General features: G+C 69.9%; 42 protein-coding genes and 1 pseudogene (1 of these 43 running past the window's edge). 25 read left to right on the forward strand and 18 right to left on the reverse strand.

The annotated features are described in order from the left end of the window. The first annotated feature begins 281 nt into the window (after positions 1-281). The 4 genes from AWC19_RS10900 to AWC19_RS10915 are packed head-to-tail and all read left to right on the forward strand — an operon-like array spanning position 282 to position 5,746. Positions 282-1,259: an ABC transporter permease gene (locus tag AWC19_RS10900; RefSeq protein ID WP_085078072.1), complete on the forward strand. Its 978-nt coding sequence runs from the start codon at positions 282-284 to the stop codon at positions 1,257-1,259. After that, the gene (locus tag AWC19_RS10905; RefSeq protein ID WP_085078074.1) at positions 1,256-2,176 is read left to right on the forward strand and encodes an ABC transporter permease; all 921 of its coding nucleotides are present in this window, start codon (positions 1,256-1,258) and stop codon (positions 2,174-2,176) included. The genes AWC19_RS10900 and AWC19_RS10905 overlap by 4 nt, the downstream gene beginning before the upstream one ends. Next, positions 2,173-4,011: an ABC transporter ATP-binding protein gene (locus AWC19_RS10910; RefSeq protein WP_085078076.1), complete on the forward strand. Its 1,839-nt coding sequence runs from the start codon at positions 2,173-2,175 to the stop codon at positions 4,009-4,011. Before AWC19_RS10905 ends, AWC19_RS10910 begins: the two co-directional genes overlap by 4 nt. After that, on the forward strand, positions 4,004-5,746 hold the full coding sequence (locus AWC19_RS10915; protein WP_085078078.1) for an ABC transporter family substrate-binding protein: 1,743 nt from the start codon (positions 4,004-4,006) through the stop codon (positions 5,744-5,746). The genes AWC19_RS10910 and AWC19_RS10915 overlap by 8 nt, the downstream gene beginning before the upstream one ends. On the opposite strand, the gene AWC19_RS10920 is transcribed toward AWC19_RS10915, so the two are convergent. The 3 genes from AWC19_RS10920 to AWC19_RS10930 form a co-directional block, all read right to left on the reverse strand. Then, entirely contained in the window at positions 5,733-6,977 is a 1,245-nt protein-coding gene (locus tag AWC19_RS10920; RefSeq protein ID WP_085078080.1) for an alpha/beta hydrolase, read from the reverse strand. The genes AWC19_RS10915 and AWC19_RS10920 overlap by 14 nt on opposite strands. A gap of 87 nt (positions 6,978-7,064) precedes the next feature. Beyond that, positions 7,065-9,695 (reverse strand): AAA family ATPase, encoded by a 2,631-nt coding sequence (locus tag AWC19_RS10925; protein ID WP_085078082.1) that lies wholly within the window; start codon positions 9,693-9,695, stop codon positions 7,065-7,067. Beyond that, positions 9,692-10,843 (reverse strand): metallophosphoesterase family protein, encoded by a 1,152-nt coding sequence (locus AWC19_RS10930; RefSeq protein ID WP_085078084.1) that lies wholly within the window; start codon positions 10,841-10,843, stop codon positions 9,692-9,694. The genes AWC19_RS10925 and AWC19_RS10930 overlap by 4 nt, the downstream gene beginning before the upstream one ends. Positions 10,844-11,011: 168 nt before the next feature. Between AWC19_RS10930 and AWC19_RS10935 the strand changes: the two are divergent. The 3 genes and pseudogenes from AWC19_RS10935 to AWC19_RS10940 all read left to right on the forward strand — a co-directional run bounded on the left by AWC19_RS10935 (position 11,012) and on the right by AWC19_RS10940 (position 12,516). Continuing rightward, a pseudogene (locus AWC19_RS10935) lies at positions 11,012-11,684 on the forward strand (DUF222 domain-containing protein). 6 nt (positions 11,685-11,690) lie between these two features. Further along, positions 11,691-12,011, forward strand: coding sequence for a hypothetical protein (locus AWC19_RS30530; protein ID WP_245848900.1), 321 nt, complete (start codon positions 11,691-11,693; stop codon positions 12,009-12,011). Between the two features lie 4 nt (positions 12,012-12,015). Continuing rightward, positions 12,016-12,516 carry a SixA phosphatase family protein gene (locus tag AWC19_RS10940; RefSeq protein ID WP_211284900.1) on the forward strand — a complete coding sequence of 167 codons (501 nt, stop codon included), beginning with the start codon at positions 12,016-12,018 and terminating at the stop codon, positions 12,514-12,516. Here AWC19_RS10940 and AWC19_RS10945 read toward each other — a convergent pair. Both AWC19_RS10945 and AWC19_RS10950 read right to left on the reverse strand, forming a co-directional pair. After that, positions 12,513-13,058, reverse strand: a complete 546-nt coding sequence (locus AWC19_RS10945) for a DUF3558 domain-containing protein (RefSeq protein ID WP_085078085.1) — start codon at positions 13,056-13,058, stop codon at positions 12,513-12,515. The two genes, AWC19_RS10940 and AWC19_RS10945, sit on opposite strands and share 4 nt — an antisense overlap. Continuing rightward, entirely contained in the window at positions 13,055-13,621 is a 567-nt protein-coding gene (locus tag AWC19_RS10950; protein ID WP_142281115.1) for a DUF3558 domain-containing protein, read from the reverse strand. The genes AWC19_RS10945 and AWC19_RS10950 overlap by 4 nt, the downstream gene beginning before the upstream one ends. A 110-nt stretch (positions 13,622-13,731) precedes the next feature. Here AWC19_RS10950 and AWC19_RS10955 point away from each other — a divergent pair, with 110 nt between their 5' ends. From AWC19_RS10955 to AWC19_RS10980, 6 genes are all read left to right on the forward strand, one after another. Beyond that, entirely contained in the window at positions 13,732-15,486 is a 1,755-nt protein-coding gene (locus AWC19_RS10955) for an ABC transporter ATP-binding protein (RefSeq protein ID WP_085078151.1), read from the forward strand. Next, positions 15,483-17,378, forward strand: a complete 1,896-nt coding sequence (locus AWC19_RS10960; RefSeq protein ID WP_085078089.1) for an ABC transporter ATP-binding protein — start codon at positions 15,483-15,485, stop codon at positions 17,376-17,378. Before AWC19_RS10955 ends, AWC19_RS10960 begins: the two co-directional genes overlap by 4 nt. Before the next feature lie 218 nt (positions 17,379-17,596). Further along, a complete protein-coding gene (locus AWC19_RS10965; RefSeq protein WP_085078091.1) occupies positions 17,597-17,929 on the forward strand; it encodes a DUF732 domain-containing protein in 333 nt (110 codons plus the stop codon). A 244-nt stretch (positions 17,930-18,173) separates the two neighbouring features. After that, positions 18,174-19,343 (forward strand): BTAD domain-containing putative transcriptional regulator, encoded by a 1,170-nt coding sequence (locus AWC19_RS10970; protein ID WP_085078093.1) that lies wholly within the window; start codon positions 18,174-18,176, stop codon positions 19,341-19,343. Positions 19,344-19,436: 93 nt separating this feature from the next. Beyond that, positions 19,437-21,152, forward strand: coding sequence for a serine/threonine-protein kinase (locus tag AWC19_RS10975; RefSeq protein ID WP_085078095.1), 1,716 nt, complete (start codon positions 19,437-19,439; stop codon positions 21,150-21,152). 194 nt (positions 21,153-21,346) lie between these two features. Continuing rightward, entirely contained in the window at positions 21,347-23,245 is a 1,899-nt protein-coding gene (locus AWC19_RS10980) for a serine/threonine-protein kinase PknH/PknJ (protein ID WP_085078097.1), read from the forward strand. Positions 23,246-23,279: 34 nt separating this feature from the next. Here the strand turns inward: AWC19_RS10980 and AWC19_RS10985 are convergent, their stop codons facing one another. The 3 genes from AWC19_RS10985 to AWC19_RS10995 all read right to left on the reverse strand — a co-directional run bounded on the left by AWC19_RS10985 (position 23,280) and on the right by AWC19_RS10995 (position 26,736). After that, positions 23,280-23,852 (reverse strand): hypothetical protein, encoded by a 573-nt coding sequence (locus AWC19_RS10985; RefSeq protein ID WP_085078099.1) that lies wholly within the window; start codon positions 23,850-23,852, stop codon positions 23,280-23,282. Positions 23,853-24,122: 270 nt separating this feature from the next. After that, a complete protein-coding gene (locus AWC19_RS10990; protein ID WP_211284901.1) occupies positions 24,123-25,277 on the reverse strand; it encodes an adenylate/guanylate cyclase domain-containing protein in 1,155 nt (384 codons plus the stop codon). A gap of 58 nt (positions 25,278-25,335) precedes the next feature. Then, entirely contained in the window at positions 25,336-26,736 is a 1,401-nt protein-coding gene (locus tag AWC19_RS10995) for an amidase (protein ID WP_142281116.1), read from the reverse strand. Between the two features lie 46 nt (positions 26,737-26,782). On the opposite strand from AWC19_RS10995, the gene AWC19_RS11000 reads away from it, so the two are divergent. The 3 genes from AWC19_RS11000 (at position 26,783) to AWC19_RS11010 (ending at position 31,777) form a co-directional block, all read left to right on the forward strand. After that, on the forward strand, positions 26,783-27,211 hold the full coding sequence (locus tag AWC19_RS11000; RefSeq protein WP_085078105.1) for an HIT family protein: 429 nt from the start codon (positions 26,783-26,785) through the stop codon (positions 27,209-27,211). A gap of 10 nt (positions 27,212-27,221) precedes the next feature. Beyond that, positions 27,222-27,671 carry a nitroreductase family deazaflavin-dependent oxidoreductase gene (locus AWC19_RS11005; RefSeq protein WP_085078107.1) on the forward strand — a complete coding sequence of 150 codons (450 nt, stop codon included), beginning with the start codon at positions 27,222-27,224 and terminating at the stop codon, positions 27,669-27,671. A gap of 128 nt (positions 27,672-27,799) precedes the next feature. Next, the gene (locus tag AWC19_RS11010; RefSeq protein WP_085078109.1) at positions 27,800-31,777 is read left to right on the forward strand and encodes a bifunctional diguanylate cyclase/phosphodiesterase; all 3,978 of its coding nucleotides are present in this window, start codon (positions 27,800-27,802) and stop codon (positions 31,775-31,777) included. 107 nt (positions 31,778-31,884) lie between these two features. Here AWC19_RS11010 and AWC19_RS11015 read toward each other — a convergent pair whose 3' ends face one another. The 3 genes from AWC19_RS11015 to AWC19_RS11025 all read right to left on the reverse strand — a co-directional run bounded on the left by AWC19_RS11015 (position 31,885) and on the right by AWC19_RS11025 (position 34,999). Next, a complete protein-coding gene (locus tag AWC19_RS11015) occupies positions 31,885-32,916 on the reverse strand; it encodes an LLM class flavin-dependent oxidoreductase (protein ID WP_085078111.1) in 1,032 nt (343 codons plus the stop codon). 143 nt (positions 32,917-33,059) lie between these two features. Continuing rightward, the gene (locus AWC19_RS11020) at positions 33,060-34,178 is read right to left on the reverse strand and encodes an FAD-binding protein (RefSeq protein ID WP_085078112.1); all 1,119 of its coding nucleotides are present in this window, start codon (positions 34,176-34,178) and stop codon (positions 33,060-33,062) included. Continuing rightward, positions 34,175-34,999 carry a uracil-DNA glycosylase gene (locus AWC19_RS11025; protein ID WP_085078153.1) on the reverse strand — a complete coding sequence of 275 codons (825 nt, stop codon included), beginning with the start codon at positions 34,997-34,999 and terminating at the stop codon, positions 34,175-34,177. Before AWC19_RS11025 ends, AWC19_RS11020 begins: the two co-directional genes overlap by 4 nt. Positions 35,000-35,060: 61 nt before the next feature. On the opposite strand from AWC19_RS11025, the gene tap reads away from it, so the two are divergent. The 4 genes from tap (at position 35,061) to AWC19_RS11045 (ending at position 39,540) form a co-directional block, all read left to right on the forward strand. Continuing rightward, positions 35,061-36,302, forward strand: coding sequence for a multidrug efflux MFS transporter Tap (tap, locus tag AWC19_RS11030; protein WP_085078114.1), 1,242 nt, complete (start codon positions 35,061-35,063; stop codon positions 36,300-36,302). A 52-nt stretch (positions 36,303-36,354) separates the two neighbouring features. Continuing rightward, positions 36,355-37,674, forward strand: a complete 1,320-nt coding sequence (locus AWC19_RS11035; RefSeq protein ID WP_085078155.1) for an FAD-binding oxidoreductase — start codon at positions 36,355-36,357, stop codon at positions 37,672-37,674. Between the two features lie 64 nt (positions 37,675-37,738). Then, positions 37,739-38,965, forward strand: coding sequence for a cytochrome P450 (locus AWC19_RS11040; protein ID WP_085078116.1), 1,227 nt, complete (start codon positions 37,739-37,741; stop codon positions 38,963-38,965). Further along, complete coding sequence (locus AWC19_RS11045) at positions 38,965-39,540, forward strand: TetR/AcrR family transcriptional regulator (protein WP_085078118.1); 576 nt, start codon at positions 38,965-38,967, stop codon at positions 39,538-39,540. Before AWC19_RS11040 ends, AWC19_RS11045 begins: the two co-directional genes overlap by 1 nt. Positions 39,541-39,558: 18 nt before the next feature. Here the strand turns inward: AWC19_RS11045 and AWC19_RS11050 are convergent, their stop codons facing one another. Both AWC19_RS11050 and AWC19_RS11055 read right to left on the reverse strand, forming a co-directional pair. After that, positions 39,559-40,701: an acyltransferase family protein gene (locus AWC19_RS11050; protein ID WP_085078120.1), complete on the reverse strand. Its 1,143-nt coding sequence runs from the start codon at positions 40,699-40,701 to the stop codon at positions 39,559-39,561. After that, positions 40,698-42,371 carry a DEAD/DEAH box helicase gene (locus AWC19_RS11055; protein WP_085078122.1) on the reverse strand — a complete coding sequence of 558 codons (1,674 nt, stop codon included), beginning with the start codon at positions 42,369-42,371 and terminating at the stop codon, positions 40,698-40,700. The genes AWC19_RS11050 and AWC19_RS11055 overlap by 4 nt, the downstream gene beginning before the upstream one ends. Before the next feature lie 146 nt (positions 42,372-42,517). Between AWC19_RS11055 and AWC19_RS11060 the strand changes: the two genes are divergently transcribed. Continuing rightward, positions 42,518-43,108, forward strand: a complete 591-nt coding sequence (locus AWC19_RS11060; RefSeq protein ID WP_085078124.1) for an LppP/LprE family lipoprotein — start codon at positions 42,518-42,520, stop codon at positions 43,106-43,108. Between the two features lie 9 nt (positions 43,109-43,117). On the opposite strand, the gene AWC19_RS11065 is transcribed toward AWC19_RS11060, so the two are convergent. Continuing rightward, a complete protein-coding gene (locus AWC19_RS11065; RefSeq protein WP_085078156.1) occupies positions 43,118-43,477 on the reverse strand; it encodes a hypothetical protein in 360 nt (119 codons plus the stop codon). Positions 43,478-43,641: 164 nt separating this feature from the next. Here AWC19_RS11065 and AWC19_RS11070 point away from each other — a divergent pair, with 164 nt between their 5' ends. Further along, on the forward strand, positions 43,642-47,043 hold the full coding sequence (locus AWC19_RS11070) for a TM0106 family RecB-like putative nuclease (protein ID WP_085078125.1): 3,402 nt from the start codon (positions 43,642-43,644) through the stop codon (positions 47,041-47,043). Here AWC19_RS11070 and AWC19_RS11075 read toward each other — a convergent pair. Next, positions 47,036-48,907 (reverse strand): MFS transporter, encoded by a 1,872-nt coding sequence (locus AWC19_RS11075; protein ID WP_085078127.1) that lies wholly within the window; start codon positions 48,905-48,907, stop codon positions 47,036-47,038. The genes AWC19_RS11070 and AWC19_RS11075 overlap by 8 nt on opposite strands. A gap of 295 nt (positions 48,908-49,202) precedes the next feature. Here AWC19_RS11075 and AWC19_RS11080 point away from each other — a divergent pair, with 295 nt between their 5' ends. The 3 genes from AWC19_RS11080 (at position 49,203) to AWC19_RS11090 (ending at position 54,826) form a co-directional block, all read left to right on the forward strand. Next, positions 49,203-49,964, forward strand: a complete 762-nt coding sequence (locus tag AWC19_RS11080) for a hypothetical protein (protein ID WP_085078128.1) — start codon at positions 49,203-49,205, stop codon at positions 49,962-49,964. 176 nt (positions 49,965-50,140) lie between these two features. Next, entirely contained in the window at positions 50,141-53,863 is a 3,723-nt protein-coding gene (locus AWC19_RS11085; RefSeq protein ID WP_085078130.1) for a multifunctional oxoglutarate decarboxylase/oxoglutarate dehydrogenase thiamine pyrophosphate-binding subunit/dihydrolipoyllysine-residue succinyltransferase subunit, read from the forward strand. Between the two features lie 132 nt (positions 53,864-53,995). Continuing rightward, positions 53,996-54,826, forward strand: coding sequence for an SDR family NAD(P)-dependent oxidoreductase (locus AWC19_RS11090; protein WP_085078132.1), 831 nt, complete (start codon positions 53,996-53,998; stop codon positions 54,824-54,826). A 97-nt stretch (positions 54,827-54,923) separates the two neighbouring features. Here the strand turns inward: AWC19_RS11090 and AWC19_RS11095 are convergent, their stop codons facing one another. The 3 genes in view from AWC19_RS11095 to AWC19_RS11105 are tightly spaced (at most 27 nt apart) and all read right to left on the reverse strand, a layout consistent with a single transcriptional unit that may run on beyond the window. Further along, on the reverse strand, positions 54,924-55,784 hold the full coding sequence (locus AWC19_RS11095) for a glycine betaine ABC transporter substrate-binding protein (RefSeq protein ID WP_085078133.1): 861 nt from the start codon (positions 55,782-55,784) through the stop codon (positions 54,924-54,926). After that, positions 55,781-56,986: an NAD(P)-dependent malic enzyme gene (locus AWC19_RS11100; protein ID WP_085078135.1), complete on the reverse strand. Its 1,206-nt coding sequence runs from the start codon at positions 56,984-56,986 to the stop codon at positions 55,781-55,783. The genes AWC19_RS11095 and AWC19_RS11100 overlap by 4 nt, the downstream gene beginning before the upstream one ends. Positions 56,987-57,013: 27 nt before the next feature. After that, on the reverse strand, positions 57,014-57,671 hold the 3' portion of the coding sequence (locus AWC19_RS11105) for a malate dehydrogenase (RefSeq protein WP_085078138.1). Its footprint extends 332 nt past the window's final position; 658 of the gene's 990 nt are visible here — the last part of the coding sequence; its start codon lies beyond the right edge, outside the window; it ends in the stop codon at positions 57,014-57,016.

Consider the following 57,671-nt stretch of genomic DNA (forward strand, 5'->3'; position numbering starts at 1 on the left):
CACGCCATGTTGCGCACCCGACAGCCCTACAACCCGGCCGGCAGCACCAACGCGGCTTGACAAACGCATTAGGGAGCCTCCTGCCTTGGTCGGTGCCGCGGTGAATCTTAATCATCGGCCCCGCCGAGTTCACGGGTAAAAATCACGGGTAATCTTCGGCGTCCGACCCCATCGACCACACGAGCGATGGCGGGGTGGGGTATGTCGACCGACCGGGACCCTGCCGACCGAACGGCGGGTCGATAACCTGTCCCAATGCGGCGCGGGCGGCTCGGTCGGGCATGATTCGGTTCCTGGCGCGCCGGTTGCTGAACTATGTCGTGCTGCTGGCGCTGGCGTCGTTTCTGACCTACTGCCTGACCTCCGTGGCGTTCTCGCCGCTGGACAGCCTGATGCAGCGCAACCCCCGCCCGCCGCAGGCCGTCATCGACGCCAAGGCCCACGCGCTGGGTTTGGACGAGCCGATCCCGATCCGCTACACCCACTGGGCCTCGCACGTGGTGCGCGGCGATTTCGGCACCACGATCACCGGCCAGCCCGTCGCCACGACGCTGTGGCGGCGCGTCGGGGTGAGCCTGCGGCTGCTGGTCATCGGTTCCGTGGTGGGCACCGTGCTGGGCGTCGTGGCCGGGGCATGGGGCGCCATCCGGCAGTACCGGCTCAGTGACCGGGTCGTCACCATGCTCGCGCTGCTGACGCTGAGCACCCCTACGTTCGTCATCGCCAACCTGCTGATCCTCGGCGCCCTCCGGGTCAACTGGGCCCTCGGCGTGCAGCTCTTCGACTACACCGGCGAGACGTCACCCGGTGTGGGCGGCGGCTTTTGGTCGCAGCTGCTCGACCGGTTGCGGCACTTGATTTTGCCGTCGCTGACGCTGGCGCTGGCCGGCGCCGCGGGATACAGCCGCTATCAGCGCAACGCGATGCTCGACGTGCTCGGCCAGGACTTCATTCGCACCGCCCGCGCCAAGGGCCTCACCCGCCGGCGCGCCCTGCTCAAGCACGGGCTGCGCACGGCGCTCATCCCGCTGGCCACGCTGTTCGCCTACGGGGTGGCCGGGCTGGTCATCGGGGCGGTGTTCGTCGAGAAGATCTTCGGCTGGCACGGCATGGGCGAGTGGCTGGTGCAGGGCATTTCGACGCAGGACACCAACATCATCGCCGCGATCACGCTCTTCTCCGGGACGGTGGTGTTGCTGGCAGGCCTGCTCTCCGACGTCATCTACGCCGCGCTCGATCCGAGGGTCCGGGTGTCATGACGTCAACCTCGCAAACCGTTGTGGCGCAAAGCATTTCCGCTCCCGAGGGGTTCGCTTCCCGGCGGACGCTGGTGCTGTGCCGGTTCGCGCGCAACCGGCTCGCGGTGGCGTCGCTGGCGCTGCTGGTGTTGCTGTTCGTCGGCTGCTACGCGCTGCCGGGGCTGCTGCCCTACTCCTACGACGACCTCGACTTCAACGCGCTGCTGCAGCCGCCGAACTCGCGGCACTGGCTGGGCACCAACGCGCTCGGCCAGGACCTGCTGGCGCAGATCCTGCGCGGGATGCAGAAATCGATGCTGATCGGCGTCTGCGTGGCGTTCATTTCCACCGGCATCGCCGCCACGGTCGGGTCCGTCGCGGGCTACTTCGGGGGGTGGCGCGACCGCGCGCTGATGTGGGTGGTCGACCTGCTGCTGGTGGTGCCCAGCTTCATCCTGATCGCCATCGTCACACCGCGGGTGAAGAAGTCGTCGAGCATCCTGCTGCTGGTGCTGCTGCTGGCCTGCTTCGGCTGGATGATCAGCTCCCGCATGGTGCGCGGGATGACCATGAGCCTACGTGAACGCGAATTCATCCGCGCGGCACGGTATATGGGGGTGCCCAGCCGCCGGATCATCCTGAGACACGTGGTGCCCAATGTGGCGTCGATCCTGATCATCGACGCCGCGCTCAACGTCGCCGCGGCTATCCTGGCCGAAACCGGCTTGAGCTTTTTGGGTTTCGGCATCCAGCCGCCCGACGTGTCGCTGGGCACCCTGATCGCCAACGGCACCCAATCCGCGACCACGTTCCCCTGGGTGTTCCTGTTTCCGGCCGGCGTTCTGGTCTTGATCCTGGTGTGCGCCAACCTCACCGGCGACGGCCTGCGCGACGCGCTCGACCCCGGCAGCGGGGGCCTGCAGGGCGGCGCCCGATGAGCCCGCTGCTGGAGGTGACCGATCTGCAGGTCGACTTTCCCGCCGACGGCCGACCGGTGACGGCGGTGCGCGGCATCAGCTACCACATCCAGTCCGGGGAAGTCGTGGCGATGGTCGGCGAGTCGGGATCGGGCAAGTCCGTCTCGGCGATGGCGGTGGTCGGGCTGTTGCCCGAGTACGCGCGCGTGCGCGGCTCCGTCCGGTTGCACGACACCGAGCTGTTGGGCCTCGACGACGACGCGCTGTCGCGGTTCCGCGGCAAGGCGGTCGGCATGGTGTTCCAGGACCCGATGTCGGCGCTGACGCCGGTCTACACCGTCGGCGACCAGATCGCCGAAGCGATCGAGGTCCACCAACCGCGGGTCGGCAAAAAGGCCGCCCGCCGGCGCGCCGTGGAACTGCTTGAGCTGGTGGGCATCTCACAGCCGGAGCGGCGGGCGCGGGCGTTTCCACACGAGCTGTCCGGCGGGGAGCGGCAGCGGGTGGTCATCGCGATCGCGATCGCCAACGATCCCGACCTGTTGATCTGCGACGAGCCCACCACCGCGTTGGACGTCACGGTCCAGGCGCAGATCCTGGAGGTGCTCAAGACCGCGCGCGACGTCACCGGCGCCGGGGTGCTGATCATCACCCACGACCTCGGGGTGGTTGCCGAGTTCGCCGACCGGGCGCTGGTGATGTATGCGGGCCGAATCGTCGAATTCGCCGGCGTGGCCGACCTTTACCGAGCGCGCCAGATGCCGTACACCGTCGGCCTGTTGGGTTCGGTCCCCCGGCTGGACGCCGCGCAGGGGACCCGCCTGGTGCCGATCCCCGGCGCGCCGCCGTCGCTGGCAGCCCTGGAGCCGGGGTGCCCCTTCGCGCCGCGGTGCCCGCTGGCGATCGACGAATGTCGGTCCGCGGAACCGCAATTGGTCGAGGTCGGCGTGGACCACCGGGCGGCCTGCATCCGCACCGACCAGGTCGGCGATCGCAGCGCCGCCGACATCTACGGCATCGACACGGAAACCCGCGCCGCGGTCGAGGGCGACTCGTCGGTGGTGGTGCGGGTGCGCGACCTGGTCAAGACGTACCCACTGACCAAGGGTGTCGTGTTGCGCCGCACCGTCGGCGAGGTACGCGCCGTCGACGGCATCAGCTTCGAGTTGCGGCAGGGTCGCACCTTGGGCATCGTCGGCGAGTCCGGCTCGGGCAAGTCGACCACCCTGCACGAGATCCTGGAACTCGTTGCGCCGCAAGCCGGGTCGATCGAGGTGCTGGGCACCGACGTCGCGACGCTGAGCCCGGCGAGCCGACGATCGCTGCGCCGCGACATCCAGGTCGTCTTCCAAGACCCGGTCGCGTCGCTGGACCCGCGGCTGCCCGTCTTCGAGTTGCTCGCCGAGCCGCTGTGGGCCAATGGGTTCGGCAAAAACGAGACCAACGCGCGCGTCGCCGAGCTGCTCGAGATCGTGGGTCTGCGCCGCGCCGACGCGGCCCGCTACCCCGCCGAGTTCTCCGGCGGGCAGAAGCAGCGCATCGGCATCGCACGGGCGCTGGCGCTCCAACCCAAGATCCTGGCCCTCGACGAGCCGGTGTCGGCGCTCGACGTCTCGATCCAGGCCGGGATCATCAACCTGCTGCTCGACCTGCAGGACCAGTTCGGGCTTTCGTATCTGTTTGTCTCCCACGACCTCTCGGTGGTCAAACACCTCGCCCACCAGGTGGCCGTGATGCATGCCGGCACCATCGTCGAGCAGGGCGACAGCGAGCAGGTGTTCGCCAATCCCCAGCACGAGTACACGCGCCGGCTGCTAAGCGCGGTGCCACAACCGGATCCGGGGAAATATGTCTAGCCGGCGGTGCGTTCGGGGCGCCGAGCCTGCGCTCAGAGCGTCATTTCGGGGCGAACGGAGGCGCTGGACGCAGGCTCGAAAGGCGTTGAGCGTGTTGGTCGCAGCGCTGACGCTGGCCGGGTGCTCGCCTGCCATCGACCTGTCGGCGCCGGCCGGCAACAACGCGTCGATCGGCACCACCAGCGACGTCAACCCGCAGGATCCGGCCACGCTGCAGGACGGCGGCAACCTGCGGCTGGCGCTCAGCGATTTGCCGCCCAACTTCAACATCCTGCACATCGACGGCAATTCGGCCGAGGTCGCGTCGATGATGAAGGCGACGATGCCGCGGGCGTTCACCATCGGGCCGGACGGCTCGACGACCGTCGACACCGACTTCTTCACCAGCGTCGAACTCACCGGAACCAATCCTCAGGTCGTCACCTACACGATCAACCCCAAGGCGGTGTGGTCCGATGGGACGCCGATCACCTGGCGCGACATCGCCAGCCAGATCCACGCCCTGAGCGGCGTCGACAAGAACTTCGCGATCGCCGGGCCCGGCGGCGCCGACCGCGTCGCCTCGGTGACCCGCGGGGTCGACGACCGGCAGGCCGTCATGACCTTCGCCAAGCCGTACGCCGAGTGGCGCGGGATGTTCGCCGGAAACGGGATGTTGTTGCCCGCCAGCATGACCGCCACCCCGGAGGTGTTCAACACCGGCCAGCTCAACGGGCCCGGGCCGTCGGCCGGACCGTTCGTCATCTCCTCGGTGGACCGCACCACCCAGCGAATCACGTTGACCCGCAACCCTAAATGGTGGGGCGCGCGGCCGCGGCTGGACAGCATCACCTACCTGGTGCTCGACGACGCGGCGCGGCTGCCGGCGCTGCAGAACAACACGATCGACGCCACGGGGATCGGCAGCGTGGACCAGCTGACCATCGCGCGGCGCACCAAGGGCATCTCGATTCGGCGCGCGCCCGCGCCGAGCTGGTCGCACTTCACCTTCAACGGCGCCCGCGGGGCGATCCTGGAAGACCGGGCGCTGCGGGTCGCGGTGGCCAAGGGCATCGACCGCCAGACCATCGCCAAGGTCGTCCAGTACGGCTTGACCAGCAACCCGGCGGCGCTGGGCAACCACATCTATGTCGCGGGTCAGGAGGGATACCAGGACAACAGCGCGGTCCTTCCCTACGACCCGGACGCGGCGCGGCGGGAGCTCGACGCGCTGGGCTGGAAGCTCAACGGGCAGTTCCGGGAGAAGGACGGCCGCCAACTGGTGATCCGCGACCTGTTCTACGACGCCCAGGGCAGCAAGGTGTTCGCGCAGATCGCCCAGCACAGCCTGGCGCAGATCGGGGTGAAGCTCGAGCTCGTCGCGCGCTCCGGCAACGGGTTTTTCAGCAACTACATCAACGTCGGGGATTTCGACATGGCGCAGTTCGGCTGGCAGGGCGACGCGTTCCCGCTGTCAGGGTTGACCCAAATCTACAAGTCCGACGGCGAAAGCAATTTCGGCAAGATCGGCAGCCCGGAGATCGACGCCGCGATCGAGCGCACGCTCGAGGAACTCGATCCGCAGAAGGCCCGCGCGCTGGCCAACGAGGTCGACAAGTTGATCTGGGCCGAGGGGTTCAGCCTGCCGCTGACCCAATCCCCGGGTGACGCCGCGGTGCGCAGCACGCTGGCCAATTTCGGCGCCGTGGGCCTCGCGGACCTGAACTACACCGCGATCGGTTTCATGCGCACTTGATCCGCCGCCGCAGCGGCCCCGGGGCCGGCAGGACGCCTTCGAGGATGGCCGCCAACTCGATCGCCTTCCACAGCAGGCGCAGCTCGGGCCTCGGCGGGAGCGCGTCGAGCGCCGGCGCCTGGGCGGCCAGGCCCTCGAACTCGCCGCGGAATGCGGCTGCGGCGATGGCCAGGGCGGCGGGCTCCCGAAAGTCCAGGGCGCTGTGCGCCATCGTCGGCATCTTCAACAGCTCCACCCTGGGCAGCAGCGATGCCACGCGCTGAGCCACCGCCGGCGGGGTGATCAAATCTCGGCCGCCGGAGATCACGGCGGTAGGCCAACCGAAATTCGGCATCTCGTCCGGCAGGTTGTACGGCTCGTCTTCAAAAGTCGCCGTCTGCGTGCGGGCTTCGCGTTCGGCAACGGCCGGGTCGAGCGGCAGGCCGTCGGGTTCGGCGGCGTAGTCGAGTTCGCGGAACGCGATGCGGCTCACCAGGTCTTCCTCGTAGCGGAACGGCAGGTTGCCCATGTTCGTGAAGCGAGACATCGCCCACCACAACATGTTTCGGCCGTCGAGCAACAGGTCGAGTTGCCGATTCAGCAGCGTGGCGCCGCCGTGGCCGTAGATGGTGGCGACGATCTGGGTTGCCGCCGCCGTCATCACCCCGGCGTCGACCAGCTTGCGGACCTTGGGCGCCAGCGGGGCAGTCTCGGGGCTGTCTCCCCGAAGCAGCAGCCGGCGGATCGCCCGCCGCACGATCACGATGTCGTGGCGCGACAACAGCGGCGAGTCGAGGACCATCGACCGCACCCGGGCGGGATGGCGCACGCCGACCCCGGCCGCGATGTAGGTGCCGTACGAGCTGCCGTAGATGACGGCCTTGTCGACGCTGGCGTCGTCGAGCACCGCGGCGACGTCGTCGACGACCTGGTTCACCGTGAGCGCCTCGGGCGGCAGGTCGGCGCCGTCGTCGTCGTGGCGCGACATCCCCACGCCGCGGTGCTCGATCATGACGACGTCCAGGCCGGAAGCGGCGGCGCGGCGCCGCAACCCCCGGTACATCTGCACCGACGCCAATCCGGGCCCGCCCGGGATGATCACCAGCGGGTGGGCGGACTTGCGGCCGGTGCGCACGTAGTAGAGGTCGAACTCGTCGGGGCTCTCGGGCGAAATCGGCCGACGAACCGGCCGCACGCCGGGCAGCGCCGCCAGCCTTTCCTGCTGACGGCGCCGTTTCGCAGTCATCGTCATCGGTGCTGCCCCGTCATGGTCCCATTCTGTCGAGAAGACCGTCTGCCAGATATACCCGCGTCGGCGCACGGCAAAGCGCCACTTGGTTCAGGCGCTGAGGTCGATGCGGTGCGCGCCCTTGACGCCGTCGTACCGGTCGGGGCTGCAGGTCAGCACGATGACCTGTCCCTGGGCGCCAACGGCATCGAACACCTCGCCCATCTTGGCCAGCCGGTCCGGGTCGGTGAACCCCAGCGCGTCGTCGACCACGACGGGAACGGTGTCCTCCTTGGATACCAGGGCGGCGCCGGCCAGCCGCGCCAGGATGCCGAGTTGCTCCTTGGCGCCTCCCGACAGCGATTCGTATGGCACCGTGACGCCGTCGAGAGTGCGGCTGCGGATGCATAGGTCGCTGTCGATGTCGACCTCGAAGGAGGGCCCGAACACCGGGCGGCCCAGCCGCTGCAGTTCGGCGCGGTACGGCTCGACGTAGCGCGCCCGGGTGGTGTCGCGGTGGCGCGTCATCACCGAGCGCAACAGGTGCGCGGCCCGCGCCCGGCGGCCCACCCGGGCGTGTTCGCTGGCGGCGTGCTCGCACTCGGTCTGCGCGGCGTCGAGCTTGCCTTGGCGGCCCTCGCCACCGATCACTGAGAGTTCGATGCCGACCTGGCGCAAGGCCGCGGCGGCGGCTTCGTACCGATCGCTCAGTGCCGCCGTTTCCGTTGTGGCGGCGGCTAGTTCGGCGGCTACCGCGTCGGGCTCGGCGGCGGCCAGCTCCTCGTTTAGCTCTCCGAGGCGTCGCTCGGCGTCTTGCGCCGCCTTCAGCGCGGCGGCGGCGGACGCGGCGAGGTCCTCGTCGGTGACCGACGCCCGCTCCTGGTCGAGCCGGCCGGCGGCGGTGTCCAGCTCGGCGCGCTGGGTTTCCAGGTTGTTCAAGGAAACCTTTGCGCGGGTGGCGATCTCGCTCACTTTGGCGTTGGCCGCCGCCGCGGCCCGGCGGCGCTCCTCGCATGCGGCGGCCGCGGCGGCGCGGGCGGCCTCCGCGGCGTCCAGTTCGGCGCGGGCGGCGGTGCTATCGGTTTCGGGGTCGGTCGGTTGCCCGTCGCGCAGCCGGGCCAGCCGCTCCCGCAGTTCGTCGACCTGTTCGTCGCCGCACAGGCCGGCCAGGGTGGCCGCCAACTGGTCGCGGCTGCCCTGCAGCTCGCGGCGGCGCCGGTCGGCGGCGCGGGCGGCCGCGAGATCGTCGACTTCGGCGGCCTTGAGCGCCGCGGCCAGATCCGCCTGTGCCGCGGCGTATTTGGCCTGGACGTCCAGCGTGGTGGCGCCCGGGGTGACCCGCGCGGTGAGCACGCCCTGGACCTCGACGGTGGTGGCGCCGGTCGCGGTGATGGACCAGCTCTGGCCCGCCGACAGCGACACCCGTTGGTCGCCGGCGGTGAGCTCGATGTCGGCGGCCGCGGTGACTTCCAGTCCCGCGGACGTCAACGCCAACTGGCCGCCGATGCGGTCGACGGCGGCCGCGGCATCTTCGATTCGCCGCAGCACCTCCTCGGTGACGGCGGCGAGGGGGGGCTCTGCCAGTTGCGCGACGACGCGGTCGCGGTCGCGCTGGACGGTCGCGATCTTGGCCAGCCGGGCGCCCAACCGGGCGGCCTCCTCGCGGTCGGCCAGCCGGTCGACGGTCCGGCGGGCCGATTCGGCGCGGCGTTGCGCGCCCGCGAGGGCCTCGGCGGCTTCTTCGACGGCGGTCGTGGCGGCCTCGGCGTCGTCGCGCGCGGCGGTGAGCTCCTCGGCTGCCTGCTGCACTTCGGCCTCGGCGTCGGCGACGGCGGCTGTGCGCGTCTGGATTTCGCTCAGTAGCCGCCCGCGGCCGGCGTGGGCGGCGGCCGCGGCGGCGCTGGTGGCCGCCGCGGCGTCGGCGACCAGCTTGGCCTCGCGCGCCTGGTTGGTGAGCTCGGCGATCCGGTCGGCGGCGGCGCGCGCGGCGGACAGGCGGGGCGCGGCGTCGATGCGCCGTTGGGACAGCTCGGCCACCTGCTCGGTGAGGGCGGCGTGGCGCTGCACCCGGTCGTCCACCTCGGCGACCGCCGCCTGGCATTCGGCGACCTTGGCTTCCGCGGCGGCCAGGCGGGAGATGGCGGCGGCCCACTCCCCGGTGGGGCGCCCGGTCGGCGTGAAATAGCGCGCGTACTCCGCGTCGATCCGCTCGATCAGCAGCGGTTCGGTGCCGGACAGCGCCGTCGGGGCCTGAGAGTTCGAGGCCGCGACGTCGAGCGCGCGCGACAGCGCGTCGCACCCCGACAGGTCCACGGCGGCGGTCGAGGTGGCCTGCATGATCCGCTGGGCGTGCCACAGGTCGTTGTCCACCGTCTCGGCCAGGATCGCCCGGACACGCTCGTGGGCCTCGTCGCCGGTCAGCTGTTCGCGGCGCGGCGTCATGATCGTCAGCTCTGTTTCACATTTCTTGTGAAACCGCTTGCGGTACACGAAACGGTATGGGCCGCAGCTTATTTCGGCGCTGACCTCGGAGCCGACGTCGCTGTGCGTCGGCTTCACCTGCTTGACCTCCTTCTTCGTGGAGCGGTCGCGGGATTCGAGCAGCAGGTCCAGCGCCTCGATCATCGACGACTTGCCGATCTCGTTGGCGCCGCACACCACCACCACGCCGTGGTCGGGGAACTCGATGTCGCGGTGCGCGACGCCGCGGTAATTGGTGAGGACCAGCCGGTGCAGCCTCATGCCGCGCCCCGATCGGTTAGCCGCAGCAGCAGCGCCAGGGCCGCCTGCGCGTCGGCGGCGGACTCGGCGTCCGGATCGCGCGCCGTCGCGACCAGCTCCTCGACCGCCGCGGCGGCGAACCCGCCGATGCCCAGGTCGGTGAATTCGCCGTCTGCCGGGATGACCGCCAAATCGGTGTGACTGTCCCAGGTGCCCAGGTGGGCGAACAGCCGCGCGTATCGGTCCAGGCATGCGTCGAGCGCGGCGCGGTCGGTGACCGTCAGCGAGCCGGTCAGCGCCAAACGGACCACGGTGCGGTCCTTTTCGGTCATCAGGTCCAGGTTCATGTCGAGGTCGGCGATGTCGCGGCTGTCGTCGACCTGGCGGTGCAGGGTGACGAACCGCCACCGGCCGACGCGCCGGGACTCGGTGGTGACGGGGCGGGCGGGGTCGGTTTCGTCGATGTCGACGACCAGCACGTGGCCGGGATCCGATTCGACGTCGTCGAAGTTGGTGACTTCCGGAGAGCCCGAGTACCAGATGCGTCCGCTGTCGCCGACCTTGGTGAGCGAATGCTTGTCCCCCAGCGCGCCATAGTGCACCGCGCCGCGGGCCAGCGCCGCCTCGAGGTTGGCGAGCCGGATCAGGGAAGGCTTGTCGCGGTCGGGGTCGAGGGCGTCGACGCCGCCGTGGGCGACGAGGATGCGCGTGACCGGTGCGTCGGGTAGGCCCTCGAGCACCTCGGTGACCAGGTCGGTGGTCGGGGCCTTGGACCGCCACGGCGCGGCGACGATCTCGAGGCCGGGCCTGATCTCGTGGACGCCGGCGCGATCGAGCACCGTGACATTGTCGGGCCGCTCGGCGGTGAAAAGCGCGCTGGTGTAGACCGACGACGCGTCGAGCGGGTCGTGGTTGCCCGGGAGTAGGTACACCGGAATCCGTATGGCGCGCATGGCTTCCAGGGATTGCCCGATCACCTGCGGCGCGAGCTGATTGTGCTCGAAGACGTCGCCGGAGACCACGACGAACTCCGCGCCCACCTCGGCCGCGAGCGCGCCCAGGCCCGCCACCGCGTCACGGCGGGCGGCCGAATACCGCGGCTGGGCGTCGCCGGCGAGGAAGTGCCGTGTCATGCCCAGCTGCCAGTCGGCGGTGTGCAGGAATCGCATGGTCGCGGCGTCCTTTCGGGTTGCGTCTGTCAGGGCACCGCGAAGTCTAGGACCGCCGACCGACAAGACGCGGGACCCGGCCCGGCAGGTCTCCGGGTCCGGTGAAATCCCTTGCTTCACTATCAATTCTGCCGATCGGTTGTCGGTGGGGGTGGCTAGGTTGGGGTCATGGCTGGCCAGGGTGTGGATCGTGAGGCGTTGTCGATCGCCTTGGACGACATCCTGGACGCCGGCTTTGATGCGGTGGCCGAATTCGATTGCGAGGCGTTGACGACTCCTGAGCAGCTGGCCTTGCTGGAGCGTGTTGAGCGGCCGCGCCGGCGCCTGCCGGCCCTCGAGCATCCGGTGATCAAAGCGCTGGCCCGCCAGGCGACCGCCGAGGAGCTGGGCGGCAAGCTCGCCCACGCGATAACCGAAGCGGCGCTGATCAGCCGGGCCGAAGCCGCCCGACGCGTCAACGAGGCCGCCGACCTCGGGCCGCGCCACGGGCTGACCGGCGAGCCGCTGGCGCCGGTGCTGGCCGCCACCGCCACCGCCCAACGCCGGGGCACACTGGGCGCCGGCCACGTCACGGTGATCCGCACGTTTTCCAGCAGTTGCCCGGCTTCATCGACCCGCCACCCGCCAACACCTCCAAGCACGGCTGGCCGACGGGGGCACCAACTATCGACCCGAGCAATTGGCCGCGCTGGCCGCCACCCTGGCCGATTGCCTCAACCCCGACGGCACCTACACCGACGACGACCGCGCCCGCCGCCGCGGGCTCACCCTGGGCAGACAACGCCCCGACGGCATGTCAGAACTGCGCGGCCTGTTGACCCCCCAAGCGCGCGCCACCTGATAAGCCGTGTGGGCCAAGCCGGCCGCCCCCGGCTGCACCGTGCCCGGCCACTACAGCCAAGTCCACCACGTCACCGACCACGCCCAACGCGGCCACACCGACATCAACAACCCCACCTTCGCCTGCGGCACCCAACACCACATCCTCAAACCCAACGGCCGGACCACCCGCAAAAACCCCAACGGCGACACCGAATGGATCCCACCCCCACACCTCGACCACGACCAACCCCGCACCAACACCTACTGGCACCCCAAAAACTCCTCCACCACAAAGACGACGACGACGACCCGTAGCAGCGCTGACGCCCCGTTGGCTAGCGTGTGAGTCCGTGACTGACCGGCACACGTTGCTGCTGATGCGGCACGCGAAGTCCGACTACCCGGACGGCGTCGCCGACCATGACCGGCCGCTGGCGCCGCGCGGCATCAGGGAAGCCGGGCTGGCCGGGGCCTGGCTGCGCGCCAACGTGCCCGCGATCGACGCGGTGCTGTGCTCGACGGCGACGCGCGCCCGGCAGACGTTGGACCGAACCGGTGTCGACGCGCCCGTGCGGTACAGCGAGCGGCTCTACGGCGCCACACCGGGGGCGGTGATCGAGGAGATCAACAAGACGGCGGAGGACGTCGGCACCCTGCTGGTCGTCGGGCACGAGCCGACGACGTCTTCCCTGGCGCTGATCCTGGCCGACGGGGGCGCGGATCCCGCTCTGTTGGAACGCATTTCGGCGAAGTTCCCGACGTCGGCGATCGCGGTGCTGACAGTGCCCGGGGGCTGGGCAGGCCTAGAACCGCGCGGGGCCGCGTTGACGGGGTTCGAGGTTCCGCGCTAGGAATTCGTGGCCAGCGTCAGCTCCATCAGCTTGAGCGCCTGACCGCAGGCGTCGATGCCGGGCGCCTGGGGATTGACCCACCAGCCGACGACGCCGGCCGCGTTGCTGGCCACGCCGCAGGCACCGTTGGGATCGTCGGGCCGCATCACGATCGACTCGATGCCGGCGATGGAACGGTTTTCGACCTTGTACTTCAAAAAGTCGGCCACTTTGCGTTCGTTGCCCAGGCTGCCCTGCTCGAACCAGAACCGGGTGATGTCGATCAGGCCGGCCGGGTTGGCCGCCTGCCAGCGGCAGATCGCGCCGACGAACGTGCTCTGAATATCGAGCGGGTCGGCGCCGACCGTCTTGGCGAGGATGTCGGTGGTCAACACCTCACATTCCTTGAGCAGGTTCGGATACTGCTGCTGGGAGTTGTTGTTGCGCGGCACATTGCCTCCGGCCTTGACGGCGTTGCCGCCGATGGATCGCGAGCAACCGGTCAGCACCAACACGATGACGAGCAGCACGGCGGCGCCGGCGCGCAGGGTTCGTCGGGTCATTTCGCGTTCGCAATCGATTGACGGGCCAGCTCCTTGGCGATGTCGCACGGCGGCGGGAACGGCTTCTGGCTGAAGCTGACCGACCATTCGATGAAGTCGTCCTGGAATTGGATGCCGACCTCGCACAGCGAGTCACCCAGGTTGGGCTCGTTGCCGACGGCGATGAAACCGCCGTGTCCGTCGATGTTGATGTCGTCGACGCTGGCGCGCGACAGCTCCTCGGTCTTGCGCTCGCGGCCGATCGGGCTGCCGCGATACCAGGAAAAGGAAAAGTGCGGCCCGAGAATGCCGCCACCGGCGAGCCATTGGCAGCCGACGGAATTCTTCGCCGTGTTGACCAGCCCGGTGACCTTGGTCAGCTCCGACACCGTCTGATCGGTGATCCCGCCGCATTGCGGGAACATCGGCCCGTGGTGGCCCTCGCCGCTCCCCGGCGTCGACGATGCCGTCGCTCCGGGCTTGTTGTCGCCGGACCCGGAGCAGCCCGCAATAGTCGGGATCAGAATCGCCAAGGCCGACGCCGCAAGGGCCAGCGCTCTCGCGCCTCGCCTAGTCCTGGTCACACGATGCACTGTAGCGGCAGCCCGGGAGTCAACCGCCGACGCCGGGCCTGAGCAGGTATTTCGGCCCCGCGCTGGCGACCGGGAAGCCTGCCATGTGCGACAGTTACCACATGCTCCTGGCACTGCTGCGCCAGTACATCCGGCCGTACCGCGGGCCGGTGGCCGTGCTGACGGTGTTGCAGGTGATCAGCACGCTGGCGTCGCTGTACCTGCCGACGGTCAACGCCGCGATCATCGACGAGGGCGTCGCCAAGGGCGACACCGCCACCATCGTCCGGCTCGGCATGGTGATGCTGTCGGTCACCGCACTACAGATACTGTGCGCGATCGGGGCCACCTTCTTCGGCTCGCGCACCGGGATGGGCTTCGGGCGCGACCTGCGCCAAGCGATCTTCGAACACATCACCACCTTCTCCGAGCGCGAGACCGCCCGCTTCGGGGCGCCGACGCTGTTGACGCGCAGCACCAACGACGTCCGGCAGATCCAGTACCTGGTGCAGATCTCGGCGACGACGCTGGTCACCGCGCCGATCATGTGCGCCGGCGGCGTCCTGATGGCCATCCACCAGGAAGCGGCCCTGACCTGGTTGCTGCTGGTCAGCGTCCCGGTCATGGGCGTGACCAACTACTGGATCATGACGCACATGCTGCCGCTCTTCCGCGGCGTGCAGGCGTTGATCGACGGCATCAACCGCGTGATGCGCGACCAACTGTCCGGGGTCCGCGTGGTTCGGGCGTTCGCGCGCGAGGACTTCGAGCGCGACCGGTTCGCCCGCGCCAACGCCGCGCTGTCCGATACCGCGCTGAGAGCGGGTAATTGGCAGGCGCTGATGCTGCCGGTGACCACCCTGACCGTCAACGTCTCCAGCGTCGCGCTGATCTGGTTCGGCGGGCTGCGCATCGATCGCGGCCAGATGCAGGTCGGCTCGCTGACCGCGTTCCTGGCCTACTTCACCCAGATCCTGATGGCGGTGCTGATGGCGACGATGACGCTGGTGGTGCTGCCCCGCGCCGCGGTGTGCGCCGAACGGATCACGGAGGTGCTGTCCGTCCGCGCCGCCGTCCAGAACCCGGCGGAACCGCGGTTTCCGCCGGGCGGGATCACCGGCGTGGTCCGATTGGACGGCGCCACCTTCACGTATCCCGGCGCGGATCGACCCGTGCTGCAAGACATCTCGCTAACCGCGCTGCCCGGCACCACCACCGCGATCGTCGGCAGCACGGGTTCGGGCAAGTCGACGCTGGTGTCGCTGATCTGCCGGCTCTACGACGTCACCGCCGGCGCCGTTTTCGTCGACGGGATCGACGTCCGCGACTACCACACCGAGCGGCTGTGGGGGGCGATCGGGCTGGTGCCGCAGCGCAGTCACCTGTTTTCGGGCACGGTGGCGGATAACCTGCGCTACGGCAAGGCGGACGCGACCGATGCGGAGATGTGGGAAGCGTTGCGGGTGGCCGACGTCGACGGGTTCGTGCGGGCGCACCAGGACGGGCTGGCAATGCGGGTGGCCCAGGGCGGAATCAACTTATCGGGCGGCCAGCGGCAGCGGCTGGCGATCGCACGGGCGGTCATCCGCCGCCCGGCGATCTACCTGTTCGACGACGCGTTCGCCGCGCTCGACGTGCACACCGATGCGCGGGTGCGGGCGGCACTGGCGGAGGTGGCCGGCGGCGCGCATCCGGCCACGATAATCATTGTCACACAACGTGTTTCGACAGCAGCCCAGGCCGACCAGGTGATCGTCGTCGACGGTGGGAAGCTGGTGGGGGCGGGCACTCACGAATCGCTGCTAGCCGGCTGCCCCACCTATGCAGAGTTCGCCGACTCGCAGTCGGTGGGCGCACGCGTGGGGGGGACGCCGTGACCACCCCGGCGCCAAAGCGCTCGCGCGACTTCTGGGGTTCCGCAGGGCGGCTGGTCAAACGTCTTGCGCCGCAACGCGCCCTGGCCTTCACGGTGATCGCCCTGGGGATCGCCGGCACGGCGATCGGGGTCGTCGTGCCGAAAATCCTCGGCCATGCGACCGATCTGCTGTTCAACGGCGTCATCGGCCGGCAACTGCCGGCCGGCATGACCAAGGCGCAGGCCGTCGCCGCGGCCCGCGCCCGCGGCGACAACACCTTCGCCGACCTGCTGTCCGGGATGGACGTGGTGCCGGGCCGGGGCGTGGACTTCGGCGCGGTGGCGCGCACCCTGGCGCTGGCGCTGGCCCTGTATCTGGTTGCCGCGCTGCTGATCTGGTCGCAGGCCCGACTTCTCAACCTCACCGTGCAGCGCACCATGGTGGCGCTGCGCGCCGACGTCGAGGACAAGATTCACCGGCTGCCGCTGGCCTACTTCGACGGCCGCCAGCGCGGGGAGCTGCTGAGCCGGGTCACCAACGACGTCGACAACGTCCAGACGTCGGTGTCGATGACGATCAGCCAGCTGCTGATGTCGGTCCTGACCGTGGTGGCGGTGCTGGCGATGATGGTGTCCATCTCGCCGCTGCTGGCCGTGATCACCGTGCTGACCGTGCCGCTCTCGCTGTTGGCGACCCGGGCCATCGCGCGGCGCTCGCAGCGGCTGTTCACCGCGCAGTGGACCAGCACGGGACGCCTCAACGCCCACATCGAGGAGACCTACAGCGGGTTCACGGTGGTCAAGACGTTCGGCCACCAGGCCGCGGCGCGCGAGCAGTTCCGCCGCTACAACGACGCCGTGTACCGGGCCAGTTTCGGCGCCCAGTTCTTCTCCGGGCTGGTCGGGCCGGCGACGACGTTCGTCGGCAACCTCGGCTACGTCGCGGTCGCGGTGATCGGCGGGCTGCAGGTGGCCACGGGCCAGATCACGCTCGGCAGCATCCAGGCGTTCGTCCAGTACGTCCGGCAGTTCAACGCGCCGCTGAGCCAGCTGGCCGGGATGTACAACGCCCTGCAATCCGGGGTGGCAAGCGCCGAGCGGGTGTTCGACCTGCTCGACGAGCCCGAGGAGGCGCCGGCACCGCGCGAACCGGCCGCCGAGCATGCCCTGCCGCCGCCCAACGGGCAGGCCCCGGGCGGCGGCCGCGTCGAGTTCGACCACGTCACCTTCTCCTACCGCCCCGGTGCCCCGGTGATCCACGATCTGTCGCTGGTGGCCGAGCCGGGCAGCACGGTGGCGATCGTCGGGCCGACGGGCGCCGGCAAGACCACGATGGTGAACCTGTTGATGCGGTTCTACGACGTCGATTCCGGCCGGATCCTCATCGACGGGGTCGACATCACCACGGTCAGCAGGCAATCGCTGCGATCGCGGATCGGCATGGTGCTCCAGGACACCTGGCTGTTCGACGGGACGATCGCCGAGAACATCGCCTACGGCCGGCCCGGCGCCAGCGACGACGAGATAGCCGAGGCCGCCGCGGCGGCCTACGTCGACCGGTTTGTGCACGCCCTGCCGGCCGGCTACCAGACCCGGGTCACCGGCGACGGCGCCAACATCAGCGCGGGGGAAAAACAGCTGATCACGATCGCCCGCGCGTTCCTGGCGCGCCCCCAGCTGTTGATCCTGGACGAGGCGACCAGCTCCGTCGACAGCCGCACCGGGGCCCTCGTCCAGCACGCGATGCGCGAGCTGCGCCAGGGCAGGACGAGTTTCATTATCGCGCACCGCCTTTCGACGATCCGGGACGCCGACCGCATCGTGGTAATCGAGTCCGGCCGCATCGTCGAGCAGGGTAGCCACGGCGAGCTGCTGGAGCGGCGCGGCGCCTACTACGCGATGACCCGCGCGTAGCAGTACCCGGCCGCCCGAAAGACCGTAGAGAATTCGCCAAGCGGCCGGCCCGAACCTGAACGCGTCCGACGCCGAAGGCGTACTGCCTCAAGCTCCCGTCTGGCTTCCCTGATCCGGGCGCTGCCGAAACGACTCCAAGAATTTATTGAGAATCCATCAAGGGCCCGGCCCCAAGCTGAGCGAGTCCAGGGGCCGAACCCACCAGCAAAGGATTCAACATGTTCTCTCCCCGCATCACCGCAACCGTTAGCACCACCATCGGCGCCGCCGCCGTCGGGCTCGCCGTCGCCACAGCCGGCGGCGCGGCGGCCAGCACCATCGACGACGCCTTCATCGCCGAGATGAGGGGCCTCGGCATTTCGTTCAGCTCCCCCCAGGATGCGATCAAGGACGGCCACCAGGTGTGCATCGAGCTGAACTCCGGCAAGACCGGCACCGACGTCGCCCGCGAGGTGCTGCGCCAGACCGACCTGACCACCAAGCAGGCCGCCTACTTCGTCGTCGACGCGACCAAGGCCTACTGCCCGCAACTGTCCGGCCGGCTCACCTAGCCAACACCCACTGCGATGGGGGATCCCGCTACCCGGGTCCCCCATCCGTCATTTGGTCTCCACACGTTTTGGTCTCCAAGAAGTAGTTGAGGATCCATCAAGGTCCCGATTCCGAATGTGGCGGTGACCCACTGATCACGTTGGCTGCGAGCACGTTTGGAGCCGCAACCGCAAAGTTCGCACCGAATCCGGTCGGCTGGTATCACAATGACAAGACGCAACACAAGGAGAGCCGTTGAGCGCCATGGTGGACCAGCGTCTCCAATTCGGTCTGCTCGGACCGTTGGAGATGAGCGTCGACGGCGCCCTGGTGCCGTTGGGCACCCCCAAGCAGCGGGCCGTGCTGGCCATGCTGCTGATGAACCGCAACAGCCCGGTCAGCGTCGACAGGCTCACCACGGCCCTGTGGGAAGACTGGCCGCCGTCGGGGGCGCGCGCGAGCATTCACTCGTACGTGTCCAACCTGCGCAGGCTCCTCAGCGGCGCCGGGGTCGACCCGCGAAAGGTGCTGGCCGCGGCCCCGCCGGGATATCGGCTCGCCATCGCCGAAACCGCTTGCGATCTCGGGCGATTCATTTCCGAGAAGACCGCCGGTGTGCAGGCGGCCGCCGCCAGCCGCTTCGAGCAGGCCAGCCGGCACCTGTCGGCCGCGTTGTCCCAGTGGCGTGGGCGGGTGCTCGAGGACCTGCTGGACTTTCAGTTCGTCGACACCTTCGCCACCTCCCTCGTCGAGGAGAAGATCCTGGTCCACACCGCCAAGGCGGAGGCCGAAATCGCTTGCGGACGCGCCTTTGCCGTGATCACCGAGCTGGAAGCACTCACCTCGCAGTACCCCTACCGCGAGCCGCTGTGGGCGCAGTTGATCACCGCCTACTACCTCACCGACCGGCAATCCGACGCGCTGGCTGCCTACCGCCGTGTGAAGCAGACGCTCGCCGACGACCTCGGGATCGACCCCGGGCAGAACCTGCGCGCCCTTAACGACCGCGTCCTGCGGCAGGAACCGCTGGACGTCAGGAAGAACGCCATGACCACCGCCGCCGTCACGCTCACGGTGCTCGATCAGCGCACCATGGTGACCGGCGAGAAGGCGGTCGCGTATCTGCGCGATGCCTCGGGCCGGCGATATCCGGTGCTGGAGGCCGCCACCCGGATCGGCCGTCTCAGCGACAACGACATCGTCCTGGACAGCCCCAAAGTCAGCCGCCACCATGCCGTCATCGTCGACACCGGGACCAACTACGTCATCAACGATCTGCGGTCGTCGAACGGCGTGCACGTGCAGGGTGAGCGCATCCGCGCGGCCGCCGCGCTGCGCGACGGCGACCACATCCGCATCTGCGAGCACGAGTTCACCTTCGAAATCGCGGGCGCCGAGGGCACCGAGGGCGCGGGGGTCCCCACCCAGGCCTGAACCGGGTTGGGCCGCAATTGTTTATGCCGACGCGCCCAGGTCTGCCGGACGGTGTTGATATGGTCGGCGGGTCTGGGCTTGTTTGGAGGGTCAATGAGCGGGGCGCCGGGCTCGCGTGCGGGGTCGATGTTCGGGCCCTACCAGCTCAAACGGGCGCTCGGCCGCGGCGGGATGGGCGAGGTCTACGAGGCCGAACACACCGTCAAGGGCTGGACCGTGGCGCTCAAGCTGATGTCGGAATCCGTCAGCAGCGATCCGGTGTTCCGCGAGCGGATGAGGCGCGAAGCGCGGATCACCGGTCGTTTGCAGGAACCCCACGTGGTTCCCATCCACGACTACGGCGAAATCGACGGGCAAATGTTTTTGGAGATGCGCCTCATCGAGGGCACCGACTTGGACACTTTGCTCAAGCGGTTCGGTTCGATGAGCCCGCCGCGCGCGGTCGCCATCATCACCCAGATCGCCTCGGCGCTGGACGCCGCGCACGCCGCGGGCGTGACCCACCGCGACGTCAAGCCACCCAACATCCTGGTCACCCGCGACGACTTCGCCTACCTGGTCGACTTCGGCATCGCCAGCGCGACCACCGACGAAAAACTCACCCAGTTCGGCACCGCCGTCGGCACCTGGAAATACATGGCGCCCGAACGGTTTTCCAACGACCCGGTGGACCACCGCGCCGACGTCTACTCGCTGGCGTGCGTGCTGTACGAGTGCCTGACCGGCTCCCCGCCCTACGCGTCCGAGCACGCCGGCGCGCTGGTCACCGCCCACCTGATGGAGCCGATCCCCCAGCCCAGCGTCAAACGCGCGGGCGTCCCCCGGGCCTTCGACTCGGTGATCTCGCGCGGCATGGCCAAAAGGCCGCACGACCGCTACCCCAGCGCCGGTGACCTGGCGCGGGCGGCCCACGACGCGCTCACCAACCCCGAGCAAACCCAGGCCGTCAACATCCTGCGCCGCAGCGAGGAATCCACGCTGCCGCACCTGAAAGGCACCATTCCGCCCGCCGCCTCGTCCGGCCCCCCGGCCGGCTTCGCGGCGGCCCCCTCTCGGCGCGCCGACCCGCCCTCGCCCAACCCGCCCTACTACCAGGCCGGTTGGGGTGGTCCCGCGGCCAGCGAACCCCAAAGATTCGCCGGGCCGGCGCCCTGGAGCCAGGGAAACCAGCCACCACCGCCCAAACGCAATCCGTGGCCCCTCGTCGCCGGCGCCGCGGCCGTCGTCGTCGTTCTCGTGCTCATCGCCGTCGGCATCTCGCTGGCCGGAGGCGACGACGAACAGGCCTCCAACGCGGGCGGCACCACCACGACGGCAACCACCGCGAGGACGACGACCCGCACCACCACGACGACGAACACGACGACGAACCCGCCCACCGAGGCGCAGAATCGGCTGTTGTCCCTGCTGCCCGCCGGCTACCCCGCGGGAGCTTGCAAGCCCGAGGGCCAACCGATGCCGGGCGCGATCGTCTCGGTCATGTGCGGACAAAACACCGACCCCGACGGCCCGACGGTCGCGGAATACGGGTTGTTCTCGGACATCAAAGCGCTGCAGGACGCGTTCAGCGGCTACCTGGGTACCGACGCGGTCGTCAAGTGCCCCGGGGGAAGGGCGTCGCCGGGCAACTGGTGGCACAACAAGGACCCCAACACCGTCCTCGGCCAGATCGGCTGCGGGACGTACAAGGGCGACGAGCCGCAGGTGATGTGGACCAACCAGCAGACCTTGGTGTTCGCGGTCGTCAACGGAAAACCGCAGGGGCCGAACCTGGATCAGCTGTACAAGTGGTGGACGTCCCACTCGTAGGCGCTCGCAGGCGCTCGCGGCAGGGCACCGGCGGCGGCGCGGCGGGCCGCCCGCCTAATGTCGCCGTTATCCTGCGGCGCCACCTCGTGGGCTTTACCGTCATGATTGCTGAGTCGGGTCTTTTTTGCCGACCGTTCGGGCCGCCGATGGTTGATAAGGTCGGCGGGACCGGGGGTTGGTTTGGAGGGTCATAGATGAGTGACGCGCAGGCCTCACGGGTCGGCTCGATGTTCGGGCCCTATCACCTGAAACGGCTGCTCGGCCGCGGTGGCATGGGCGAGGTCTACGAGGCCGAACACACCGTCAAGGAGTGGACCGTCGCGGTCAAGCTGATGTCGGACACCTTCAGCAAGGACCCGGTGTTTCGCGAGCGGATGAAGCGCGAGGCCCGCATCGCCGGCCGTTTGCAGGAGCCCCACGTGGTGCCGATCCACGACTACGGCGAAATCGACGGTCAGATGTTCATGGAGATGCGCCTCATCGAGGGCACCGACCTGGACACCCTGCTCAAGCGGTTCGGCCCGCTCACCCCGCCGCGGGCGGTGGCCATCATCACCCAGATCGCCTCGGCGCTGGACGCCGCGCACGCCGCCGGGGTCATGCACCGGGACGTCAAGCCGCCCAACATCCTGGTCACCCGTGACGACTTCGCCTACCTGGTCGACTTCGGCATCGCCAGCGCGACCACCGACGAAAAGTTGACCCAGCTGGGCACCGCGGTCGGCACCTGGAAATACATGGCGCCCGAACGGTTTTCGAACAACGAGGTCACCTACCGCGCCGACATCTACGCGCTGGCCTGCGTCCTGCACGAGGCGCTGACCGGGTCCCCGCCGTATCGCGCCGACAGCGCCAACACCCTGGTCACCGCGCACCTCTTCAAGCCCATCCCCAAGCCCAGCGAGGTGCGTCGCGGCGTCCCCAAGGCCTTCGATGCCGTGATTGCGCGGGGCATGGCGAAAGAACCCGGGGACCGCTACGCCAGCGCGGGCGATCTGGCCCTGGCAGCCCACGAGGCGCTGTCCGACCCCGATCAGGACCACGCCGAAAACATCGTGCGCAGAAGCCGTGAGGCCACCCTGCCCGCCACCGAGCCCGGCGTCCTCCCCGGCCAGGGACCCACCATGGCGGCCAATCCCACGGCGCCGGCCCAGCCTCCCGCCAACACGCCCCCGCCCACGGCCGACCCGCGGGGCCGGGTGCCCTATCCGGCCGCGTCGGCACCGAGTTCGGGCCCGATGCCACAGGCCACGCCGACCGGGCGGCCATGGGCTCCGGAGAGCGGCCCGACACCCGCCGCCAGCCCATCCAACCCGCAGTACTACCAAGGCGGAGGCGGCAATTGGACCGGCCCCCCGCAGCAATTCGCCGGCCCGACGCCGTGGAACCAAGCGCCACAGAAAAAGACCCGCGGCCCGTGGCTGATCGTCGCCGCCGTCGGCGCCGTCATCGTCCTCGTCGTCGGGGGCGTAGGCATTTGGCTGCTGACGCGACCGGAACCGACACCGCCCCCCGAGCCGATATCGGCGGACCATCTCAGCTCGCTACTGCTAGACCCCTCGGAGGTCAACGCCGTCATGGGCTCGTCGAGCATGACGCCGGGCAAGCCGATCACGTCGATGGACTCGTCGTCGGCGACGTTGTCGTTGCCGAACTGCCAGGGCGCGCTCTACACCAGCCAGGACCCGGTGTACGCGGGCACCGGTTACACCGGAATAAGCGGGCTGGTGTCCTCCGAGCCGGGCGACAACTACGACCACTGGGTCAACCAGGCCGTGGTGGCGTTCCCGTCCGCCGACAAGGCGAAGGCGTTTGTGCAGACGTCGGCCGACAAGTGGAAAGCCTGCGTCGGCAAGACGGTCACCGTGAACAACAAGGGCAAGACCTTCAGGTGGACGTTCGCCCAAATCAACGGCAGCCCACCGAAATTCACGGTGATCGACACCCAGGAGGGCGCCGACGGCTGGGAGTGCCAACGCGCGATGGGCCTGGCCAACAACGTGGTGATCGACGTCAACGCCTGCGGTTACCACATCACCGACCAGGGCGGTCAGATCGTCGACAAGATCGTCACCAAGGTCGACAGCCAATAACGGTCGACAGCCAATAGCGCTTACGCCCAACGGCTTACGACTGGAGGTCGGGCCCCTGCGCGCGCAGATCGTCGACCGCCGACATGGCGTCGCGCAGCTTAGCGAGCCATTCCTCGGTGTGCTCGCCGACCAGCCTGACCGACCACGCGAGCGCGTCGGCGCGGGACCGGGCGACGCCGGCGTCGACCAGGGTGTCGAGCACCTGACGCTCGGGCTGCTTGAGCCGCGTCATCACCGGAACGGCGATGTGGGTGAACAGGATTCGCTCGCCGCCGATTTCGACGCCCCAGGAAACCTTGCGCCCGTACCGATCCTGCGCCTCGTCGGCGATGCGCATCCGCTCGGACCGGGTCTCTTCGCGGAAGCGCGAAACCCTGCCTTCCGCGCGGGCCTCGCTCTCCTCTTTTTCCGAGCCGTCGGGCTCGGGCAGCTTGCCGATGACCGTGATCTCTTCGCGGTCGACGATGACCGTCGGGTCGCCGTCGAACCAGGCCTCGGGGAGGCGCCCGCTGAACCATTCGGCGGCGCCGCTCGCGTCGGGCTGCTGGGCTTGCTGCCAGCCGCCGGGGCGGCCGTACCGCCGCCCGTGTGCGTGGTGGGTTCTCATGATTACATGATTACATCGTTACACCTGTAAAGGGAACCGCTTTCGCCGGCGGCGAACGGCCCCTGTGCGCGCACGGGAGGCCGCCGGGCGTTTCGGGACCGCAAAAGCGTTGATATGCGCTGATCGGAGTTGTAGTTTTGGTAGCGAAGCAGGCCCGGAAGCGACCAATTCGAAGCGCCGGAAGAAGGGGTAGGAAGCCGGCCGCGTATTACCCGCGCAAGACGGAGTAAACGTCCCCTGGTGTCGCCCGGGCCTGCCCATGCGTATGGGTTAGCCGCCGCCGGCCGGCGAGCCGTTGCCCCGGCGGATCCGGAACAGCTTGACCTCGTCGCTGATGCCCTTGAGCCGGCGCGCACCCGCGAACGACGCCTGGAAGCCGCCCGATTCGGGCGTCTCGCTCAGGGCTTCCCAGACCGAGTCCGCCGCCAGCACCGTGCCGGGCCGCGCCACACCGGTGACCCGGCTCGCCACGTTGACGGGGCTGCCGAACCAGTCGCCGGCGCGGCTGACCGCCATGCCGCACGCCACCCCCGCCCGCAATCGCGGGAAGTCGTTGTCGGTGTCGACGGCGTCGACGAGCTTGAGGACCACATCCAGTAGCGGCTCGGGATCGGGGCAGACGAACATGACCGCGTCGCCGATCGTCTTGATGAACCGCACCGGCGGCGCCGTCATGTCGCGGGCCAGGTCCGCCAGCCGGTTCGCGAGCTGGCCGAGCTCCTCGGGCGACACCGCTTCGCCCAGCCGGGTGAAGCCGACGAGGTCGGCGAACGCGACGGCGATCTGGCGCGCCCCGGGCAGCGGCTTGCCGGCGGCCCGCTCCCCGGCGTTGACGGCCTCGGTCTCCATCATGTTCCGCAGCTGCATAAAGAGCATGTCCTGGATCATCGGCCCGAGGATCGGGACGATCTGGCTCACCAGCGCCTTGGACGCCTTGGCGATTTCCAGCTCGGTGACGCCGGGCCGCATGATCGCCGACAGCGCCGTGAAGCGCATGACTTCGGCGGCGCGCGAAAGGCCTTCGGCGAGCACCCGGACCACGAGCACCACCTGGTCGGGATCCAGGCCGAGCTCCACGAAGCGCTGCGCGTAGGCGGCGGCTTCGCCGTCGGCGCGCATGTGCACCACGGCGTCGGGGTCGTCGACCCGCGCCAGGCCGATGGCCCGCTGCACCCGCTGCAGCAGGGTGAGGTCGACGCCGAAGGTTTCGCTGATCTCGCGGGTGGACACGTAGGTGCCGTCGTCGCCGACGAGGTGGCGGGTGGCTAGCAGCAAGGGCGGATTGGTGGCGCGGATCTCGTCGGCGGTGATGCCCTGCTCGAGCAGCCAGTGCACGAGCTCGGCCCGCTCGGCGCGCGCGGCGCCGTCGAGCCCCTCGAGCAGAGCGTCGATGTTGCGGTCGGCCCCCCTGTGACCGTCGTCCACCTCGTCAACGTACAACGCGGGCGTCGGGCCCTACCCCGCCGTCACCCGGGTTACCTCGTCATGACACGGGCGGCCGGCGGTGCGCCCAGGGCCTGGCGGATTCGATCTGGCCGGACAGCGACAGCAACGTCGCCTCGTCGTACGGCCGGCCCACGAGCTGCACGCCGATCGGCAGGCCATCACCGTCGAAATCCCACGGCACCGCGGCGACGGGCTGACCGGTCAGGTTCCAGATCTGTTGGTAGGGCACCCGCTGGGCCACCGCCAGCAGCGTCCAGACCGCGCCGCGGCGCCGGTAGGCGCCGATGCGCGAGGGTCCGGTCGCGTTGCCGGGCGTGACGACGACGTCGACGTCGTCGAAGATCGACTGGATGCGGGCGCTCAACGCCGGCTCCGCAGCGCGGATCGCCGCCATCCGCCGGTCGGAGAACAGCGCACCCGCGCGCGCCAGGTTGCGGGTCCGCGCCTCCAGGCGTTCCGGATGGGCCTGGGCGTCGGCGTCGTCGCAGATGCCGCGCAGGTACCGGGGCAGGTAGTTGGCCAACGTCGCCGAGGCCGGGTAGTCGGGGTCGCGGGTGATGACCTCGTGCCCCAGGTCGCGAAGCAGCGCGCCGGCCTGGTCGAGGGCCGCCGACTCGGCCTTGCCGACGCGCACGGGCAGCGGCGTTGGTACCTTGGCGCTCAACGCGATTCGCAGCCGCCCGGGCGGGCGCGCGGCCGCCGCCACGAACTCGCCAGTTGGGCCGGACACTTCGGAAAGGGTGGCTGTCGCATCCAAAAACAGCGCCGCGTCGGCCACCGACCGGGCGAGCGGGCCGTTGACGCTGAGCCCGTACCAGGCCTCGTCGTGCGGTTCCAGCGAGACCCGGTCGCGTTGCGGTTTCAGACCGAACACCCCGGACCAGATCGCCGGGATGCGGATCGAGCCGCCGCCGTCGGATCCCAGCGCCAGCGGGGCCAGGCCGGCCGCCACCGCCGCCGCGCTGCCGCCGCTGCTGCCGCCCGGGGTGCGCGTGAGGTTCCATGGGTTGCGGGTGGCCCCGAACGTCAGCGACTCGGTGTAGGGGAACATCATCAGCTCGGGCACGTTGGTCTTGCCCATGATCACCGCGCCGGCCGCACGCAACCGGCGCACCACCTCCGCGTCGGACGTCACGGCCGGGCGGTGCCCGCCGGAGCCGTACGTGGTCACCTCGCCGGCGACGTCCACGTCGTCCTTGATCGCGATCGGCACCCCGAGCAGCGGCAGCCGCTCCCCCGCCTCCAGGCGGTCCTGCGCCGCGGCGGCCTCGTAGCGCGCGCTGTCGGACAGCACCGTGCGGTAGCAGCGCAGCTCGGTGTCGAGGCGCGCGATCCGCTCCAGGTAGATCTCGAGCAGCTCCGGCGCGGTCAGCTCGCCGTCGGCCAGCATCCGCGCCTGTGCGGCCGCGCCGGCAAAAGCGACCTCGCGAGCGTCCACCGCCGCAGCGTATCGCCCGATCCGGCCGGCCAGTAGCGTGGGCGACATGTCCTGCGTGTTCTGCGCGATCGTCGCGGGGGAAGCCCCGGCCCTCCGGGTCTACGAAGACGACGGCTACCTGGCGATCCTCGACATCCGCCCGTTCACCCGCGGTCACACGCTGGTGATCCCCAAGCGCCACACCGTCGATCTCACCGACACCCCGCCGGAGACGCTGGCCGACATGGCCACCATCGGGCAGCGGATCGCCCGGGCCGCCCGCTCGACGGAACTGGCCGACGCGACGAACATCGCGGTCAACGACGGCCGCGCCGCGTTCCAGTCCGTGGACCACATTCACCTGCACGTGCTGCCGCGGCGCAACGGCGACAAGCTCTCGTTCGCCAAGGGGCTGCTGCTGCGCCGCGACCCCGACCGGGAAGCCACCGCGCAGATCTTGCGGGAGGCCGTGGCCCGCATCGACGCGAGCCAGTAAGACTGGGCTGATGAGCAACGTGAGTCCGCTAGAGCAATTCGTGCTGGTGCCGTTTCTGCGCGCGCACGACGCGATCTACCGCAAGACCGGCGGCCGGGTAGGTCACCGGATTCCCGGGATACCGCCCAGCCTGCTGCTGCACACGATCGGCGCGAAGACCGGCCAGCCGCGCACCACGACGCTCACCTACGCCCGCGATGGCGACTCATACCTGATCGTCGCGTCCAAGGGCGGCGACGACCGCCACCCCGGCTGGTACCACAACCTGCGCAAGCAGTCCGAGTGCGAGATAAACGTCGGCCCGAAACGGATCGCGGTGACCGCCCGCCAGGTGAGCCCCGGCGACGCCGACTATCCCAGGCTGTGGGAGCTCGTCAACAAGAACAACGCCAACCGCTATGCGGGCTACCAGAACCGGACGTCGCGTCCCATCTCGGTTTTCGCGCTGACGCCGCGCTGACTGCCGACAGGCCGTATGAAAAAGCCAGGTAGTGGCCCGTGAGAGCGGCCCGGCGGATTATCCTCCTGTAGCGCGCGGTGAAGCGTTCCATCTCTTCACCGCAAAGCGCGGGATCGGCTGGAGCGCCTATGACGGGGTGGACGGGAAATCCATGGCGGCGCTTCGGGCTGTCCGCGCGCGTCGGCTGGCTGGTGGCAGGCGGCTACGGTGTCGCGGCGGTGCTGGTGGCCAGCTCGTCGGCGTTCGGGTGGCGGGGCCGGTACGGGGCCCGGCCCGTCGACGAGGCCGTGTTCGCGGTGTGCCTGCTGGTTGCCGCGGGCTGTGCCGGGTATGCGGCCCGCTTTTCGACCGGGCGCCGCAGGTTCGGCTGGTTGGCGCTGCTGGCGGCCCTTGCGGGCTGGGCGTTCGGTGAGGCCCTCTGGTCGGTGTACGAGGTGCGCCCGGACGTCGAACACGCCACCCACCCCGCCGCAGCCGAGGCCGTATTCACCGTGTACCCGGTCGGTGCCATGGCGTCGTTGGTCCTGTTGTCGCACTTGTCGCGGCACAGCCCGCGGCGGCTCGTGCTGGACGGTCTCATCGTCGCGACCTCGCTGTTCGTCATCTCGTGGGTGTTCGTCCTGGACGACCAGCTGCGGCGGGACAGCGGCTCGCGGCTCGCCACGCTGATGGAGATCTTCGCTGACGTCGTGCTCCTGACGACGGGGATCCTGATGCTGTCGCGCGTGCGTTCCCACGACCTGCCGAGCCGTGGGCTGCTGGCGGGCGGGATCGCGACGATCGCCGCCTCCGACATCGTCATGGTCTTTTTGACCGGGATGGGCAGCTATCACCTGGGCGACCTGTCGGATCTCGGGCGGGTGGCGGGGTTCGGCCTGATCGCGCTGGCCGGGCTGTCCAGCGTCCACGAGACCCCTACGGCGTCCCGCCGGAACGAGATCTTGTCACCGGCGCTGCTGTGGTTGCCGTACCTGCCGCTGCTGGTCGCCGCCGCCGTCGGGTGGTCCCACGCGGTGGGTCTGATGGCGCACGGTCCGCTGCTCACGGCGCTGGGCATCCTGGTCGCCGCGGTGCTGGCGCGGCAGTTCATCGTGCTCGTCGAAAACCAAAGCCTGCTTTCCGAGGTCGCGCGGGAGGCGTTTCGCGACAGCCTGACCGGCCTGGCCAATCGGGCCCAATTCCTGCACCGCCTGGAAGGGGCCATCGCCCGTCAACGCCGCGAAGGTACACCCGTCGCCGTGCTGTGCCTGGACCTCGACAACTTCAAATCGGTCAACGACGCCTTGGGCCACCCGGCCGGCGACGAGCTGCTGATCCGGGTCGCCGGACGGCTAACCGCCGCGCTGGGCGACATGGGGACCGTGGCGCGCCTGGGCGGTGACGAATTCGCCGTGCTGATCGAGGCCTCGCTGGAAGAATCGCAGGCGGCGGCGCAGCGGGTTCTCGACGCCTTCGGCTCGGTGATCGTGATCGACGGCGTTCCCATCGCGGTCCGGCCGAGCATCGGCTTCACCGTGGCGACGGCCGAGTCGAACAGCACCGTCGACCAGCTCCTGCGGCACGCCGACCTGGCGATGTACACCGCCAAACGAGAAGGGGGACAATGCATCCGGGGTTTTATGCCGGATCATCCCTTCCCCTATACGTTTTCGCAGATTGCCGAGCCCGCCGTCCGGGCGACCGGGGACAGGCGGGCACCGCGGGCGCCGGAGCTGGTCTCGGGCCGGGGCTTCGGCAACGAGACGAGGCTGGCTCGAGCGCTCAAGCCCCTGGCCGACGCCGCGACGGCCACGCGAGAGCGAACGCACGACGCTCCCGCCGGCATGCGGTGGCCGCCGACGCCGATCCGGATTGCCATGGCCGCGTTGGCGATTGGCGTGATGGTCTTCGCCGTGACGAGCGTGCTGAACCCGGCGGCCAGCCACAGCGTGCTCTTCGCCAAATCGCTGTACTCCGCGCTGAACCTTTTGGCGGCGGCCCTGATAGCCGCTCGCGCCTACCGCGTCAGGGCCGACCGTTGGGCGTGGTCGCTGATCGCGGCCGGCATGGCGCTGTCGGCGGTGGGCGACGTCGTCTACGCCCTGTGGGTGCGCGAGGGCCAGGTCCCGTCGGCGGCCGACCCGGAGTACCTGGCGTTTTATCCGTTCGCCTATGCCGGGTTGCTGCTGCTGATGCGGTCGCGCCTCGAGCGCGTGCCGACGCCGATCCGGCTCGACTCGCTGGTGTGCGCGCTCGCCACGGCCGCGCTGGCCGCGGCGCTGCGGGCCGGGCCAATGCACGCGGCGGCGGCCCGCGCGCCGGCGACGGTGCTGGTGGGCCTCGTCTACCCCTGGGGGGATCTGGTGCTGCTGGCCCTGGCCGCCGGCATGCTGCCGATCTTGGGCTGGCGCAACGGGTTCCGGTGGGGCCTGCTGGCCATCGGGTTCATCGGGTTCGCCGTCGCGGACGCGGTGTACCTCTTCGAGACCGCGGGGGGCACCTACAGGGTGGGCAGCACGCTCGATGCGCTCTGGCCGGCGTCGTCGTTGCTGGTGACGATGGCGAGCTGGGCGCCCCAGTCGACGACGACTCCGGCACCCCGGCGCGCGCTCGGCTCCTACAGCGTCCCGGTGGCGTGCACCGTCGTGGCGCTGGGAGTCGCTGTGCTGAGCCACAATTCACGCGTGGCGGCGGCACTGGCGGCGCTCAGCCTGATCGCGGTCGCCGCCCGATTCTCGGTGACCTTCCGCGACGTCAGCGTCCTGGCCGAAACCCACAAGCAGGCCATGACCGACCAGCTGACCAGGCTGCCCAACCGGCGGTCGCTGGCGACGGCGCTGACCGCGCTGTCCGGACCCGCCGCGAGCGAACCCACGCCGGTGACCCTCACGTCGTCACGGCGGGCCCTTCTGCTGCTGCACCTCTACGAGTTCCAGGAGTTCAACGACTCGCTCGGGCGCCACTTCGGCGACGAGCTGCTGTCCCACGTCGCCAGCCGGCTCGCGAACAGCGTGCGCCGGGAGGACCTTTTGACGCGGGTGAGCGACGACGAGTTCGCCATCCTGCTGGCCGAGGGGTCCGACCTGATCGCCGCGCGCGCCCAGGCGGGCCGGCTGCTCGAAGCGCTGAGCGAACCCTTCAGGCTCGATTCGATGACCGTGCAGGTCGACGCCCGCGTCGCCATCGCGCTGTGTCCCGACCACTGCGACCACCCGCAGGAGCTGCTGAATCGCGCCGAGACGGCGCTCCCGCACGCCAAATCCGCGATCAGCAAGATCGCGGTCTACGACGCGGCGTACGAGTTGTACCGCGACAACGACCCCAACCTGGTCGAGGAGCTGCGCGCCGCGCTGCTCGACGAGAACCAGCTGACGGTGCACTACCAGCCCAAGATCAACGCCGGCGACGGCAGCGTCCACAGCGTCGAGGCGCTGCTGCGCTGGCAGCACCCCAGCCGCGGGTTGCTGCTGCCGGAGGACTTTCTTGCCGCCGCCGAGCGCGCCGGGCTGATGCGCAAGGTGGCCAACCGCACCATCAGCCTCGCGCTGCGGCAGATCCGGAAGTGGCGCGATGACGGCATGCCGCTGACCGTCGCGGTCAACCTCTCGACGACCAACCTGCTCGACCTCGACCTGGTGAGCACGATCGAGCGGCTGCTGCGCAGCCACGAGCTGCCGCCCGACGCGCTCATCGTCGAAATCACCGAAAGCGCCCTCGTCGACTCGGCGCGTTCCCGCAACACCGTCGCCGCGCTGCAGCAGCTGGGCGTCCGCATCTCGCTCGACGACTACGGCACCGGATGGTCGTCGCTGGCCCGGCTGCAGGACGTCTCGGTCGACGAGCTGAAGCTCGACCGCATCTTCGTGGCGCGGCTGGCGCACGACCCGCGATCGGTCGCCATCGTGCGCTCGACGGTGGCGCTGGCGCACAGCCTCGGCGCCGACCTGGTCGCCGAGGGCGTCGAAGACGAGGTCACCTTGAGCGCGCTGCGCCGCTACGGCTGCGCCATCACCCAGGGCTTCGTGCACAGCCCGCCGCGGCCCCCCGACGAGCTGCGAGCCTGGATCGCCGCCCACGCCCCCAGCCCGAATCCGGCCCGATCCGAGCAGGCGGGCGTGACCGACTGATGGGTGGCCGTTCCCGCGCGGCCGAGACGATGAGATCGGCGAGATCATGCGGGCGATCGCCGACGGTGCGATGCGTGGGGTGGCGGCGGTGGCAGCCGTAACGGCGGCTAGAACAGCTCCTTGGCCAGCAGTTCCAGCGTCGCGACCCGGGCCGGCGCGGTCGCCGGGTCGGTGCCGCGGTGCGCCGACGCGACCGGGTGCACCATCACCTCGTCGACGCCGAACCGTTCGGCCAGCGCACGCACCTGCTCGGCGGCCTCTTCCGGGGTGCCGAGGACCGCGCGCCGCAGCCCGCTTTCCACGATGTGCTGCTGTTGTTCGGTCAGTTGGGCGACTGCGGCCTCCTCGACCAGCGGCACCGGCCCGAGTGGCTGCGCGGTGCGCAGCCGGGCCATCATCTGGAGGTTGGGCAGCATCAACGCCGTTGCCTCGTCGCGGGTTTCGGCCACCACGGTGTTGACGGTCAAAAACGTCACCGGCTCGGGCGTCAGCTTGCTGGGCTTGAAGCGCGAGCGGTACACGGCCAGCGCCTCCTCGGTGCCCTGCCCCGAGAAGTGGTGCGCGAACACGTACGGCAGCCCCTTGGCCGCGGCCAGGTGCGCCGAATACATCGACGACCCCAGCAGCCACAGCCGCGGCTCGCTCGCCGCCGCCGGGGTGGCCTTGAGCCGGTAGTCCCCCGACCGCAGCGGCACCACCACGCCGCGCGCGCTCATCAGCGCGGCCACGTCGTCGAGGTAGTCGGGGAACCGCTCGATGTCCTCGTCGCCGCGGCTGCCGCGCAGGGCGTACGAGGTTACCGGGTCGGAGCCGGGCGCGCGGCCGATGCCAAGGTCGATGCGGCCCGGGGCGGCCGCCTCCAGCAGTGCGAACTGCTCGGCGACCGCGAGCGGCGCGTGGTTGGGCAGCATGACGCCGCCCGAGCCGAGCCGCACCTGCGTGGTCTGCGCGGCCAGGTAGGCGATCAATACCGGCGGGCTGGTCGCGCCGACCGACGGCATGTTGTGGTGCTCGGCGACCCAGTAGCGGGTGAAGCCGAGCCGGTCGGCGGCCTGCGCCAGCCGCACGGTGGCCGCCAGCGCGTCGCCGGTGGTCTGTTCGCTGCGCACCGGAACGAGGTCAAGGACGGAAAGGCGCACGCAGTCGTCAACGCCTTTTGCCGGGCGAACGTTCCCGGCGAGTGTGCGCCCACGGCTTTCGGTGTGAACGTAGGGCGGGATTTTCGGCGATTTTCGCGCCCAGGCTTCACACGCAAAGCCCAGGCTTCACACGCAGAGCCGGGTCAGTAGTCCTTCAACGTGAGCGAACCCACGATCCGCTCGAACACCTCCTGGGGGATCGGCGCGCCGCCCGGGATGTTGTCGACGACCAGCCACTGGTTGCGCTTGACGTAGTCCTGAAACTCGTTCTGGTAGTTGGCAAACCCCAGCTCGTAGTCGTCGCCTGCCGCTTTCAGTTCGCCGGCCAGGATGTAGCCGCCCAGCAGCGCGACGCTGGTCCCCTGCCCCGACAACGGCGAGCAGCAATACCCCGCGTCGCCGACGAGGGCCACCCTGCCCTTGGACCAGCGGTCCATCTTGATCTGCGACATCTCGTCGAAGTAGAAGTCGGGCGCGGTGCGCATGTACTGCAGCAGTTGCGGGCGCACCCAACCGTCGTCGGCCATCCGCTTTTCCAATTCGGCGAAGTGGGCCTCGGTGTCGCGCGGGTCGATTCGCAGGTCGGGGTCCATGAAACCGATCATCGCCCGGGCCTCGGAATTGTTGCGGGCGCTGTAGACGCCGGCCATCGTCGAGTCGCCGTAATGCCAAATCTGCCGGTAGTCGAGGTCCAGGAAATTCGGCACCGTGAAGATGGCCGCAAAAGTGCCCAGCCTCTCAACGAATTGCTCCTCCGGGCCGAAGACCAACCGGCGCACGTGGGAGTGCAACCCGTCGGCGCCGATCACCAGGTCGAAGCTGCGCGCGTCCGCGTGCTCGAACGTCACACCGACCGCGGCACCGTCGTCGTCCAGCGCGACGATGGTGTCGTCGAAGACGAATTCGCAATTGAGTTTCGTTGAGTCGTAGAGCAATTCGACCAGGTCGTCACGCAGCAGCTCGATATCGGGACCGGCGATAGGGCCACCCGTCGGGGTCGACTCGGTGTCCTGCGATAGTTCGTTGCCGTCACGGTCCACCACCGACGCACCGCGCATCCGGGTGCGCACGTGGTCGGCGGCGGCCCGCAGCATCATGCGTTCCAGCACGGTGAGCACGGGACCGCGCACGTCGACGGCCTGACCGCCCGGCCGCAGCCCGGGATGGCGCTCCACCACGATAACCGAATAGCCGTGGCGGGCAAACCAATACGCGGCCGTTATACCGGCCACGCTGGCGCCGGAAACCAAAACGTCAGTCACTTGATCCCTGCCAGCTTCTTCGCGTCAGCGAAGGTCTCGTCGAGCATTGTCGGTGTCAACCTACCGGTGAACATATTTTGCTGGCTCGGGTGGTAGCAGCCCAGCAGACGGATACCGGACCCGACGTCAGCCAATGCGCCGTGGCCGAACCGCGGCTTGCCCTTGGACACCCCCGCCATGCGCAGCGCGATCTGCCAGGCGAAGCCGCCGAGCGCGACGATCACGCGGACATGGCCCGAAACCAGCCGCCACTCGGCCTCCAGCCAGGGCCAGCAGGTGTCGCGCTCCGAGGGAGTCGGCGCGTTGGCCGGAGGAGCACACCGCACCGGCGCAGCGATCCGAACACCGTTGGCGGCCAGCCCATCCGCGGCGTCGACGGCGGTCGGCTGGTTCACGAGTCCGGCCCGGTGCAGCGCCGCGTACAGCTGGTCGCCGGAGCGGTCGCCGGTGAACATCCGGCCGGTCCGGTTGGCGCCGTGGGCGGCGGGGGCCAGCCCGACGATCAGCAGCCAGGGCCGCTGCGCTCCCCAGCCCGGCACCGGGCGCCCCCAGTACGGCTGGTCGGCGAAGGCCCGGCGCTTGAGGACGGCGACCTCCTCGCGCCAGGTGACCAGCCGCGGGCAGGCCCGGCACACGCTGATGACCGCGTCCAGCTCGGGGATCGATTCCACTTGGGCGCTCAGGGAGACCACCTCCGCGGCATTTTCGGCGACCGGCGTGCGCGGTGTCGCCGGATCGCCCGGCCAGCCGGTGCCGGGAACAACCGGAGAACCGAACTCCTGGCCGGTGCGTGGGTGAGCGAGCACCTGAACATCGTGCACGAGGACCGAAAATCGGTCGCTTGCCACACCGCATTGGCGCTACATTCAGCCGCGATATCCCATGAAAAGCAGCGGCCCCGCCTTCCTGATCCTCTTCGCCGCGCTGATGGCGACGGCCGGGACCGGCATCTCGATCGTCGCGTTCCCGTGGCTGGCGTTGCAGCACCACGACAGCGCGCGCGACGCGTCGGTGGTGGCCGCCGCCATGACGGTGCCGCTGGTGCTGTCCACGCTGGTCGCCGGGGCGGCGGTCGACTTTTTCGGGCGCCGCCGCGTGTCGCTGGTCGCCGACGCGCTGTCCGGCGCGGCGGTGATCGCGGTCCCCGCGATCGCGGGGATTGCCGGTGCGGGCGCCCTCAACGTCGCCGTCCTGGCCGTCCTCGCCTTCTTCTCGGCCGCCTTCGACCCGGCCGGGACGACGGCGCGGCAGTCGATGTTGCCCGAGGCCGCGGCCCGGGCGGGGTGGTCGCTGGATCGCACCAACAGCACCTACGAGGCGATCCTGAACCTGGGGTTCATCGTGGGCCCGGGCGTCGGCGGCCTGATGATCGCCACCGTCGGCGGGATCAACACGATGTGGATCACCGCGGGAGCATTCGCGTTGTCGCTGTTGACCATTGGGGCGCTGCGGCTGCAGGGCGCCGGCCCGCCGCTGGCCGCGGCTCGCCCCGACGGGCTGGTGTCCGGCGTCGTGGAGGGGATGCGGTTCGTCTGGAGCCTGCGGGTGTTGCGCACGCTGGGGCTCATCGACCTGGCCGTCACCGCCCTGTACCTGCCGATGGAAAGCGTGCTGTTCCCCAAGTACTTCTCCGACCGCCACCAGCCGGCGCAGCTGGGCTGGGCGCTGATGGCGCTGGCGGGCGGCGGCGTGGCGGGCGCTTTCGGGTATGCCGCGCTGGCCAGATACACGCGGCGGCGACCGGCCCTGTTGACGGCCATCCTCACCTTCGGCGCCGCGGCGATCGGCATCGCGGCCCTGCCGCCGCTGCCGGTGATCCTGGTGTTGTGCGGGGTGATCGGGGTGGTCTACGGGCCGATCCAGCCGATCTACAACTACGTCATGCAGACCCGCGCGCCGCACCGCCTGCGCGGCCGGGTGGTCGGCGTGATGACGGGCCTGACCTACGCCGCGGGCCCGCTTGGCCTGCTGGTGGCCGGCCCGCTGACCGACGCCGCCGGGCTGAAGGTCACCTTTTTGGCGCTGGGGGTGCCGATCGCGCTGATCGGGCTCGTTGCCACCCGCCTGCCCTCGCTGTGCGAGCTGGACCGCGCGCCGGAGCTCGTCACCGAACCCGGACCGTAGGATCAACGGCGTGGATGCGTTGGCCGAGCTGGTCGCCAAGCTGCCCGACGGCATGGTGGTCACCGACCCCGCCATCGTCGAGGGTTACCGGCAGGACCGCGCCTTCGACCCGTCGGCGGGCAAGCCGCTGGCCGTGGTCCGGCCGCGGCGCACCGAGGAGGTGCAGGCCGTGCTGCGGTGGGCCTCGGCCCATCGGGTGCCGGTGGTGACCCGCGGCGCCGGCAGTGGCCTGTCCGGCGGCGCGACCGCGTTGGACGGCGGCATCGTGCTGTCGACGGAAAAGATGCGCGACATTTCCGTCGACCCCGTCACCCGCACCGCGGTGTGCCAGCCGGGCCTGTTCAACGCGGAGGTGAAGAAGGCCGTCGCCGAGCACGGCCTGTGGTATCCACCCGACCCGTCGTCGTTCGAGATCTGCAGCATCGGGGGCAACATCGCCACCAACGCCGGCGGGTTGTGTTGCGTGAAATACGGCGTCACCACCGACTACGTGCTGGGCGTGCAGGTGGTGCTGGCCGACGGCACCGCGGTGCGGTTGGGCGGCCCGCGCCTCAAGGACGTCGCGGGGCTTTCGCTGACCAAGCTTTTCGTCGGCAGCGAGGGCACGCTGGGCGTCATCACGGAGGTGACGCTGCGGCTGCTGCCGGCGCAGAACTCGTCGAGCGTGGTGGTGGCCACCTTCGACTCGGTGTCCGCGGCCGTCGACGCGGTGCTGGGAGTCGTTGCGCGGCTGCGGCCCTCGATGCTGGAGTTCATGGATTCGGTGGCGATCAACGCCGTCGAGGACACCCTGCGCATGGACCTCGACCGCGGGGCGGCCGCGATGCTGGTGGCCGGCTCCGACGAACGCGGCCGGGCCGGCAGCCAGGACGCCGCGGTGATCGCGGAGGTGTTCGCGGAAACCGGTGCGACGGAAGTGTTTTCGACCGACGACCCCGACGAGGGCGAGGCCTTCGTCGCGGCCCGGCGGTTCTGCATCCCGGCGGTGGAGGCCAAGGGGTCGCTGCTGCTCGAGGACGTCGGGGTGCCGCTGCCCAAGCTGGGCGAGCTGGTGACGGGGATCGAGCGCATCGCTGACGAGCGCGACCTGATGATCTCGGTCATCGCGCACGCCGGCGACGGCAACACCCACCCGCTGATCGTCTACGACCCCGCCGACGCCGCGATGACCGAGCGGGCGCACCTGGCGTTCGGCGAGATCATGGACCTGGCCGTCGGCCTGGGCGGCACCATCACCGGCGAGCACGGCGTCGGCCGGCTCAAGCGGCCCTGGCTCGACGGGTATTTGGGCCCCGAGGCGATGGAGCTGAACCGGCGCATCAAGCAGGCGCTGGACCCGCTGGGCATCCTGAACCCGGGCGCGGCGATCTAATCCGCTGTTCGAGCGGGCGCTCATCCGGGTTGACACCCGTTCCTATATGTCGTACGAATGAGACATGACCGCTGCTGTGTCTCATGACGTGCCGGTGAGGTTCCAGCTCGCCACTGCCGAGACCTGGCCCAATCCGTGGCCGATGTATCGCGCGCTGCGCGATCACGACCCGGTGCACCACGTCGTCCCCGCCACCCGCCCCGAAGACGACTATTACGTGCTTTCCCGGCACGCCGACGTGTGGGCCGCCGCCCGCGACCACGAGACGTTCTCCTCCGCGCAAGGCCTGACCGTCAACTACGGCGAGCTGGACCTGATTGGGCTGCAGGACAATCCACCCTTTGTGATGCAGGACCCGCCGGTGCACACCGAGTTTCGCAAGCTGGTGTCGCGCGGGTTCACGCCGCGACAGGTGGAAGCCGTCGAGCCCAAGGTGCGCGAGTTCGTGGTGGAGCGCATCGAGGGGTTGCGCGCCGCCGGGGGTGGCGACATCGTCACCGAGCTGTTCAAGCCGCTGCCCTCGATGGTGGTCGCGCACTATCTCGGGGTGCCCGAGGAGGACCGGGTGCAGTTCGACGGCTGGACCCAGGCGATCGTCGCGGCCAACACGTCCGACGCCGGGATCGGTACCTCGCTGGACGCGGTCGGGTCGATGATGGCCTACTTCACCGCGCTGATCGAGCGGCGCCGCACCCAACCCGGGGACGACACGATCTCGCACCTGGTGGCCGCGGGCGTCGGCGCCGACGGCGACATCTCCGGGACGCTGTCGGTGCTCGCGTTCACCTTCACGATGGTCACCGGCGGCAACGACACCGTCACCGGAATGCTCGGCGGCTCAATGCCCCTGCTGCACCAGCGCCCCGACCAGCGGCGGCTGCTGGTCGACGATCCGGGGCTGATTCCCGACGCCGTCGAGGAGCTGTTGCGCCTGACGTCCCCGGTGCAGGGGCTGGCGCGCACGACCACCCGCGACGTGACCATCGGCGACACCACCGTCCCGGCCGGTCGCAAGGTGTTGCTGCTGTATGGGTCGGCCAACCGCGACGAACGCCAATACGGGCCGGACGCGGGCGAGCTCGACGTGCGGCGCTGCCCCCGCAACATCCTGACCTTCAGCCACGGCGCGCACCACTGCCTGGGCGCCGCGGCGGCCCGCATGCAGTCGCGGGTGGCGCTGACCGAATTGCTGGCCCGCTGCCCGGATTTCGAGGTCGACGAGGCCGGGATCGTCTGGTCAGGCGGCAGCTACGTGCGCCGGCCGCTGTCGGTGCCGATCCGGGTGGCCTGATGCCCGACTGGTTGGCCGCGAGCCGCGGCGAGGTGGCCGCGGACCGGATACTCGACGCGGCAGAGCGGCTCTACACCGAGCGCGACCAGGCATCGATCGGGATGAACGAGATCGCCAGTGCCGCAGGCTGTTCCCGGGCGACGCTGTACCGCTACTTCGAGAACCGGGAGGCGCTGCGCACCGCGTACGTGCACCGCGAGACGCACCGGCTCAGCCGCGCGATCGCCGAGCGGATCGCCGGCATCGACGACCCGCGGGAACGGCTGGTCGCGAGCATGCTCGCCACCTTGCGGATGGTTCGGGAAAGCCCCGCGCTGTCGTCGTGGTTCGCCGTCACCCGGCCGCCGATCGGCGGCGAGCTGGCGGGACACTCCGAGGTGATCACGGCGCTGGCCGCCGCGTTCCTCCGTTCGCTGGGCGCCGACGACCCCGCCGTCGTCGAGCGCCGGGCCCGCTGGGTGGTGCGGGTGATCACGTCGCTGCTGATGTACCCCGGCGAGGACGAGGCCGACGAGCGGGCGATGATCGAGGAGTTCGTCGTGCCGATCGTGACCCCGGTGTCCGCGCGCGGTTAGCCGTTTGGCGCTCGGCGCTCAGCCGTCCTTGACCCGGGTGAACCGGTGCAGCAGCCACGCGAGCGGAATAGTGATCACCAGCGTGGCGACGAACAGGTACAGCATCGATCCGGTGTAGACGTGGGCGCGCACGATGTACACCATCGCGAATTCCATGGTGATGAGGTGGATCAGGAAGATCTCGTAGGAGATCTCGCCCAGCCACACCATCGGCCGGCTGGCCAGCAGCCTCGAATACCAGCCCTGGTCGCCCATTCCCAGCGGCGCCACCGCCAGCGCCGCGATCACCGCGTAGAACATCGTCTTGACGACGGCCTCGCTCAGGGTGGCCGGCGACGTCGTGGGCGCGCCCGCGATCGGGGTGGACACGATGAAGTAGCAGACGATCGCCAGCGGTATTGCCATGAACGCGTAGCAGCGCACCCCCATCTCCGCGAGCACGGTTAGCGCCATGCCGCCCAGGAACCAGGCCAGGTAGGTGGGCAGCCACAGCCGGGCGCCGTCGGGGAACCAGTGATCGGTGTGCACCAGGACCAGCCAGGCCGGGCTGATCAGCGCCAACGCGGCCAGCGAGCCGAGCACCAGCCTGGGCCGCCATTGCCGCCGGGAGATGAGCACCAGCAGCAGGTAGGCCAACAGCGGCAGGGAGACATAGAAGGCGGCTTCGACGGCGAGGCTCCACATCTGGGTCAGGCCCTGATGAAGGTACTTGCCCAGGTAGCCGTTGCAGTAGATCTGGGTCAGCGTCAGGTTGCGCACCAGCCCCAGCCAGGTGTGCCCGGGGTTGGGGCCGGCCTCGCGGAAGTGGTACAGCACGTAGGCGAACAGCACGGTGACGACGTAGGCGGGCATGATGCGCCGAACCCGGTGGCGCGCATAGCGACCCAGCGACGGCGCCGGGCCGCCGGTGGCCGCCGCCTTCACCCAGGGGCGGAACAGCAAGAACCCCGACAGCACGAAAAAGATCGGCACGCCGATCTCCAGCCGGGCCCCGACCAGCCCCCAATAGCCGTGGGTGTACTTGCCGGTGGTGTACGCCGCGTGGGTGCCGACGACGAGCAGGGCGGCGACGGCGCGGATGCCGGTCAGCGACGCGACGCGGTCGACGTGGGAGGTCTGCTCGAGGCCGCCCTGGGCGTCTTGTTCCTCGGATAGCGTCATCCGGCGTGTCTCTTGCGAGGTTTTGCCTTCGCCGGCGACCGATCCGGCCGAAGGTCGATCAACACGCCCGAGATGCGGGTCTGCTCAAGCTTTTTCAGCGTCGACTTCGGCAGCTTGGCCGGCAGCTCCACCAGGGAGAAGTCCGGCCCGATGGCGATGTGGCCGAAATCGCTGCGGTGCAGGCCGCCCTCGTTGGCGATGGCGCCGACGATCGCTCCTGGGCCGATCCGGTGCCGCTTGCCCACCGAGACGCGGTAGGTGGCGAAGTCCCTTGGGAACCTTGATTTTTCGTGAGTTCGTTCGCGCCGCTCGGGGGGCGGTTCGGGGGCCATCAGAAACGCCTCGCCGTCGCGGGACTGCACCGCAAGCGCCGCGGCGATGTCGGCCATCGGGGCGTCGTGCTCGCGTTCGTAGTCCTCGACCAGCCTGCGAAACAGCTCGATTCCCGGGGCGCCGAGCGCGTCGGTGATGGAGTCGGCGAATTTGGCCACCCGCTGGGCGTTGACGTCCTCTACGCTGGGCAGCTCGGCCTCGGTGAGCGGTTGCCGCGTGGCCTTTTCGATCGCCTTGAGCAGGTGACGTTCCCGCGGGGACACGAACAACACCGCGGCCCCCGAACGCCCGGCCCGGCCCGTGCGCCCGATGCGGTGCACATAGGACTCGGTGTCGTGCGGGATGTCGTAGTTGACCACGTGCGATATCCGGTCCACGTCCAGCCCGCGCGCGGCCACGTCGGTGGCCACCAGGATGTCGACGCCTTTGGAGCCCCCCTCCTTGAGCGCGGCGACGGTCCGCTCCCGTTGGCCCTGCGGGATGTCGCCGTTGATGGCGGCCGCGGAAAACCCTCGGGCCCGTAGTTTTTCGGCGACCTCCTCGGTGGCCTGCTTGGTGCGCACGAAGACGATCATCGCCTCGAACGGCTCGACCTCCAGGATCCGGGTCAGCGCGTCCATCTTGCGCGGACCGGCGACCTGGATGTAGCGCTGCGAAATGTTCTCCGCGGTGGCGGTTTTGGCCTTGGCGGTGATCTCGACGGGATCGTGCAGGTACTTGGTGGTGAGCTTGCGGATCGGCGGCGGCATCGTCGCCGAGAACAGCGCAACCTGCTTGTATTCCGGGGTTTCGGACAGGATGCGCTCGACGTCCTCGGCGAAACCCATGGTGAGCATCTCGTCGGCCTCGTCGAGCACCAGGTAGTCGATGTGCGACAGGTCCAGCGTCCCGCGCTCCAGGTGGTCGATGACGCGCCCCGGCGTGCCGACCACCACCTGCGCGCCGCGCCGCAGCCCGGCCAGCTGCACGCCGTAGGACGAGCCGCCGTAGATCGGCAGCACGTGGATCTTGGGCAGGTGTGTGCCGTAGCGGCTGAACGCCTCGGCCACCTGCAGCGCCAGCTCGCGGGTGGGCGCGAGCACCAGGGCCTGGGTCGCGGTGCTCTTGGCGTCGATTCTGGACAGGATCGGGATCGCGAAGGCCGCGGTCTTGCCGGTGCCGGTCTGGGCGAGTCCGACCACGTCGGATCCGGCCATCAGCGGCGGGATCGTCGCGGCCTGGATGGCGGTCGGGGTCTCGTAGCCGACGTCGTCGAGCGCCCGCAGGACGGCAGGGTGAATCTGCAGGTCGGCAAACGCGGGAGAGGCAGCCTCGGGCGGGCCGTCCGGGAGGGTCATCAGGACAAGAAGTCTAGTGGCGAAGGCGAGGCCGGTCGCGATCGGCGCGGGGTGGGCCTCAACCCCAGGTCGCCGGCCCGGCATTGAGGGCCCCGCGCGCGACGCAGCCGCGCCCTGCCACACCCGCGGGGCCGATCGCGGTACGGTTGCGCGATGTGTGCTCGCTACCCTGCCGCGCGCTGAGCGGCGTGGCCGTCCTCGCATCGGCGTCCCTCGCGTTGTCCGGGTGCGGTTCGGGCGACTCCACCGTCGCCAAGACGCCCCAGGCGACGACGACGGCGACCGCGTCGATCACCGCGCCGGCCACCCCGATCCCCACGTCCGGCCTCGCCGCCCCGCCCAGCGTCCCCTCGGATCCGTGCGCGACCAACCTGACCTCCCCCACCATCGCCAAGGTGGTCTCCGAGCTGCCCCGCGACCCGCGCAGTCAGCAGCCGTGGAACCCCGAACCGCTGGCCGGCAACTACAACCAGTGCGCCCAGCTGTCGGCGGTGATCATCAAGGCCAACACCAACGCCGTGAACCCGACGACGCGAGCGGTGCTGTTCCACCTCGGCCAGTTCATCCCGCAGGGGGTCCCCGACACCTACGGGTTCAACGGCATCGACGCGTCGCAAACCACCGGCGACACGGTGGCGCTGACGTCCCCCAGCGGCATCAACGGCCTGACTACCACCGTGAAGTTCCGGTGGAACGGCAGCGGGGTCGAGCTGATCGGCAACAAGCCGGGCGCGTGAGGCGGGCCTTCAGCCGTTGACAACCAGCGGAAGGGAAACGGTTCCCGGGCCGCCGGTGACCACGATCACCCAGCGGCCGTCGAAGGGCAGCCTGGCCGCGACAGGGAATAACGCGAACCCGATCTCGGAGCTGACGGCGGCTTCGGGCACCTCGTAAGTGATGTGCCGCGGCTCGTCGCCCGAGGGGGGCCGGATCGCCACGTCGATCCGCCGGTCCGGGGCGCCGGTCTCGGTCTGGATCAGCACCACGAGCACGAATCTGGCCGACCGGTCCGCCCCGACGAGATATCTGTACAGCACGCCGCCGGCGACGTTAAGTTTGTTGTCGACCACCGAGGCTGCTTCGGCAAGAAAGGCCCCCGTAACGATCACCAAACCGAAGCTACCACTTTGGTTGATCTGCATGAGATTTCACCGTTGCAGGCTGGCCGAATTCCAACAAACCGCGAATACGGCCGTTTTCGACGATCCGCGCGGCGGGGTCGGCTCCGGGGTCGTCTGGAGTGTCGGTCGGCCGGCCTACAGTTGCTGCTGTGTTCGTCGCAGGCGACAGCATCGTCTACAGCGCATCGGATCTCGCGGCCGCCGCGCGCTGTGAGTACGCCCTGCTTCGGGACTTCGACGCCAAACTGGGCCGGGGCCCCGCGGTCGCCGTCGAGGACGAGTTGCTCGCCCGCACGTCCGCGCTGGGCACCGAGCACGAGCGCCGCCGGCTCGACCGCTTGCGCGACGAGTTCGGCGACGGGGTCGCGATCATCGGCCGCCCCGCCTACACGCTGGACGGGTTGACGGCCGCCGCCGAGGCGACCCGGCGTGCCGTCGCCGACCGCGCGCCGGTGGTGTATCAGGCCGCCATGTTCGACGGCCGTTTCGTCGGCTTCGCCGACTTCCTGATCCTCGACGGCGAGCGGTACCGCGTCACCGACACCAAGCTGGCACGCTCGCCCAAGGTCACCGCGTTGCTGCAGCTGGCGGCCTACGCCGACGCGCTGGCCGCCTCCGGCGTGCCGGTCGCACCGGAAGCCGAGCTGGAGCTCGGCGACGGCGCGAAAGTGCACTACCGCGTCGGCGACCTGGTCCCGGTCTACCGTTCCCAGCGCGCGCTGCTGCAGCGGCTGCTCGACGAGCACTACGCCGCGGGCGCCCCCGTCCGTTGGGCCGACGAGGGCGTGGCGGCGTGCCTGCGCTGTCCCCTGTGCACCGAGCAGCTGCGCGCCGCCGACGACCTCCTGCTGGTCGCCGGCATGCGAATCACCCAGCGCGACAAGCTCGTCGACGCCGGGATCGGCACCGTCGCCGAATTGGCCGGCCATACCGGGCCGGTGCCCGACCTCGCGCCAAGCGCGCTGCACAAATTGACAGCCCAGGCCAAACTCCAAGTGCGCCAACGCGACAGCGGCGTCCCGCAATACGAGATCGTCGATCCGCAGCCCCTGACGCTGCTGCCCGAGCCGGATCCCGGCGACCTGTTCTTCGACTTCGAGGGCGACCCGCTGTGGACCGCCGACGGCCACGACTGGGGCCTGGAATACCTCTTCGGCGTCCTGGAGGCAACCGGGAAGTTTCACCCGCTGTGGGCGCACGACCGGGTCGACGAACGCAAGGCGCTCACCGACTTCCTGGCGATGGTGAAAAAGCGTCGCAGGCGCCGCCCGAACATGCACGTCTACCACTACGCCCCATACGAAAAGACCGCGCTGCTGCGGCTGGCCGGGCGGTACGGGGTCGGCGAGGACGACGTCGACGAACTGCTGCGCAGCGGCACGCTGGTCGACCTGTACCCGTTGGTGCGCAAGAGCATTCGCGTGGGATCGGAGTCGTTCAGCCTCAAGGCGCTCGAGCCGCTGTACATGGGCGCGCGGTTGCGCGCCGGCGACGTCACCACGGCCGCCGAATCGATGAACTCCTACGCCCGCTTCTGCGAGCTGCGCGCCGCCGGCCGGCTCGACGACGCCGCCTCGGTGCTCAAGGAGATCGAGGACTACAACCACTACGACTGCACCTCGACGCAGGAGCTGCGCAACTGGCTGATGCTACGCGCCTACGAAGCCGGCGTCATACCCGTTGGCGCCCAGCCGGTTCGGGAAGGCAACACCGTCGACGACCGTGACCAGCTGGCGCTGACTTTGGCGGCGTTCACCGGCGACGCGGGCGTCGGCCAGCGCACGCCCGAGCAGACGGCGGTGGCGCTGGTGTCCGCGGCGCGCGGCTACCACCGGCGCGAGGACAAGCCGTTCTGGTGGGCCCATTTCGACCGGTTGAACTTTCCCGTCGACGAATGGGCCGACGACACCGACGTGTTCCTCGCCGACAGCGCGTCGGTCGGCGACGACTGGCACGTCCCGCCCCGCGCGCGCAAGCCGCGCCGCACGGTACGGCTCCGCGGCGAGCTGGCCCGCGGCGACCTGACGACGAGCGTGTTCGCGCTCTACGAGCCCCCGGCCCCGCCGGGCATGACCGACAGCCCCGACCGGCGGGCGGCCGGCCGGGCCGAGGTGATCGCGGTCGACGACCCGGCGGTGCCCACCGAGGTGGTCATCGTCGAGCGAGTCGGCGCCGACGGCAACACCTTTGAGCAGCTGCCGTTCGCGCTCACGCCCGGCCCGCCGGTGCCGACCGCGGCGCTGCGGGAGTCGATCGAGGCGACCGCGGCGACGGTCGCGGACGGGTTGCCGGCGCTGCCGCGCACCGCCGCGATCGACATCCTGCTGCGCCGCGCGCCGCGCACCCGCAGCGGCGCACCACTGCCCCGCACCGCCGACACCGTCGCCGACATCACCGCGGCGGCGCTGGATCTGGACTCGTCCTATCTGGCGGTGCACGGTCCGCCGGGGACCGGCAAGACGCACACCGCCGCCCGGGTGATCGGGCGGCTGGTCGCCGCGCATGGCTGGCGCGTCGGCGTGGTGGCGCAATCGCACGCCACCGTGGAGAACCTGCTGGACTGCGTGATCGACGCCGGCCTGGACCCGTCGCGCGTGGCCAAGAAGCGCTACGACCGCCACGCGCCGCGCTGGCAGCAGATCGACGGCGGCGAGTACGCGGCGTTCATCGCGAACACGCGAGGCTGTGTAATCGGCGGCACCGCATGGGATTTCGCAAACACCAGCCGGGTCCCGCCGGGCAGCCTGGATCTGCTGGTGATCGACGAGGCGGGCCAGTTCTGCCTGGCCAACACGATCGCGGTGGCGCCGGCCGCCGCCAACCTGTTGCTGCTCGGCGACCCCCAGCAGCTGCCGCAGGTCAGCCAGGGCACCCACCCGGAGCCGGTCGACACCTCCGCGCTGGACTGGCTGGTGGACGGCCGGCGCACGCTGCCCGACGAGCGTGGCTACTTCCTCGACCTGTCCTACCGCATGCACCCAGCGGTCTGCGCCGCCGTCTCGGCCCTGGCCTACGAGGGACGCCTGCATTCCCACGACTGCACCGCCGCGCGCCGCCTCGACGGCCATCCGCCCGGCGTCCGGGTGGTTTCCGTTGAGCACCAAGGCAATTCCGTGGAAAGCCCGGAGGAGGCCGACGCGATCGCCGCCGAGATCGGGCGACTGCTGGGCCGGTCGTGGACCGACGAGCACGGCACCCGGCCGCTGACCGCCGGCGACGTGCTGGTGCTGGCGCCCTACAACGCCCAGGTGACGCTGGTGCGCCGGCGGTTGAGCGAGGCCGGCCTCGGCTCGGTTCGGGTCGGGACGGTCGACAAGTTCCAGGGCGGGCAGGCGCCGGTGGTCTTCGTGTCGATGACGGCCTCGTCGGTCGACGTGGTGCCGCGGGGAATCTCGTTTCTGCTCAACAGGAATCGGCTCAACGTCGCGGTGAGCCGGGCGCAGTACGCCGCGGTGATCGTGCACTCTCGGCTGCTGACCGAATACCTGCCGGCGACGCCGGCCGGCCTGATCGATTTGGGGGCGTTCCTGGCGCTGACGCGACCTACCTAGAGTGCCGGCCGTAGCTGCTGGGATCGTCGTCGGGATCGGAACGGTGGCGGTGCCGCGCCGACGGCCCTGCCACCGGGCGCAGACGCTTGCCGGCGTCGATGTGAAAGCCGTTGTGCGCGAATCCGATCGGCGCTCCGGGCGAAACCCGGTCGCCCAGCGGTCCGCGCCAGGGGTCGGGGCGCGGCGGGCGCGGGCGGGCCACGGGCTCGGGGGCCGGCGCGGTTACGGGCGCCGATTGGTCCTCCGGCTCACGCGCCAGCAGGAGTTCGACGTAGTCATCGTCGTCGCCGTAGACATCGGCGACGTCGCCGTCGTCGGGAATGCCGCCGCCCGGCAACGCCGCGCGCGGGAACCCGAGCAACCAGAGCGCGGCGATGATCCCGAACAACGCGATGAAGGCCGGCAACAGCACCGACTGTGACATCGCGGCCGAAAACGGTTCGCGCAAAAACTCGGGCAGTTGCACGACGACACCGGCCTCGTCCGCCGACTCGCCGGGCCGTTGCGCCGGCATCTCGGCGCCGATCCGCGACGTCATGAACGCGGCCATGCCGGCGCTGCCCAGCACCGCGCCGAGCTGGCGGACCGAGTTGTAGACGGCCGAGCCGGCGCCGGCCAGCCGCGGCGGCAGGTTGCGGCTGGCGGTGGCCGTCAGCGGCGACCACGCGAACGCCATCCCGGCGCCGATCACCACGAACGGCAATACCAGCCGCCAGATCGGCGTGCCGGGCGCCATCTCGAGCGCGAGCCACGTCAGCCCCGTCGCCAGCAGCGAGAACCCCAAACCGAGCACGGGCCCGGGATGGCATCGGTCGACGGTCCGGCCGGCGAACGGCGCGAGCACACCGCTGGCGACCGCCATCGGCGCGATGAGCAGCGCCGAGCGCGTCGGCGACAGCCCGCAAACCGCCTGGGCGTAGAAGGGCAGCGGCACCATCATCGCCGTCGCCGCGAACGACACGACGGCGACCCCGACGTTGCACACGGTGAAGTCGCGGTCGCGGAAGATGTTTAGCGGGATCAGCGGCTCGTTTCGGTTCACGGCCTGCCAGGAGGCGAAGGCGTACATGAATCCGACCCCGGCGACGATCAGCGCCCAGATCCACGGCTGCCAGTGGGCGGCCGGCCCCTGCTGCAAGCCGAAGACGATCAGGAACGTGCCGACGCCGGACAACGCGACGCCGACCAGGTCCAGCCGGTGCATTTGGGTGGGCAGCGCCGGGATGAGCCACACGGCCAGCGCCACCCCGATGATCCCGATCGGGATGTTGATGAAGAAGATCCACTGCCAGCCGAGCGCGTCGACCAGCGCGCCGCCGGCCAGCGGCCCCACCAGGGTGGCCACGCCCGCGGTGGCGCCCCACACGCTGGCGGCGACCCCGCGCCGCTGAGCCGGGAACGTCCGCGTGATCACCGACAGCGTCTGCGGGGTGAGCACCCCGGCGCCGATGCCCTGCACGACGCGGGCGGCGATCAGCATGGCGACGCTGCCGCACAGCCCGCACCACAGCGAGGCGGCGGTGAATATCACCAGCCCCAGCAGATAGAGGTTCCTGGGGCCGAACCGGTCGCCGAGCCGCCCGGCGACCAGCAGCACCACGGCATACCCCAGCAGGTAGGCGCTGGTCACCCAGACCACGGCGTCGTAGCCGGCGTGCAGGCCGGCCTTGAGGGTCGGGTTGGCGATGGCGACGATGGTCGAGTCGACCATGATCATGAAGAAGCCGATCATCATCGCCCAGAGCGCGTTCCACGGGTTGCCGTGCTGCGAGGTCCCGCCGAGGTTCCCGCGGTTCTGGAGGCCCCCGCGGCCGGGGCGAGCGCGCCGGGATCCCCCGGGCGACCGTGGCGCCGCCGTGGTCATCCCACCACCCCGCTTCAGCTCCCCACAGGAACGTCTGAACGTCTGTCCGGTCGGCCTGCCCACACCCGACGAGCGGCCCGAATCGTCACCGACCTGTCTTAGCCTGCATTATGGCCGGTGAGCCGATGAGGTGCCCGGGGCGGCGAGGCGATGCCAGTCGAGGCCAGTCGGGGCCTACCCGGGGCCTACTCGGGGCCACTCGGGGCCGGTCTGGCCGGGTTCCGCGGCGGGCGGGTTAGCCTGGAAGCACCTTTTTTCGCGAAAAGAGGCCAGGACCGGCAACAGGATGAGCGACATGTGGGCCCGACGGGGAAAAGCTTTACCGGCGTCTGAGGACCAGGCGGCCGCCGCGGGCGGCCGGCCCAAGGCGTCCGCGCGGGCGTTGGCGCAGGTCATCGAGCGGAGCTCGCGCGTGCAGGGCCCGGCGGCCGAGGCCTACGTGTCCCGGCTGCGGCACGCGCACCCGGGCGCCCGTCCGGCGGAGATCGCCGCCAAGCTGGAAAAGCGCTACCTGTCGGTGGTCACGGCCAGCGGCGTCGCGGTGGGCGCGGCCGCGACCATCCCCGGGATCGGGACGCTGAGCGCGCTGTCCGCGGCCGCGGCCGAAACCGTGGCGTTCCTCGAGGCCACCGCGCTGTTCGTGCTGGCGCTCGCGGTGGTCCACGGCATCCCCGCCGACCACCGGGAACGGCGCCGCGCGCTGGTGCTGTCGGTGCTGGCCGGCGACAACAGCAAGCACGCCGTCGCCGAGCTGGTCGGGCCCGGCCGCACCAACGGCGGCTGGATCTCGGAGAGCGTGGCCACGCTGCCGCTGTCGTCGATGTCGCGACTGAACCAGCGGCTGCTCAAGTCGTGGGTCAAGCGGTACACCGTGCGCCGCGGCGCGCTGCTCTTCGGCAAGCTGCTTCCGGTCGGCGTCGGCGCGCTCGTCGGCGCCATCGGCAACTACCTGGCGGGCAAGAAGATCGTCCGCAACGCCCGCCGGGCGTTCGGCCCCGCGCCGGCGCGGTGGCCCAGCCCGCTGCGGCTGTTGCCCCCGGTCCACGAAGCCGGCTAGCAGCCGCGGTCACACCCGGTTGCGCTCGCGGATCACCGGCAAAAGGTTAGCCTTAGTGGGGCGGAAAGTTCGAGACCCGCCGCGCGTGTGAGGTGCCCCACCCTCTGGGGCGCAGAAAGTCGCGGGCGCCGCGCAAAAGCGCTTGCACAGCAGAGGAATTGAGGCGAACAGCGGCCGTGAGCAACATCAGTTCACCATTCGGCCAAAACGAGTGGCTGGTCGAGGAGATGTACCGCAAGTTCCGCGACGACCCGTCGTCGGTGGATCCCAGCTGGCACGAGTTCCTGGTCGACTACAACCCTGAGCCGGCGTCGGACGCGGCGCCCGCCTCGACGACCCCCGGCGACGGACTGGCCGCCGCCCCCGGCGACGGACTTCCCCCCGCCGCCCCCGCACCCAAGGCGGCGCCGCCGGCAAAGCCCGCGGGAGGCAACGGCGCGGCGACCGCGACCGCGCCCGCGCCGGCGGCGCCCGCCAAGGCCGCCACTCCCCCGCCGGCGGACGGCGACGAGGTCCAGGTGCTGCGCGGAGCCGCCGCGGCCGTGGTCAAGAACATGTCCGCGTCGCTGGACGTCCCGACGGCCACCAGCGTCCGCGCCGTTCCGGCCAAGCTGCTGATCGACAACCGAATCGTCATCAACAACCAGCTCAAGCGCACCCGCGGCGGCAAGATCTCCTTCACCCACCTGCTCGGCTACGCGCTGGTGCAGGCGGTCAAGCAGTTCCCCAACATGAACCGCCACTACGCCGAGGTGGACGGCAAGCCCACCTCGGTGACCCCGGCCCACATCAACCTGGGCCTGGCCATCGACCTGCAGGGCAAGGACGGCAAGCGCTCGTTGGTGGTGGCCGGCATCAAGCGCTGCGAGACCATGCGCTTCGCGCAGTTCGTCACCGCCTACGAAGACATCGTCCGGCGCGCCCGCGACGGCAAGCTGACGGCGGAAGACTTTGCGGGCGTGACGATTTCGTTGACCAACCCGGGCACCATCGGAACCGTGCACTCGGTGCCCCGGCTGATGGCCGGCCAGGGCGCCATCATCGGCGTCGGTGCCATGGAATACCCCGCCGAATACCAGGGCGCCAGCGAGGAGCGCATCGCCGAGCTAGGCATCGGCAAGCTGATCACCCTGACGTCGACCTACGACCACCGCATCATCCAGGGCGCCGAATCCGGCGACTTTTTGCGGGTCATCCACGAGATGCTGCTCTCGGACGGCTTCTGGGACGAGATCTTCCGCGAGCTGTCCATCCCGTACGTGCCGGTGCGCTGGAGCACCGACAACCCCGACTCGATCGTCGTTAAGAACGCCCGGGTCATGGAATTGATTGCGGCCTACCGCAACCGGGGTCACCTGATGGCCGACATCGACCCGCTGCGGCTGGATGGAACGCGGTTCCGCAGCCACCCCGACCTCGACGTGCAAACCCACGGGCTGACGCTGTGGGACCTCGACCGCGTGTTCAAGGTCAACGGCTTCGCCGGCTGCGAATACAAGAAGCTGCGCGACGTGCTGGGGCTGCTGCGCGACGCCTACTGCCGCCACATCGGCGTGGAGTACACCCACATCCTCGAGCCCGAGCAGCAGGAGTGGCTGCAGCAGCGGATCGAGACCAAGCACGTCAAACCGACCGTCGCCGAACAGAAATACATCCTGAGCCGGCTGAACGCCGCCGAGGCATTCGAGACCTTCCTGCAGACCAAATACGTTGGCCAGAAACGCTTTTCGCTTGAGGGCGCCGAGAGCGTGATTCCGATGATGGACGCGGCGATCGACCAGTGCGCCGAGCACGGCCTCGACGAGGTCGTCATCGCGATGCCACACCGCGGCCGGCTCAACGTGCTGGCCAACATCGTCGGCAAGCCGTACTCGCAAATATTTTCCGAGTTCGAGGGCAACCTGAACCCGTCACAGGCGCACGGCTCCGGCGATGTCAAGTACCACCTCGGCGCCACCGGCGTTTACCTACAGATGTTCGGCGACAACGACATTCAGGTGTCGCTGACCGCCAACCCGTCGCACCTGGAGGCCGTCGACCCGGTGCTGGAGGGCCTGGTGCGCGCCAAGCAGGACCTGCTGGACCGCGGCGCCGAGGACCGGGGCGACGAGAAGGCCTTCTCCGTGGTGCCGATGATGCTGCACGGCGACGCCGCGTTCGCCGGGCAGGGCGTGGTCGCCGAGACGCTGAACCTGGCCAACCTGCCCGGGTACCGCGTCGGCGGCACGATCCACATCATCGTCAACAACCAGATCGGCTTCACCACCGCGCCGGAGTACTCGCGGTCCAGCGAGTACTGCACCGACGTGGCGAAAATGGTTGGGGCCCCGATCTTCCACGTCAACGGCGACGACCCGGAAGCCTGCGTGTGGGTGGCCAAGCTGGCCGTCGACTTCCGCCAGCGGTTCAAGAAGGACGTCGTCATCGACATGCTGTGCTACCGGCGCCGCGGCCACAACGAGGGTGACGACCCGTCGATGACCAACCCGTACATGTACGACGTCGTCGACACCAAGCGCGGGGCCCGCAAGAGCTACACCGAGGCGCTGATCGGCCGCGGCGACATCTCGCTGAAGGAGGCCGAGGACGCGCTGCGCGACTACCAGGGCCAGTTGGAGCGGGTGTTCAACGAGGTCCGCGAGCTGGAGAAGCACGGGGTCCAGCCCAGCGAATCGATCGAGGAGGACCAGATGGTGCCGGCCGGGCTGGCCACGGCGGTGGACAAGTCGCTGCTGGCCCGCATCGGCGACGCGTTCCTGGCGCTGCCCGAAGGTTTCACCGCGCACCCGCGGGTGCTGCCGGTGCTCGAAAGACGCCGGGAGATGGCCTACGAGGGCAAGATCGACTGGGCCTTCGCCGAATTGCTGGCGCTCGGCTCGCTGGTGGCCGAGGGCAAGCTGGTGCGGTTGACCGGGCAGGACACCCGCCGCGGCACCTTCTCCCAGCGGCATTCGGTGATCATCGACCGCCACACCGGCCAGGAGTTCACCCCGCTGCAGTTGCTGGCGACCAACCCCGACGGCACGCCGACCGGCGGCAGGTTCCTGGTCTACGACTCGCCGCTGTCGGAGTACGCCGCCGTCGGCTTCGAGTACGGCTACACCGTCGGCAATCCCGACGCGCTGGTGCTGTGGGAGGCGCAGTTCGGCGACTTCGTCAACGGCGCGCAGTCGATCATCGACGAGTTCATCAGCTCCGGTGAGGCCAAGTGGGGCCAGCTGTCCAACGTGGTGCTGCTGCTGCCGCACGGCCACGAAGGCCAGGGCCCTGACCACACGTCCGGGCGCATCGAGCGCTTTTTGCAGCTGTGGGCCGAGGGTTCGATGACCATCGCGATGCCCTCGACGCCGTCCAACTACTTCCACCTGTTGCGGCGGCACGCCCTCGACGGGGTCCAGCGCCCGCTGATCGTGTTCACGCCGAAGTCGATGCTGCGCAACAAGGCTGCCGTCAGCGACATCAAGGACTTCACCGAGATCAAGTTCCGCTCGGTGCTCGAGGAGCCCACCTACGAGGACGGCATCGGCGACCGCGGCAAGGTCCGGCGAATCCTGTTGACCAGCGGGAAGATCTACTACGAGCTGGCGGCGCGCAAGGCCAAGGACAACCGCGACGACGTCGCGATCGTGCGCATCGAACAGCTCGCCCCGCTGCCCAAGCGCCGGCTCAACGAGACGCTGGACCGCTACCCGAGCGTCGAGGAATTCTTCTGGGTGCAGGAGGAGCCGGCCAACCAGGGCGCGTGGCCGCGGTTCGGACTCGAGCTGCCGGAATTGTTGCCCGACAAGCTGACCGGGCTCAAGCGCATCTCGCGGCGGGCGATGTCGGCGCCGTCGTCGGGCTCGTCGAAGGTGCACGCCGTCGAGCAGCAGGAAATCCTCGACACGGCGTTCGCCTAGATCGCACGTCGCGCTGGCCGTCGTTTTGCGCGCACGCCGGTTGTTCTGATGGCCCCGCCGAGGTCCGTGTAGGGCGTACCGCGGGTACCGGCTAGCCTCGATGCAACGAGCCAACCGACAGAGAGGGTGCTCATGCAGGGGTTCGCCGGGAAAGTCGCCGTGGTTACGGGCGCCGGTTCGGGTATCGGGCAGGCGCTGGCCATAGAGCTGGGCCGCTCGGGCGCCAAGGTGGCGATCAGCGACGTCGACCTCGAGGGGCTGGGGCACACCGAGGAGCAGCTGAAGACCATCAATGCGCCGGTCAAGGCCGACCGGCTGGACGTGACCGAGCGCGAGGCGTTCCTGGCCTACGCCGACGCGGTCAACGAGCACTTCGGCAAGGTCAATCAGATCTACAACAACGCCGGCATCGCCTTCACCGGAGACATCGAGGTCAGCGCGTTCAAGGACATCGAACGGGTGATGGACGTCGACTTCTGGGGCGTCGTGAACGGCACCAAGGCGTTTCTCCCGCACGTGATCGCCTCCGGGGACGGCCACATCATCAACATCTCGAGCGTGTTCGGGCTGTTCTCGGTGCCGGGACAGGCGGCCTACAACTCGGCCAAGTTCGCCGTCCGGGGCTTCAGCGAGGCCCTGCGCCAGGAGATGATCCTGGCCCGCCGGCCGGTGGCCGTCACGACGGTGCACCCCGGCGGCATCAAGACCGCGATCGCGCGCAACGCCACCGCCGCCGAAGGCCTCGACCGGGACCAGTTGGCCAAGCTGTTCGACAAGCGGCTCGCCAAGACCAGCCCGGAGCGGGCCGCCCAGGTCATTCTCGACGCCGTCCGCAAGAAGCGGGCCCGGGTTCTGGTCGGCACGGACGCCAAAATCCTCGACGTGATGGTGCGCCTCGCCGGGCCCTACTATCAGCAGCTGTTCGGCCCCGTCATCGGCCGGATCATGGGCCCCAAGGCCTGAATCGGGTGCGGCGCCCCGCCGCGCCTGCGCCCGGCGCGGGTGCGAGTCGCTGACGGTGTCTCTAGGCGCACTCTCGATGGCCTACGCGGGCAGCCCGTCAGCGCCCCAGCGGGTGTTCGGCCAGCCAGCCGCCCGCGACCGCCTGCGGGTCGGCGCCGCCGGCCACCTGGCGGCGCATGTCGGCCAGGGCCTCGGTGTCCAGCACGCCGGCCACCTCGTTGATCGCCAGCAGCTGCCGATCGCTCAACGCGTTGCGCCGATACAGCGGCACCACGTTCTCGGCCCGGATCAGCGCGGGCTTGCCGTCGGCCAGTGACACCAGGTCGGCCGGGATGCCGGGGTCGGCGGTGGTGGTCCACGCCGCGGTCAGCTTCCCGGACCGAAGCGCCGCGAAAAGCGCTGCGTCGTCGGGGAATTCGCGTGGGATGGGCAGCCGGCACGATCCGACGACCGACGGCGCCTGGAAGCCGGCAACGGCCCCGACCGCCAGCCCGTCGCAATGTTTGGGTAGCGCGCTCAGCTCGAGGCTGAGATCCCGGCCGCCCCACGCCTTGGCGGTGGCCTGCGTCACCAGCAGCACCGGCTTGTCCTCGGCCGCCGTGGTGTAATCGCCCGCGAGCACGCCCTCGGGCAGCGCCGCGATCATCGCGCGGTAGACCTGCGCGTCGGACAGCACCGACGCGCTTGGCTGCAGGGCCTGCAACGTGCGCCCGGTGAACGCCGGGACGACGGTGAACGCGCCCGAATCGAGCTTCGCCATCGGGTCCGCGGCGGTGTCGGGGCGCGCGGCGAACCCGTAGGACCGCAGCGCCGCCACGTACACCGCGGCCAGCAGCGTCGACTCCGGGCCGGGCTTGGATCCGACCACCAACTCGGGGCGGTGATCGGCGGTGTGGCCACCGCAGCCCGCCGCCACCACCGCGGCGAGCAGCAGCGCGGCCAGCCTGGCGAGCCTCACCCCGTGGTGTCGGACGCTTCGACCGTCAGGGCCACCGCCTTGGAGACCGCCTCCCCGACGCGCAAGTCCAGCGGGCTGGGCACGATCCGGTCGACGGCGAGGTCGTCGCTGACGACGGAGAAGATCGCCTCGGCCGCGGCCACCATCATCTTCTCGGTGATCCGGCGGGCCCCGGCGTCCAGCGCGCCGCGAAAGACGCCGGGGAACGCGAGCACGTTGTTGATCTGATTCGGGAAGTCGCTGCGGCCGGTGGCCACCACCGCCGCGTGCCGCGCCGCGACGTCGGGATGGATCTCCGGGTCGGGGTTGGACAGCGCGAAGACGATCCCGTCGGGCGCCATCGTCGCGATCAGCTCCTCGGGCACCACGCCCCCCGACACGCCGAGGAAGACGTCGGCACCTTTTAGCGCCTCGACCATTCCGCCGGTGAGGCCGTCGGGGTTGGTGCGCCGCGCGAGGGCGACTTTGACGGCGTTCATGTCGTCGCGCCCGGTGTGCAGGATGCCGCGGGAGTCGACCACGGTGATATTCGAAACACCCATCGCCAGAAGAAGATTCGTGCACGCGACACCGGCCGCGCCGGCGCCGGACACCGCCACCCGCAGGGAGGACATGTCACGGCCGAGCAACTTGGTCGCGCCCATCAGGGCGGCCAGCACGACGATCGCCGTGCCGTGCTGGTCGTCGTGCATCACGGGGCAGTCCAGCGCCTCGATGACCCGGCGCTCGATCTCGAAGCAGCGCGGGGCGGAGATGTCCTCGAGGTTGACCGCGCCGAACGTCGGCCGCAGCCGCACCAGGGTCTCGACGATCTCGTCGGGATCCTTGGTGTCCAGCACGATAGGGATCGCGTTGAGCCCCCCGTAGGACCGGAACAGCGCGCACTTGCCCTCCATCACCGGCAGCGACGCCGCCGGCCCGATGTCGCCCAGGCCGAGCACCGCGCTGCCGTCGCTGACGACGGCCACCAGCCGGTTCGACCAGGTGTAGCGGGCGGCCAGGGTGCGGTCGGCGGCGATCGCCCGGCTGACCTGCGCCACGCCCGGGGTGTAGGCGATCGACAGCGCGCGCTGGGTGTCCAGCGGGTCCTTCAGCGCGACCGAAAGCTTGCCGCCTACGTGCGCGTCGAAGATCTCGTCGTCGACGATGGCCATCTGGGGATGCACGGTCTCAGGCACCGCCTCAGGGTACGGGCTACCCATTAGTAGGGCTAATGTCCGGGGCGCGAGCTAGATCAGGCCCAGCTCGGTGACCGCGCTGCGTTCGTCGGCCAGCTCGGCGGTGGACGCGTCGATCTTGCCGCGGGAGAACTCGTCGATCTCCAGTCCCTGCACGATCGACCAGTCGCCGTCCTTGGTGGTCACCGGGAACGAGGAGATCAGGCCCTCCGGGACGCCGTAGGAGCCATCCGAGATGACCGCCATCGAAACCCAGTCGCCGCTCGGGCTGCCCAGCAGCCAGTCGCGGGCGGCGTCGATGGTCGCCGACGCCGCCGATGCGGCCGACGAGGCGCCGCGCGCGTCGATGATGGCCGCGCCGCGCTTGGCGACGGTCGGGATGAAGTCGTTCTCGATCCAGGACTGGTCGCCGACGACCTCGGCCGCGTTCTTGCCGCGGACCTCGGCGTGGAAGACGTCGGGGTACTGGGTGGCCGAGTGGTTGCCCCAAATCGTCATCTTCTTGATCTCGGTGACCGCGGCGCCGGTCTTCTTGGCCAGCTGCGAGATCGCGCGGTTGTGATCGAGGCGGGTCAGCGCGGAGAACCGCTCCCGGGGGATGTCGGGCGCGTTGCTCATCGCGATCAGCGCGTTGGTGTTGGCAGGGTTGCCGGTCACGCCGATGCGGACGTCGTCGGCGGCGACCTCGTTGAGCGCCTTGCCCTGCGCG

It is taken from the genome of Mycobacterium palustre, from assembly GCF_002101785.1.
GTDB lineage: Bacteria > Actinomycetota > Actinomycetes > Mycobacteriales > Mycobacteriaceae > Mycobacterium > Mycobacterium palustre.

Coding starts and splice junctions, on each gene's coding strand:
- AWC19_RS11045 (WP_085078118.1), top strand. CDS start 38,965: ATGCCCGACTGGTTGGCCGCGAGCCGCGGCGAGGTGGCCGCGGACCGG.
- AWC19_RS10905 (WP_085078074.1), top strand. CDS start 1,256: ATGACGTCAACCTCGCAAACCGTTGTGGCGCAAAGCATTTCCGCTCCC.
- AWC19_RS11035 (WP_085078155.1), top strand. CDS start 36,355: ATGGTGGTCACCGACCCCGCCATCGTCGAGGGTTACCGGCAGGACCGC.
- AWC19_RS10970 (WP_085078093.1), top strand. CDS start 18,174: ATGGTGGACCAGCGTCTCCAATTCGGTCTGCTCGGACCGTTGGAGATG.
- AWC19_RS10980 (WP_085078097.1), top strand. CDS start 21,347: ATGAGTGACGCGCAGGCCTCACGGGTCGGCTCGATGTTCGGGCCCTAT.
- AWC19_RS11005 (WP_085078107.1), top strand. CDS start 27,222: ATGAGCAACGTGAGTCCGCTAGAGCAATTCGTGCTGGTGCCGTTTCTG.
- AWC19_RS11000 (WP_085078105.1), top strand. CDS start 26,783: ATGTCCTGCGTGTTCTGCGCGATCGTCGCGGGGGAAGCCCCGGCCCTC.
- AWC19_RS11055 (WP_085078122.1), bottom strand. CDS start 42,371: ATGACCCTCCCGGACGGCCCGCCCGAGGCTGCCTCTCCCGCGTTTGCC.
- AWC19_RS11040 (WP_085078116.1), top strand. CDS start 37,739: ATGACCGCTGCTGTGTCTCATGACGTGCCGGTGAGGTTCCAGCTCGCC.
- AWC19_RS11050 (WP_085078120.1), bottom strand. CDS start 40,701: ATGACGCTATCCGAGGAACAAGACGCCCAGGGCGGCCTCGAGCAGACC.
- AWC19_RS11100 (WP_085078135.1), bottom strand. CDS start 56,986: ATGGGTAGCCCGTACCCTGAGGCGGTGCCTGAGACCGTGCATCCCCAG.
- AWC19_RS10985 (WP_085078099.1), bottom strand. CDS start 23,852: ATGAGAACCCACCACGCACACGGGCGGCGGTACGGCCGCCCCGGCGGC.
- AWC19_RS10925 (WP_085078082.1), bottom strand. CDS start 9,695: ATGAGGCTGCACCGGCTGGTCCTCACCAATTACCGCGGCGTCGCGCAC.
- AWC19_RS10975 (WP_085078095.1), top strand. CDS start 19,437: ATGAGCGGGGCGCCGGGCTCGCGTGCGGGGTCGATGTTCGGGCCCTAC.
- AWC19_RS11010 (WP_085078109.1), top strand. CDS start 27,800: ATGACGGGGTGGACGGGAAATCCATGGCGGCGCTTCGGGCTGTCCGCG.
- AWC19_RS10900 (WP_085078072.1), top strand. CDS start 282: ATGATTCGGTTCCTGGCGCGCCGGTTGCTGAACTATGTCGTGCTGCTG.
- AWC19_RS10955 (WP_085078151.1), top strand. CDS start 13,732: ATGCTCCTGGCACTGCTGCGCCAGTACATCCGGCCGTACCGCGGGCCG.
- AWC19_RS10930 (WP_085078084.1), bottom strand. CDS start 10,843: ATGCGATTCCTGCACACCGCCGACTGGCAGCTGGGCATGACACGGCAC.
- AWC19_RS11075 (WP_085078127.1), bottom strand. CDS start 48,907: ATGACCACGGCGGCGCCACGGTCGCCCGGGGGATCCCGGCGCGCTCGC.
- AWC19_RS11090 (WP_085078132.1), top strand. CDS start 53,996: ATGCAGGGGTTCGCCGGGAAAGTCGCCGTGGTTACGGGCGCCGGTTCG.
- AWC19_RS11080 (WP_085078128.1), top strand. CDS start 49,203: ATGTGGGCCCGACGGGGAAAAGCTTTACCGGCGTCTGAGGACCAGGCG.
- AWC19_RS10910 (WP_085078076.1), top strand. CDS start 2,173: ATGAGCCCGCTGCTGGAGGTGACCGATCTGCAGGTCGACTTTCCCGCC.
- tap (WP_085078114.1), top strand. CDS start 35,061: ATGAAAAGCAGCGGCCCCGCCTTCCTGATCCTCTTCGCCGCGCTGATG.
- AWC19_RS10915 (WP_085078078.1), top strand. CDS start 4,004: ATGTCTAGCCGGCGGTGCGTTCGGGGCGCCGAGCCTGCGCTCAGAGCG.
- AWC19_RS10920 (WP_085078080.1), bottom strand. CDS start 6,977: ATGACGATGACTGCGAAACGGCGCCGTCAGCAGGAAAGGCTGGCGGCG.
- AWC19_RS10965 (WP_085078091.1), top strand. CDS start 17,597: ATGTTCTCTCCCCGCATCACCGCAACCGTTAGCACCACCATCGGCGCC.
- AWC19_RS10945 (WP_085078085.1), bottom strand. CDS start 13,058: ATGACCCGACGAACCCTGCGCGCCGGCGCCGCCGTGCTGCTCGTCATC.